The sequence below is a fragment of the Rhodococcus sp. G6(2025) genome, from assembly GCF_058628105.1.
This window is the reverse complement of the sequence record NZ_CP179750.1, coordinates 6,554,730-6,611,116: the sequence shown is the minus strand read 5'-3', so window position 1 is coordinate 6,611,116 and position 56,387 is coordinate 6,554,730. Positions and strand designations below refer to the sequence as shown.

Annotated in this window: 53 protein-coding genes and 1 tRNA gene (2 of these 54 cut by a window edge); 30 read left to right on the top strand and 24 right to left on the bottom strand. The window is 67.5% G+C overall.

Translation table 11 applies throughout. From position 1 onward, the window contains the following. The 5 genes from zwf to ACLIVD_RS30650 all read left to right on the top strand — a co-directional run. Positions 1-1,289, top strand: partial view of a glucose-6-phosphate dehydrogenase gene (gene zwf / locus ACLIVD_RS30670; protein ID WP_491931142.1) — the 3' portion only. Its footprint begins 190 nt before the window's first position; only the last 1,289 of its 1,479 coding nucleotides appear in the window; its start codon lies off the left edge, out of view; its stop codon occupies positions 1,287-1,289. After that, a complete protein-coding gene (edd, locus tag ACLIVD_RS30665) occupies positions 1,286-3,139 on the top strand; it encodes a phosphogluconate dehydratase (protein ID WP_491931141.1) in 1,854 nt (617 codons plus the stop codon). Before zwf ends, edd begins: the two co-directional genes overlap by 4 nt. Before the next feature lie 11 nt (positions 3,140-3,150). Continuing rightward, on the top strand, positions 3,151-3,777 hold the full coding sequence (gene eda, locus ACLIVD_RS30660) for a bifunctional 4-hydroxy-2-oxoglutarate aldolase/2-dehydro-3-deoxy-phosphogluconate aldolase (RefSeq protein WP_491931140.1): 627 nt from the start codon (positions 3,151-3,153) through the stop codon (positions 3,775-3,777). Between the two features lie 29 nt (positions 3,778-3,806). Further along, entirely contained in the window at positions 3,807-4,985 is a 1,179-nt protein-coding gene (locus ACLIVD_RS30655; protein ID WP_283353734.1) for an ROK family transcriptional regulator, read from the top strand. Between the two features lie 228 nt (positions 4,986-5,213). Next, positions 5,214-6,665, top strand: a complete 1,452-nt coding sequence (locus tag ACLIVD_RS30650; RefSeq protein WP_009475028.1) for a sugar porter family MFS transporter — start codon at positions 5,214-5,216, stop codon at positions 6,663-6,665. A gap of 37 nt (positions 6,666-6,702) precedes the next feature. Here ACLIVD_RS30650 and ACLIVD_RS30645 read toward each other — a convergent pair whose 3' ends face one another. Then, positions 6,703-7,434 carry a FadR/GntR family transcriptional regulator gene (locus tag ACLIVD_RS30645; RefSeq protein WP_005251406.1) on the bottom strand — a complete coding sequence of 244 codons (732 nt, stop codon included), beginning with the start codon at positions 7,432-7,434 and terminating at the stop codon, positions 6,703-6,705. A 167-nt stretch (positions 7,435-7,601) separates the two neighbouring features. Here ACLIVD_RS30645 and ACLIVD_RS30640 point away from each other — a divergent pair, with 167 nt between their 5' ends. The 3 genes from ACLIVD_RS30640 to ACLIVD_RS30630 all read left to right on the top strand — a co-directional run bounded on the left by ACLIVD_RS30640 (position 7,602) and on the right by ACLIVD_RS30630 (position 10,727). Further along, positions 7,602-8,996, top strand: coding sequence for a GntP family permease (locus tag ACLIVD_RS30640; protein WP_491931138.1), 1,395 nt, complete (start codon positions 7,602-7,604; stop codon positions 8,994-8,996). Positions 8,997-9,030: 34 nt separating this feature from the next. Then, positions 9,031-9,582 carry a gluconokinase gene (locus tag ACLIVD_RS30635; protein WP_105415478.1) on the top strand — a complete coding sequence of 184 codons (552 nt, stop codon included), beginning with the start codon at positions 9,031-9,033 and terminating at the stop codon, positions 9,580-9,582. 173 nt (positions 9,583-9,755) lie between these two features. Next, positions 9,756-10,727 (top strand): alpha/beta hydrolase, encoded by a 972-nt coding sequence (locus tag ACLIVD_RS30630; protein WP_317568247.1) that lies wholly within the window; start codon positions 9,756-9,758, stop codon positions 10,725-10,727. Positions 10,728-10,783: 56 nt separating this feature from the next. On the opposite strand, the gene ACLIVD_RS30625 is transcribed toward ACLIVD_RS30630, so the two are convergent. Further along, positions 10,784-12,280: an MFS transporter gene (locus ACLIVD_RS30625; RefSeq protein WP_317568248.1), complete on the bottom strand. Its 1,497-nt coding sequence runs from the start codon at positions 12,278-12,280 to the stop codon at positions 10,784-10,786. A gap of 64 nt (positions 12,281-12,344) precedes the next feature. Here ACLIVD_RS30625 and ACLIVD_RS30620 point away from each other — a divergent pair, with 64 nt between their 5' ends. Further along, positions 12,345-12,725, top strand: coding sequence for a MarR family winged helix-turn-helix transcriptional regulator (locus ACLIVD_RS30620; RefSeq protein ID WP_283333868.1), 381 nt, complete (start codon positions 12,345-12,347; stop codon positions 12,723-12,725). 4 nt (positions 12,726-12,729) lie between these two features. On the opposite strand, the gene ACLIVD_RS30615 is transcribed toward ACLIVD_RS30620, so the two are convergent. From ACLIVD_RS30615 to ACLIVD_RS30555, 13 genes are all read right to left on the bottom strand, one after another. Next, entirely contained in the window at positions 12,730-13,533 is an 804-nt protein-coding gene (locus ACLIVD_RS30615; protein ID WP_164059878.1) for a transglutaminase-like domain-containing protein, read from the bottom strand. 51 nt (positions 13,534-13,584) lie between these two features. After that, positions 13,585-14,424 (bottom strand): alpha/beta hydrolase, encoded by an 840-nt coding sequence (locus tag ACLIVD_RS30610; RefSeq protein WP_418339666.1) that lies wholly within the window; start codon positions 14,422-14,424, stop codon positions 13,585-13,587. Positions 14,425-14,494: 70 nt separating this feature from the next. After that, complete coding sequence (locus tag ACLIVD_RS30605; RefSeq protein WP_491931137.1) at positions 14,495-16,093, bottom strand: phytoene desaturase family protein; 1,599 nt, start codon at positions 16,091-16,093, stop codon at positions 14,495-14,497. A gap of 33 nt (positions 16,094-16,126) precedes the next feature. After that, entirely contained in the window at positions 16,127-17,350 is a 1,224-nt protein-coding gene (locus tag ACLIVD_RS30600) for a cytochrome P450 (RefSeq protein ID WP_491931136.1), read from the bottom strand. 103 nt (positions 17,351-17,453) lie between these two features. Further along, a tRNA-Met gene (locus ACLIVD_RS30595) sits at positions 17,454-17,530 on the bottom strand. 61 nt (positions 17,531-17,591) lie between these two features. Beyond that, a complete protein-coding gene (locus tag ACLIVD_RS30590; protein WP_491931135.1) occupies positions 17,592-18,230 on the bottom strand; it encodes an LON peptidase substrate-binding domain-containing protein in 639 nt (212 codons plus the stop codon). Further along, positions 18,230-18,703, bottom strand: a complete 474-nt coding sequence (locus ACLIVD_RS30585; protein WP_007297214.1) for a DUF309 domain-containing protein — start codon at positions 18,701-18,703, stop codon at positions 18,230-18,232. The genes ACLIVD_RS30590 and ACLIVD_RS30585 overlap by 1 nt, the downstream gene beginning before the upstream one ends. 16 nt (positions 18,704-18,719) lie before the next feature. After that, positions 18,720-19,469, bottom strand: coding sequence for an ESX secretion-associated protein EspG (locus ACLIVD_RS30580; protein WP_491931134.1), 750 nt, complete (start codon positions 19,467-19,469; stop codon positions 18,720-18,722). After that, a complete protein-coding gene (locus ACLIVD_RS30575) occupies positions 19,466-20,803 on the bottom strand; it encodes a hypothetical protein (RefSeq protein ID WP_491931133.1) in 1,338 nt (445 codons plus the stop codon). Before ACLIVD_RS30575 ends, ACLIVD_RS30580 begins: the two co-directional genes overlap by 4 nt. Before the next feature lie 3 nt (positions 20,804-20,806). Further along, positions 20,807-21,391 (bottom strand): DUF3558 domain-containing protein, encoded by a 585-nt coding sequence (locus ACLIVD_RS30570; protein ID WP_491931132.1) that lies wholly within the window; start codon positions 21,389-21,391, stop codon positions 20,807-20,809. Further along, complete coding sequence (locus tag ACLIVD_RS30565) at positions 21,388-21,723, bottom strand: hypothetical protein (RefSeq protein WP_327205294.1); 336 nt, start codon at positions 21,721-21,723, stop codon at positions 21,388-21,390. The genes ACLIVD_RS30570 and ACLIVD_RS30565 overlap by 4 nt, the downstream gene beginning before the upstream one ends. A gap of 97 nt (positions 21,724-21,820) precedes the next feature. Continuing rightward, positions 21,821-23,164, bottom strand: a complete 1,344-nt coding sequence (locus ACLIVD_RS30560) for an HNH endonuclease signature motif containing protein (RefSeq protein ID WP_491931131.1) — start codon at positions 23,162-23,164, stop codon at positions 21,821-21,823. 51 nt (positions 23,165-23,215) lie between these two features. Continuing rightward, positions 23,216-23,845, bottom strand: a complete 630-nt coding sequence (locus ACLIVD_RS30555; RefSeq protein ID WP_477953807.1) for a TetR/AcrR family transcriptional regulator — start codon at positions 23,843-23,845, stop codon at positions 23,216-23,218. Positions 23,846-23,986: 141 nt separating this feature from the next. On the opposite strand from ACLIVD_RS30555, the gene ACLIVD_RS30550 reads away from it, so the two are divergent. The 7 genes from ACLIVD_RS30550 to ACLIVD_RS30520 all read left to right on the top strand — a co-directional run bounded on the left by ACLIVD_RS30550 (position 23,987) and on the right by ACLIVD_RS30520 (position 30,625). Next, positions 23,987-25,132: an acyl-CoA dehydrogenase family protein gene (locus ACLIVD_RS30550; RefSeq protein ID WP_283333885.1), complete on the top strand. Its 1,146-nt coding sequence runs from the start codon at positions 23,987-23,989 to the stop codon at positions 25,130-25,132. A 40-nt stretch (positions 25,133-25,172) separates the two neighbouring features. Next, positions 25,173-25,934: an SDR family NAD(P)-dependent oxidoreductase gene (locus tag ACLIVD_RS30545; protein ID WP_477953808.1), complete on the top strand. Its 762-nt coding sequence runs from the start codon at positions 25,173-25,175 to the stop codon at positions 25,932-25,934. A gap of 44 nt (positions 25,935-25,978) precedes the next feature. Beyond that, a complete protein-coding gene (locus ACLIVD_RS30540; protein WP_005569496.1) occupies positions 25,979-26,674 on the top strand; it encodes a TetR/AcrR family transcriptional regulator in 696 nt (231 codons plus the stop codon). A 123-nt stretch (positions 26,675-26,797) separates the two neighbouring features. After that, complete coding sequence (locus ACLIVD_RS30535) at positions 26,798-27,607, top strand: SDR family oxidoreductase (protein ID WP_283353748.1); 810 nt, start codon at positions 26,798-26,800, stop codon at positions 27,605-27,607. A gap of 22 nt (positions 27,608-27,629) precedes the next feature. After that, the gene (locus ACLIVD_RS30530) at positions 27,630-28,877 is read left to right on the top strand and encodes an acyl-CoA dehydrogenase family protein (protein WP_491931129.1); all 1,248 of its coding nucleotides are present in this window, start codon (positions 27,630-27,632) and stop codon (positions 28,875-28,877) included. Further along, a complete protein-coding gene (fabG, locus tag ACLIVD_RS30525; RefSeq protein ID WP_283353237.1) occupies positions 28,874-29,632 on the top strand; it encodes a 3-oxoacyl-ACP reductase FabG in 759 nt (252 codons plus the stop codon). The genes ACLIVD_RS30530 and fabG overlap by 4 nt, the downstream gene beginning before the upstream one ends. Before the next feature lie 3 nt (positions 29,633-29,635). Then, positions 29,636-30,625 (top strand): NADPH:quinone oxidoreductase family protein, encoded by a 990-nt coding sequence (locus tag ACLIVD_RS30520; RefSeq protein ID WP_283353238.1) that lies wholly within the window; start codon positions 29,636-29,638, stop codon positions 30,623-30,625. Here ACLIVD_RS30520 and ACLIVD_RS30515 read toward each other — a convergent pair. Continuing rightward, positions 30,622-31,080, bottom strand: coding sequence for an SRPBCC family protein (locus ACLIVD_RS30515; RefSeq protein ID WP_280780417.1), 459 nt, complete (start codon positions 31,078-31,080; stop codon positions 30,622-30,624). The genes ACLIVD_RS30520 and ACLIVD_RS30515 overlap by 4 nt on opposite strands. Positions 31,081-31,199: 119 nt before the next feature. Between ACLIVD_RS30515 and ACLIVD_RS30510 the strand changes: the two genes are divergently transcribed. The 4 genes from ACLIVD_RS30510 (at position 31,200) to ACLIVD_RS30495 (ending at position 34,887) form a co-directional block, all read left to right on the top strand. Continuing rightward, entirely contained in the window at positions 31,200-31,820 is a 621-nt protein-coding gene (locus ACLIVD_RS30510; RefSeq protein ID WP_007296545.1) for a TetR/AcrR family transcriptional regulator, read from the top strand. A gap of 99 nt (positions 31,821-31,919) precedes the next feature. Next, positions 31,920-33,131 (top strand): acyl-CoA dehydrogenase family protein, encoded by a 1,212-nt coding sequence (locus ACLIVD_RS30505; protein WP_491931128.1) that lies wholly within the window; start codon positions 31,920-31,922, stop codon positions 33,129-33,131. Beyond that, a complete protein-coding gene (locus ACLIVD_RS30500; protein WP_477955573.1) occupies positions 33,128-34,153 on the top strand; it encodes a phosphotransferase family protein in 1,026 nt (341 codons plus the stop codon). The genes ACLIVD_RS30505 and ACLIVD_RS30500 overlap by 4 nt, the downstream gene beginning before the upstream one ends. Continuing rightward, on the top strand, positions 34,150-34,887 hold the full coding sequence (locus ACLIVD_RS30495) for an SDR family NAD(P)-dependent oxidoreductase (protein WP_317568258.1): 738 nt from the start codon (positions 34,150-34,152) through the stop codon (positions 34,885-34,887). Before ACLIVD_RS30500 ends, ACLIVD_RS30495 begins: the two co-directional genes overlap by 4 nt. Here ACLIVD_RS30495 and ACLIVD_RS30490 read toward each other — a convergent pair. After that, positions 34,875-35,435 (bottom strand): ribulose 1,5-bisphosphate carboxylase large subunit, encoded by a 561-nt coding sequence (locus ACLIVD_RS30490; RefSeq protein WP_317568259.1) that lies wholly within the window; start codon positions 35,433-35,435, stop codon positions 34,875-34,877. The genes ACLIVD_RS30495 and ACLIVD_RS30490 overlap by 13 nt on opposite strands. 94 nt (positions 35,436-35,529) lie before the next feature. On the opposite strand from ACLIVD_RS30490, the gene ACLIVD_RS30485 reads away from it, so the two are divergent. Genes ACLIVD_RS30485 through ACLIVD_RS30460 form a run of 6 tightly spaced genes read left to right on the top strand, consistent with a single transcriptional unit; the run spans position 35,530 to position 39,340 of the window. Next, positions 35,530-36,036, top strand: coding sequence for a methylated-DNA--[protein]-cysteine S-methyltransferase (locus tag ACLIVD_RS30485; protein ID WP_283353241.1), 507 nt, complete (start codon positions 35,530-35,532; stop codon positions 36,034-36,036). Beyond that, entirely contained in the window at positions 36,033-36,524 is a 492-nt protein-coding gene (locus ACLIVD_RS30480) for an RNA polymerase sigma factor (protein ID WP_105423317.1), read from the top strand. The genes ACLIVD_RS30485 and ACLIVD_RS30480 overlap by 4 nt, the downstream gene beginning before the upstream one ends. Next, positions 36,521-37,123, top strand: a complete 603-nt coding sequence (locus ACLIVD_RS30475; RefSeq protein ID WP_317568260.1) for a methylated-DNA--[protein]-cysteine S-methyltransferase — start codon at positions 36,521-36,523, stop codon at positions 37,121-37,123. Before ACLIVD_RS30480 ends, ACLIVD_RS30475 begins: the two co-directional genes overlap by 4 nt. Further along, a complete protein-coding gene (locus tag ACLIVD_RS30470) occupies positions 37,120-37,830 on the top strand; it encodes a 2OG-Fe(II) oxygenase (RefSeq protein WP_317568261.1) in 711 nt (236 codons plus the stop codon). The genes ACLIVD_RS30475 and ACLIVD_RS30470 overlap by 4 nt, the downstream gene beginning before the upstream one ends. A 5-nt stretch (positions 37,831-37,835) precedes the next feature. Continuing rightward, positions 37,836-38,492, top strand: a complete 657-nt coding sequence (locus ACLIVD_RS30465) for an alpha-ketoglutarate-dependent dioxygenase AlkB family protein (protein WP_317568262.1) — start codon at positions 37,836-37,838, stop codon at positions 38,490-38,492. Further along, entirely contained in the window at positions 38,489-39,340 is an 852-nt protein-coding gene (locus tag ACLIVD_RS30460) for a DNA-3-methyladenine glycosylase family protein (protein WP_491931127.1), read from the top strand. Before ACLIVD_RS30465 ends, ACLIVD_RS30460 begins: the two co-directional genes overlap by 4 nt. Here the strand turns inward: ACLIVD_RS30460 and ACLIVD_RS30455 are convergent. Beyond that, entirely contained in the window at positions 39,337-41,559 is a 2,223-nt protein-coding gene (locus tag ACLIVD_RS30455; RefSeq protein WP_491931126.1) for an MMPL family transporter, read from the bottom strand. The two genes, ACLIVD_RS30460 and ACLIVD_RS30455, sit on opposite strands and share 4 nt — an antisense overlap. Before the next feature lie 83 nt (positions 41,560-41,642). After that, a complete protein-coding gene (locus ACLIVD_RS30450) occupies positions 41,643-43,178 on the bottom strand; it encodes a bifunctional 3'-5' exonuclease/DNA polymerase (RefSeq protein ID WP_283333946.1) in 1,536 nt (511 codons plus the stop codon). A 122-nt stretch (positions 43,179-43,300) separates the two neighbouring features. Here ACLIVD_RS30450 and ACLIVD_RS30445 point away from each other — a divergent pair, with 122 nt between their 5' ends. Next, a complete protein-coding gene (locus tag ACLIVD_RS30445) occupies positions 43,301-43,510 on the top strand; it encodes a hypothetical protein (protein ID WP_054245510.1) in 210 nt (69 codons plus the stop codon). Position 43,511: 1 nt separating this feature from the next. Here the strand turns inward: ACLIVD_RS30445 and ACLIVD_RS30440 are convergent, their stop codons facing one another. Together ACLIVD_RS30440 and ACLIVD_RS30435 are read right to left on the bottom strand one after the other, a co-directional pair. After that, positions 43,512-44,855, bottom strand: a complete 1,344-nt coding sequence (locus ACLIVD_RS30440; protein WP_280780407.1) for a YhgE/Pip domain-containing protein — start codon at positions 44,853-44,855, stop codon at positions 43,512-43,514. Between the two features lie 75 nt (positions 44,856-44,930). After that, on the bottom strand, positions 44,931-45,179 hold the full coding sequence (locus ACLIVD_RS30435; protein ID WP_037205604.1) for a phosphopantetheine-binding protein: 249 nt from the start codon (positions 45,177-45,179) through the stop codon (positions 44,931-44,933). A gap of 146 nt (positions 45,180-45,325) precedes the next feature. On the opposite strand from ACLIVD_RS30435, the gene entS reads away from it, so the two are divergent. Further along, a complete protein-coding gene (gene entS, locus ACLIVD_RS30430; RefSeq protein ID WP_283353246.1) occupies positions 45,326-46,591 on the top strand; it encodes an enterobactin transporter EntS in 1,266 nt (421 codons plus the stop codon). Between the two features lie 16 nt (positions 46,592-46,607). Here entS and ACLIVD_RS30425 read toward each other — a convergent pair whose 3' ends face one another. The 3 genes from ACLIVD_RS30425 to ACLIVD_RS30415 all read right to left on the bottom strand — a co-directional run bounded on the left by ACLIVD_RS30425 (position 46,608) and on the right by ACLIVD_RS30415 (position 55,567). Further along, positions 46,608-47,672 carry an iron-siderophore ABC transporter substrate-binding protein gene (locus tag ACLIVD_RS30425; RefSeq protein ID WP_491931125.1) on the bottom strand — a complete coding sequence of 355 codons (1,065 nt, stop codon included), beginning with the start codon at positions 47,670-47,672 and terminating at the stop codon, positions 46,608-46,610. Beyond that, complete coding sequence (locus tag ACLIVD_RS30420) at positions 47,669-54,748, bottom strand: amino acid adenylation domain-containing protein (protein ID WP_491931124.1); 7,080 nt, start codon at positions 54,746-54,748, stop codon at positions 47,669-47,671. Before ACLIVD_RS30420 ends, ACLIVD_RS30425 begins: the two co-directional genes overlap by 4 nt. A 171-nt stretch (positions 54,749-54,919) precedes the next feature. Beyond that, positions 54,920-55,567 carry an isochorismatase family protein gene (locus ACLIVD_RS30415; RefSeq protein WP_317568269.1) on the bottom strand — a complete coding sequence of 216 codons (648 nt, stop codon included), beginning with the start codon at positions 55,565-55,567 and terminating at the stop codon, positions 54,920-54,922. Positions 55,568-55,790: 223 nt separating this feature from the next. Here ACLIVD_RS30415 and ACLIVD_RS30410 point away from each other — a divergent pair, with 223 nt between their 5' ends. Further along, positions 55,791-56,387 carry a DUF4178 domain-containing protein gene (locus tag ACLIVD_RS30410; protein ID WP_491931123.1) on the top strand — a complete coding sequence of 199 codons (597 nt, stop codon included), beginning with the start codon at positions 55,791-55,793 and terminating at the stop codon, positions 56,385-56,387. Further along, positions 56,384-56,387, top strand: partial view of a DUF2617 family protein gene (locus ACLIVD_RS30405; protein WP_105423342.1) — the 5' end (the start) only. 500 nt of this gene lie beyond the right edge of the window; 4 of the gene's 504 nt are visible here — the first part of the coding sequence; its start codon is at positions 56,384-56,386; its stop codon lies beyond the right edge, outside the window. The genes ACLIVD_RS30410 and ACLIVD_RS30405 overlap by 4 nt, the downstream gene beginning before the upstream one ends.

Here is a 56,387-nt window from a genome sequence, read left to right as displayed (position 1 = left end):
GAGAACTCGCGCGGTTCGTCTCCGGCGATCAGCTGGATTCGGACACCTGTGAGCGATTTCTCAATCGCCTCGAATACGTCTCCGTCGACGCCGCGGACCCCGCGAACTGGGCGGGCCTCAGCGAGTGCCTCGCCGCGCGGGAAGGTTCGATCCGGGTCTTCTACCTGGCCTGCGCTCCCAGTCTGTTCGGGCCGATCTGTGACAACCTCGCCCTGAACGGTCTCGCCGACGCACAGTCCCGCGTCGTGCTGGAGAAGCCGATCGGACACGACCTCGCCTCGGCCCGCGCCGTCAACGACGCGGTCGGCGCCGTGTTCGAGGAATCGCAGATCTTCCGCATCGACCACTACCTCGGCAAAGAGAGCGTCCAGAACCTTCTGGTCACGCGATTCGCCAACACGTTCCTCGAACCGCTGTGGAACTCCTCGTCGATCGACCACGTGCAGATCAACGTCGCCGAGTCGCTCGGAGTCGGCAGTCGCGGCGGCTACTACGAGTCGGCGGGTGCCCTGCGCGACATGCTGCAGAACCACCTCCTGCAGATGCTCTGCCTCGTCGCGATGGAACCGCCCACCTACGTCGACCGCGAGACCGTGCGAGACGAGAAGCTCAAGGTCCTCCAGGCCCTCAAGCCGATGAGCCCGAAGGACGTCGAAAGCTGCACCGTCGCAGGCCAGTACGGCCCCGGCCTGGCCGACGGGATCGCCGTCCCCGGATACCAGGAGGACGTCGAGAACCCGGAGAGCACCACCGAGACGTTTATCGCCGTCAAGGCCGAGATCCAGAACTGGCGTTGGGCCGGCGTTCCGTTCTACCTGCGCACCGGCAAGCGCATGGACCGGCGCTGCTCGGAGATCGTGGTGCAGTTCAAGCCCGTCCCGCACCCCATGTTCCCCGGCAGCGAGGGCCACAGCGAACCCAACCGCCTGGTGATCCAGTTGCAGCCCCACGAGGGCATGCGGCTGCACATGACGGCGAAGGAACCTGGCCCCGGCGGTATCCGACTCAAGCCGGTGTCGTTGGACCTCAACTACATCGAAACGTTCAAGCGTCCGTCACCCGACGCCTACGAGCGGCTGCTGATGGACGTGGTCCGGGGTAACCCGACCCTGTTCATGCGCCGCGACGAGGTCGAGGCCGCCTGGGAGTGGGTCGAGCAGATCCTCGTCGGCTGGGAGAAGTCCGAGCGCGCCCCGCGCCGCTACCCGGCCGGCACCAACGGGCCCACCGACGCGACCACCCTGATCGAGCGCGACGGCCGCGCCTGGCACGAAGGAGTCACCGCATGACCGACGCACCCACACCGACGGCCGACGTGCACCCCGTCCTCGCCGCCGTCACCGAACGCATCATCGAGCGCAGCAAACCCGAGCGCACGGTCTACCTCGACCGTATCCGGGCGGCGGGGGACCGCGGCCCGGCGCGCGGCAAGCTGGCCTGCGCGAACCTCGCACACGGCTTCGCCGCGTCCGGCCCGGCCGACAAGAAGGCGCTGCGCAGCTTCGTCAAGCCCAACATCGCGATCGTCTCGTCGTACAACGACATGCTGTCGGCGCACCAGCCGTTCGAGCACTTCCCGCGGCAGCTGAAGGCCGCGGTCATGGAGGCCGGTGGCATCGCCCAGTTCGCCGGCGGTGTCCCCGCGATGTGCGACGGCATCACTCAGGGACGCGACGGCATGCAGCTGTCGCTGTTCAGCCGCGACGTCATCGCGATGGCGACGGCGATCGGACTGTCCCACGACATGTTCGACGGCGCCCTCATGCTCGGCGTGTGCGACAAGATCGTGCCGGGGATGCTCATCGGCGCCCTGGGGTTCGGTCACCTGCCGACGATCTTCGTCCCGGCCGGTCCGATGACATCCGGTCTGCCCAACAACGAGAAGTCGCGCGTGCGGCAGTTGTACGCGGAGGGCAAGGCCGAACGCGAGGAACTGCTCGACGCGGAGGCGGCGAGTTACCACGGCGCGGGCACGTGCACGTTCTTCGGCACGGCCAACTCCAACCAGCTCCTCATGGAGGTCATGGGCCTGCACCTGCCCGGGTCGAGCTTCGTGAACCCCGGTACCCCGCTGCGTGACGCACTGACGTCGGAGGCGGGAAGGCGCGTCACCGGTCTCACCGCACTCGGCGACGACTACACGCCGGTCGGCGAGGTCGTCGACGAGAAGGCCGTGGTCAACGGTTGCGTGGCGCTGCTCGCCACCGGCGGTTCGACCAACCACACGATGCACCTCGTGGCGATCGCCCGCGCCGCCGGAATCACGCTCACGTGGGACGACCTGTCCGAGTTGTCCGCGGTGGTGCCGCTGCTCGCCCGGATCTACCCCAACGGCTCGGCCGATGTGAACCACTTCCACGCCGCCGGTGGACTCGGCTACGTCGTGTCCTCGATGCTGGACGCGGGACTGCTGCACGAGGACGTGAAGACCGTCGTCGGCCCCGGGCTCCGCCGCTACTCCGAGGAACCGAAGCTGTCGGGCGAGGGCGTCGAATGGCAGCCGGGCACACGAATCAGCCTCGACACCAGCGTGTTGCGCGGACCGGAAGATCCGTTCGACGTCAACGGCGGGCTCAAGATGCTGACCGGAAACCTCGGTTCCTGCGTGATGAAGACCTCGGCCGTCCACCCGGACCACCGCGTGGTGACCGCTCCGGCCAGGGTCTTCGACGATCAGCTCGACTTCCTCGCCGCGTTCGAGGCAGGCACGTTGACCGGCGATTTCGTGGCCGTACTCCGGTACCAGGGCCCACGCGCCAACGGCATGCCCGAATTGCACAAGCTCACCCCGGTTCTCGGCGTTCTGCAGGACCAGGGCCGGAAGGTCGCGCTGGTCACGGACGGCCGGATGTCCGGTGCCTCCGGGAAGGTTCCGGCGGCCATCCACCTCACCCCCGAGGCGGCCGCGGACGGACCGCTCGCGCGTGTGCGGGACGGTGACGTCCTGACCGTCGACGCCGTCACCGGCTCCGTGAACGTGCACCTCGACGACGAGGAACTGGCCGCCCGCCCGGCGACCGGTCGTGCGCTCGGTGTCGACGAATGGGTCGGCACGGGCCGTGAACTCTTCGCGGGTCTGCGCGCCGCTGTCGGACCGGCGACCCAGGGCGCCAGCGTTTTCCACCCCCAACCCGTCTAAGGAGTATCCCAGTGACGAACAGCCCCTCCCTCCTCGACCGCGTCCCGGTCATCCCCGTCGTCGTCGTGGACGACCTCGGCGACGCGGTGCCGGTGGCTCGCGCGCTGGTGGCCGGCGGCATCCCGATGATCGAACTGACCCTGCGCACGCCGTGTGCTCTCGACGCGATCAAGGCGATCGCGAGCGAGGTGCCGGAGATCTGCGTCGGTGCGGGCACCATCGTGGAACCGGTGCAGGCTGCGCAGGCGGCCGACGCGGGAGCACAGTTCCTGGTGTCGCCGGGTAGCACCGAAACTCTGCTGAAGGCCATGACGGACACCGGACTGCCGCACCTCCCGGGCGCGGCGACGGTCTCCGAGGTGCTCTTCCTGCTCGAGCACGGCTACCGCGAACTCAAGTTCTTCCCCGCCGAGGCGTCGGGTGGCGCGAAATTCCTCGGCTCGATCCACTCACCGGTTCCGGCGGCACGGTTCTGCCCCACCGGCGGCATCTCGACGTCGAACGTCGACGACTACCTGTCGCTGCCCAACGTCGGCTGCGTCGGCGGATCCTGGCTCACGCCCGCCGACGCCGTGAAGCAGAAGGACTGGGACCGGATCAGCGGCCTCGCGCGTGAGGCGGCGGCACTCGCCCGGTAGCAGGAGAAGCGGCGCGGTACGGTGATGTGGTGCGCGACAGTGACAACGGTGACTCCCAGAGGCCGGGTTCTCAGTCCTCGCTGAAGTCCGCCAACCAGCACCGTGTGGTCCGCGCGCTCCAGACGTCGGGTGAGCTCACCCAGGCGGAGATCGCGCGTCGCACCGGGTTGGCTCCCGCCACCGTGTCCAACATGGTCAAGGAATTGACCGCGGCCGGGATGGTCGCCGTGCCGGGCGGCGACCACCCCGGCCAGCGGGGCCGCGCGGTGCGACTGACCCGCAAGCTGGGGCTCGCGGTCGGGATCGACTTCGGGCACCGGCATCTCACCGTGGCCGTCGCCGACATGGCACACGAGGTGCTCGCCGAGGAGCGCGTCGAACTCGGTGCCGGGCACCGCGCCGAGGACGGCGTGGTGCAGGCGGGCGCTCTTCTCGACGCGGCCCTCGATCGACTCGGCTGCGACCGTACGTCCGTCCTCGCGGTCGGAATGGGTCTGCCCGCGCCGCTCGAGACCGACACCGGCGAGGTCGGTGGCCCGTCGATCCTGCCCGGGTGGGTCGGTGTCGACGCGGCCGCCATCGCGTCGGAGTATCTCGGCACCGCGGTGCACGTCGACAACGACGCGAACCTCGGCGTGCTCGCCGAACACATGTGGGGAGCGGGCCGGGGAACCACCGATCTCGCCTACATCAAACTGTCCGACGGTGTGGGAGCCGGGCTCGTCCTCGACGGCCGGCTGTACCGCGGAAGAGGCGGCACCGCAGGCGAAATCGGCCACCTGACACTCGACGAGTTCGGTCAGGTATGCCGCTGCGGCAACCGCGGCTGCCTCGAGACCCTCGTTGCCTCGCACGTCGTGATCGGACTGCTCGCACCGAGTCGCGGCCCCGATCTCACCATCGCCGACATCGTCGCGATGGCCGAGGGCGGCGACGCCGCCTGCATCCGGGTGCTCGCCGACACGGGGCGGCACGTCGGGGTCGCGGTGGCGAGCCTGTGCAACCTCGTCAATCCCGAACGACTCGTCATCGGCGGCGAACTCGCGCTGGCCGGCGAACTGTTGCTCGGGCCGATGCGCGAGGTCGTCGGCCGCTACGCGGTGCCCAGCGCGGTCCGTTCCCTGGACATCCGCGTCGCCGAACTCGGCCCCCGGGCGCAGGTGCTCGGCGCCGTCGCGCTGGGTCTGCGATCCGCGCTTCCGGCCTGACTGTTCGCCGCTGAAGTCTCCCGCCAGCTTGTGGGGTGAACTCTGCGCACGTCACGGTAGCCTCGTTCATTTATGAACATATCTACGGTGAAGGTCGCCTATTTATGTTCACATCTTGACGGTTCCCTGTTTCGTTGCTTACTGTGTGCCGCACCACAACGAATGCGCTCTCGCGCAGGCCTCGGCTCGATCCGAGACTCGATCACCCCCTTGCTCACGAGGAGTCCCATGACTGAAAACGTCCTGTTGCCCGGTGCGGAATCGCCCGGCGACACAGCAGAGGGCACTTCGGTTCCCGTCCGTATCGCGGTCGTCGCCGCACTCGGCGGGTTGCTCTTCGGCTACGACAGCGCAGTCATCAACGGCGCGGTGTCGGCGATCGAGGGCAAGTTCCAGGTCGATTCCGCTCTCCTCGGATTCGCGATCGCCTCGGCACTGCTGGGCGCCGCGGCGGGAGCGATGCTGGCCGGGCGGATCGCCGACCGGTACGGACGCCTCGTCACCATGCGGGCCGCTGCGGTGATGTTCCTGCTGAGCGCCATCGGCACCGGATTCGCGGCCAACGTCGAGATGCTGGTGACGTTCCGGATCGTCGGCGGCATCGGTGTGGGTCTGGCCTCGGTCATCGCACCCGCCTACATCGCCGAGATCTCGCCCGCCCGGGTGCGCGGACGTCTCGGGTCGCTGCAGCAACTCGCGATCGTCACGGGCATCTTCGTCTCGCTCCTGGTCGACTACGCCCTCGCGGCCATCGCCGGCGGGTCGCAGGAAGAACTCTGGTTCGGGCTCGAGGCCTGGCGCTGGATGTTCCTCGCGATGTGCGTGCCCGCACTGGCCTACGGACTGCTGTCTCTGACGATTCCCGAATCTCCCCGTTACCTGATCGCCCAGGGCCGCCTCGGTGAGGCCCGCGGCATCCTCGCGGTCCTGCTCGGCGAGAAAGGCCTGGACCTCAAGATCGAGAGCATCCGCTCGACGCTGGCCCGCGAGACGCAACCGTCGATCCGTGATCTGAAGGGCTCCGCGTTCGGCCTGATGCCGATCGTCTGGATCGGTATCGGACTCTCCGTCTTTCAGCAGTTCGTCGGTATCAACGTGATCTTCTACTACTCCAGCGTCCTGTGGCAGGCAGTCGGCTTCGACGAGGGCAGCTCACTGCAGATCACGGTCATCACGTCGGTGGTCAACATCGCCACCACCCTCATCGCCATCGCCTACATCGACCGGGTGGGCCGGCGGCCGCTGCTGATCATCGGCTCCGCCGGTATGGCCGTGACGCTCGCGACCATGGCGTTCATCTTCGGCACCGCGTCCACCACCGTCGTGGACGGCGTCACGACGCCGCAGCTGACCGGACTGCAGGGTCCTATCGCCCTCGTCGCCGCCAACCTCTTCGTGGTGGCCTTCGGAATGTCGTGGGGCCCCGTGGTGTGGGTCCTGCTCGGCGAGGCGTTCCCCAACCGCATCCGGGCCGCCGCCCTGTCGCTCGCCGCGGGCGCCCAGTGGGCGGCGAACTGGCTGATCACCGTGACGTTCCCGTCCATGAAGGACTTCTCACTGGGGATCTCGTACGGCTTCTACGCCGTGTGCGCGGTGCTGTCCCTCGTCTTCGTGTTGCGCTGGGTCAAGGAGACGAAGGGCGTGGAACTCGAAGCCATGCATTCGGATTCGGTCGCGTAAAACTTACCGCGCTGCGAAGAAGGCACCCGCGAGTAGCTTACTCGTGGGTGTCTTCTTCGTCCTTCATCTGCTCGACCGCCGTCGCGGATTCGCTCACGATCGCGCGCATGGCCGCCTCCGCCGCGTCGGCGTCGCCCATCTGAATGGACGACGCCACGACGCCGTGGAGGCGGATTGCTTCCGTCTCGGCGACGTGCGGCATCAGTGAGTGCCGGGTGCGGCCCTCGAGCACTTCCACGACGATCTGCGACATCGCGCGCAACAGGGGATTCCCCGACGCGGTCAGCAGCGTGCGGTGAAAATCGGAGTCGTGGGCCAGGTAGGCGTCCGTGTCCGCGGCGCGGGACGTCGACGACATTCCGATGACGGCGGCCGTCAGCGCCCCGCACTGTTCGGGCGTCGCGCGTGTCGCCGCGAGACGCGCGGCGAGCGGTTCGATGCCCGACCGTAGTTCGCTCAGGCTCGACAGCTGTTCGAACCGCTGCGGGCCGGCCAGCTTCCACCGAATCACGCTCGGATCCAGTGAATTCCAGTGCTCCTCGCCCAGGACGGTGATCCCGACGCGACGTCGCACGGCCAGCAGTCCGAGGGATTCGAGAACCCGGACCACCTCCCGGACGACGGTTCGGGAGACGGAGTACTGGGTGACCACGTCGTCGGCGGAGATCCGGGTGCCGGGTGCCACGACGCCGGCCACGATGTCGCTACCCAGCCGATCGAGCACCGTTTCGTGCAATTGCCGGTACTCGCCGCCGTCTGCGTTGGTCATCCGCCGATGTTCCCACGGCTGCCTCCATTGAACACACGTTGGCACGCTATCCAGCCTCTAAGTAGTACTTAATAAGTCCGGGGCTTGAAATCATATGGTTTATGGGGCACAGTGACGTGAGTCACGAGTAAGGGTAATTCCATCACCGATCTCCCTGGAGCAACAGAATGAGTACCGCGTCACTACTCGCAGCGGCCGACAGTGCCGGTCACGACGCGCGGCTGATCACGGCTGCCGTCGTCGGCGTCGCCGTCATCATCGCGCTGATCACCTGGCTCAAACTCCACCCGTTCCTCGCGCTGTCGATCGGCGCCGTCGGCGTCGGTATCGCCGCAGGTCTGGGCGGGCAAGACTCGGTGAAGGCGTTCGTCGAGGGCTTCGGGGCCACGATGGGCAGCGTCGGAATCCTGATCGGATTCGGTGCCATGTTCGGCAAGTTGCTCGCCGATTCCGGTGGTGCCGACCGCGTGGTCGACACCCTCGTCGGACGGGCGGGCCCGCGGACGCTGCCGTGGATGATGGCGCTGGTCGGCGCCGTGATCGGCCTGCCGATGTTCTTCGAGATCGGCCTCGTGCTGCTGATGCCTGTCATCATCCTGGTCGCGCGGCGTTCGGGGTTGTCGTTGATGCGGATCGCGATTCCCACGCTGGCAGGTCTGTCGGCCATGCACGGTCTCGTTCCGCCGCACCCCGGGCCCCTGGTCGCGGTGGCGGCCCTGAACGCCAACCTCGGACTCACCCTCGCCCTCGGCGTCCTCGTCGCGATTCCCACCGTCGTCATCGCCGGGCCGCTGTTCAGCAAGCTGGCGGCACGCTGGGTGGACGTCCCCGTCCCCGAGCTCTACGTGACCGTCGAGGACCGGGAAGGCGCCGAAGCCGCCGCCGAGCGTCGCCGGCCCAGCTTCGCCGCAACACTGTCCGCCATCCTGCTGCCTGTCGTCCTGATGCTGGGCAAGGCGGTCGCCGACGTCATCGCCGCCGACTCGGAGTCGCCCGCGAAGGCGCTGCTCGACTTCCTCGGAACGCCGGTCGTGGCCCTCGGACTCGCGGTGCTCGCCGGGATGGCGCTCCTCGGCCGGGGTGGCGGCATGGACCGCAAGGCCATCGCCGTCTCGCTGGAGAGTTCACTGCCCCCGATCGCCGGAATCCTCCTCATCGTCGGCGCCGGCGGCGGATTCAAGCAGGTCCTGATCGACACCGGCATCGCCGACGTGATCGCCGACGCGATCAAGGACAGCGCCCTTCCCGTGCTGTTCCTCGCCTGGCTCGTGGCCGTGCTCATCCGCGTCGCCACCGGATCGGCCACCGTCGCGACGGTCACCGCGTCTGGCATCCTCGCACCCGTCGCCGCCGAACTGACCTCCACGCACGTCTCGCTGATGGTGCTGGCGATCGGCTCCGGCTCGCTGTTCCTGTCGCACGTCAACGACGCGGGATTCTGGCTGGTGAAGGAATACCTCGGCATCACGGTGGTGCAGAACCTGAAGACGTGGACGGTGATGGAATGCATCATCTCGGTCACCGGTCTCGCCGGGGTCCTCGCACTGAGCGTATTCATCTAAAGGGGGCTGAGAAATGTCGAGTGAGGTTGGTGAGATGCACGTGAGTACGCGCGAACCTGCAGGACGCACGCCGCAGACGGTAGATCCGGTCCTGGTGCTGATGGGGGTGTCCGGGTCCGGGAAGTCGACGGTCGCGGGAATCATCGCCGGCGCCATGGGCTGGGACCTCCAGGAGGGAGACGCCCTGCACCCACCCGCGAATGTCGCGAAGATGGCGTCGGGGCAGCCGTTGACCGACGAGGACCGCTGGCCGTGGCTCGATGTCGTCGCGGGGTGGATTCGAGAACACACCGAGAACGGTCTTCCCGGGGTCATCACCTGCTCGGCGCTGAAGCGCAGCTACCGCGACGTGTTGCGGGGCGACAACGTCGTCTTCGTGCATCTCGCCGGGTCGCGGGCGCAGATCGGGGAACGGCTGACCGCCCGGCTCGACCACTTCATGCCCCCGTCGTTGCTGGACACACAGATCTCGACGCTCGAACCGATCGAGCCGGACGAGGACGCGATCGTGGTGGACGTGGGCGGATCGCCCACCCAGGTTGCGACCGAGATCATCGCTCGGCTGGAGGAGCGACTGGCTCGGTGAACCTCCGGCAATCGGACGGAAATCGGTCGAAGTCGCTCGGCAACGGGCGGCTTCGACTTACCGTGGCGGGAGGTCTCGGAGAGCGGACGTGAGAAGTTTCGGGTGCGTTTCTCTCCGGATCGCCCTAGGGTGTCCACTTGGCTGGACAAGCGTCCGATACAACGGAGGGCAGTATGCGAACGCGTGAATCGATCGTGTGGCACTGGGATGTCAGTCGCCGGGCGCGCATGACGTTCTGGTTTGCCAGGGCTTTCGTCAAACCGCTGTTCACGATATGGCCGACGACGGACCGCGGCATCGAATTGCTGGCGACCCTCGACGAGCTGATCGACCGGCTTCCCAAGCCGAAGGGCCTCGACATCGAGGCGATCTCGCTCGGCGGGGTGCCGTGCGAGAAGATCACCCATCCGCGACCCACGATCACGTCGATGGACGGCGCCACCATCCTCTACTTCCACGGCGGCGGATTCGTGTTCTGCGGGCTCGCCACCCACCGGGCACTGTGCGGACTGCTCGCCGCACGTTCGGGTGCGCCCGTCGTCTCGGTCGAATACCGGCAGCTTCCCAAGGGTGCGATCGGGGCGTCGCTGGTGGACGCCATGACCGCGTACACCGAGGTGCTGAAGGTCTGCGACGACCCCAGCAGGGTGATCGTCGCGGGGGACTCGGCGGGTGGATATCTCGCGATGAAGGTCGCGGAAGTTGCCGCGTTGCGGGGCCTCACCCGCCCGGCGGCCGTCATCGGGTACTCCCCGCTGCTCAACCTCGACCTCGAGGATCACGACCCCGATTTCATGAAACGTGACGCCTACCTGCCGATGTCGCAGGTGGCCAAGCTGAAGGATCGCTGGCTGGCCGGGCCCGATCAGATTCCGGGCGCCCAGTCCCCGGTGAATGCGGACCCGGCACTGTTCCCGCCCGTTTTCCTCACCGCCGCCGAATACGAGATCATGCGGCCCGACGTGGAGATCATCACGGACCGGTTCGATCGGGAGGGGCGGCAGATCGAGACCCACATCTGGAGTGGGCAGATCCACGCGTTCCCTGTGATCGGCAAGGTGCTGCGGGAGAGTCGCACGATCATCGGACTCACCGTCGACTTCGCGTCCCGCGCGCTCACGGAGTCGAAGCGGCACTCGGCCTGAACGATGTGAACGGCAGAACGGGTGAGCCTGTGCCCACCCGTTCTGCCGTTCGGGTCTCACGCGGGGTTGAGCACCCTGCGCAGCAGCGGTGACACCGTGATCAGCAGTCCCAGCAGTGCGACTCCCGTGACGAGCACGAGGCCGGAGTGGAACTGGTGGAACCCGGCGCCACTGATCCCGGCGGCCGTGTGCGAGCCGGCGGTGACGAGTGCGGTGGTGAGTGCCAGCACGAGCGCGGCACCGACCTGCGCGGACGTCTGCACGAGGCCCGACGCCAACCCCTGCTCGGAGTCGTCGACGCCCGACGTGGCCTGGGCCATGATCGACGTGAAGCCCAGTGCGAAACCGACGCCCAGCAGCAGCACGCTCGGCAGGATCGCGACCGCGTAGTGGGGCTGGTCGCTCCCTGCGAAGAGGAACCACAGGTAGCCGAGGCTCAACGAGGTCAGTGCCGCGATGATCATGCGTGCCGTGCCGAACGCGTCGATCAGGCGTCCGACGAACGGCGACCCGAAGGCCACGATGATGCCGGCGGGCAGGAGACCCAGCGCCATCTCCAGCGGCGACCATCCGAGCACCGACTGCAGGAAGATGGTCATCATGAACTGGAAGCTCAGGTAGGAGCCGAACAGCGCGACGATGCTGAGGTTCGCCCGCACGATCGAGCCGACCCGGAGGATGCTCAGACGCACCAACGGGTGCGCCACCCGGTTCTCCACGACGAAGAACGACGCCAGCAGGGCTGCGGCCAGAGCGAACGAGCCCAGCGTGAGCGGATCGGCCCAGCCGCGGGCCGGTGCCGACACGACGGTGTAGACGGCGAGCAGCATTCCCGACACCAGCGTGGCGGCGCCCACGATGTCGTGTCCGCCGTTGTCGGCGGCGCGGTCGCGGGGGATCAGGACGGCGCCCGCGACCAGGGCGAGGACCGCGAACGGCACCGGCATCAGGAAGGTCCAGCGCCACCCGGCGCTGGTCAGCAGTCCGCCCAGGATCAGGCCGGACGAGTAGCCGCTGGCTCCGAAGACGGAGAAGATCGACAGCGCCCGGTTGCGGGCGGGCCCCTCCTTGAACGTGGTGGTGAGGATGGACATCGCGGTCGGTGCGGTGAACGCCGCGGCGAGACCCTTCACGAAGCGGCTCGCGATGAGCAGCGTGCCGTTGTCGACGAGTCCGCCGACCAGGGACGCGATCGCGAACACGGTGAGTGCGATCAGGAAGACGCGGCGGCGGCCGAGGAGGTCGGCAGTGCGCCCGCCCAGCAGCAGCAGACCACCGAATCCGAGTACGTATCCGTTGATGATCCATTGGAGTGAGGTGGTGGACAGCCCCAACTCGGTTCCGATGGAGGGCAACGCAACACCCACCATCGAGACGTCGAGACCGTCGAGGAACATGACGAGGCACAGCACGGCCAGGACGCCCCAGAGGCGGGGTGTCCAGGCCTGGTCGGTCGACGGGGTGGCGGTAGCGCCCGACGAGATGGCGAGGTCCGGGGTGGCGTCGCTGATAGTCACAGGGAGAATGTAGATGCATGTGCAATCAATGCGCAAGCACTAATTTCGTTTGCATTTAATTCGCTTGCACCTTTTGCGTACGCGCGCTAGGGTGCGGGGCATGAGCTCTGAAGCAGACCTGCGCGGCACGTGGCGGCTGCTTGCGAGCAGATACAACTCCATCGCCTGCGAGTTGGATCGTGAGATGCAACACGCCCACGGCCTGAGCATGAGCGATTTCGAGACGCTCGACCGACTCATGGACGCCACCTGCGAGCGACCCCGGATGCAGGACCTCGCGGCCGAGATGTACCTCAGCCCCAGCGCCCTGTCCCGGAGCGTGGCCCGGCTGGAAAGGGCGGGCCTGGTCGCGAGGGCGCTGTGCGAGGCGGACCGGCGGGGGGTGTTCGTCGACGTCACCGACGCCGGCCGTGAGGTGCACGCCGACGCCAAGAAGATTCAGGTGGGCGTGCTCACCGAAAGGCTCTCGGACGCAACCTGACCCGTCAGGTCAGTGAGGTGGGTGTCGCATAGTCGTCATACGGGAACTCGCCGTCGACGACGGCAGTCACCACGGTGTTTTCGAGCGTGATCGCCCCGCCGTGATTGTCCAGGAATGCCGTGTCCGCGGCGTCGCGACCCGTCGCGATCCGCAGGAGTGCCGAACGCGGCGCCAGTCGGGTCGCGTCGACCACACGCCATTCGTCATCGACGAACGCCTCGACGACAGCATGGAAGTCCATCGGATCGCACCCCGGCGCGTACACGGCCACCAGCCGCGCCGGAATGGTGACGGCCCGCAGAAGCGCCACCGTGAGGTGGGCGAAGTCACGGCACACGCCCGCCCCGGACAGCATCGTGTCGACGGCGCTGTCGGTGGATCTGCTCGAACCCGCCTGGTACAGCAGTCGCGATCCCACCCAGGTGGTGATGTCCTGCAGCAGTTCCGAGTGCGGCTTGGACAGATTGAATTCGCCGCCGGTGAAGCCGAAGAACTTGTCCGCCTCCGCATATCGGCTCGGGCGCAGATACTTCGACAGGTCGTAGTCGGTGACCGGAGGCGAATCGGCCTTACCCAGAACGGAAGCCGAGTACTCGACGTGCAGCGAGCCGGGTGCGCTGTCCAGGAGGTGGACGCGAGTACCGTGCTCCGCCACCATCTCTCGTGCCTCGACACGGTTACCGTCGAGGGTGAACGTCAACGATTCCGACAACTCCGAACCGGGCGTCCGGGCCACCGCGATCTTGAATTCGAGACTGGTGGCGTCGGTGACCTCGATGTCGAGAGTGGCGCTGACGTGACGTTTCATCAGCCCATCCTGGCATCCATCGTCCGGGGGTGCAGAACACCCCCGACGAAGTCAGGCCCGTACGCGCGGCCGCAACCACTCGACGAGGTCGTCGAGTACCTCCTCGTTCTCCGGTTCGTTGAACACCTCGTGGAACAGGTTTTCGTAGATTTCCACCGTGAGATCCTCCGAACCGACGTACTCCGCGATCAGTTCCGTGCCGTGCACACTCGCGAGTCCGTCGTCCTGGCCGTGCTGGAGAAGCAGGGGAATCGTCAGCGACGGCAGACGTTCCGGCAACCGTTCGGCGGCGAGGATCATCCCGCGCGCAATCCCGGCAGGCACCTTCCCGTGGTGGACGAGGGGATCCTCCTCGTACGCCGACACGACCGCAGGATCGCGGGAGACCAGCTTCGCGTCGAGCGACTCGACGGGCACTCCGGGCAGGAAGCGACCCACCAGCTTGCCGATCTCGACCACGATGCGCGGCGTGCCGCTCGTCACGTCGACCGCAGGCCCGGACAGCATGAGTGCCTTCAGGTCCTGCTGGTGGTCGAGTGCGTAGGTCAGCGCGATGGAACCGCCCATGCTGTGCCCGATGAGGAACCGGTCGGTGCCGGGCCAGTCCGTCGACGCGATGCCGAACAACTGGTGCAGGTCGTCGGTGAACTCGGTCCAGTCCTTGAGGTGGACCCGTTTGCCGCCCGACCGCCCGTGCCCACGGTGGTCGGGCGCGTAGATCGCGAGGTCGAGTTCCCCGAGCCGTTCGATCACATGGTCGTAGCGCCGGGCATGCTCCCCGAAGCCGTGGCACAGAACCAGCACGCCGCGCGGGCGCCGCTCGGGGAGCCACACGTCGTAGACGATGGGAATTCCGCCGACGCCGGCGAAGGATGATTCTCGATGCTGCATGATGCCCCTTCGTGGTCCGAATTCGACGACTCAGATCATTGCACGGTGTGGTACCCCGGCACGGGACAAATTAGGGTATCGGTCCCTTCGACAACAGGTCGATCACGGCGCGCGACGTGCGCCGCCGCAGCCACCCGCGCGGTCCGTCCTCGCCCAGCGCGGCGCGGGCGGCGTTCAGGCCCGACACCCCGTGTACGCCCCCACCCGGGTGCGCGGAGGCGCTTCCCAGGTACAGGCCCTGAACCGGCGTCTCCGAACGGGACGTGCCCGGCCCCGGCCGGAAGATCAGCTGCTGATGGAGTTGCGCCGTCCCGCCGTTGACGGCACCGCCCACGAGATTCGCGTCGGCCGCCTCGAGATCCGACGGGCGCTGGACGACCCGTCCGACGACCCGCTCCGAGAAACCCGGTGCGTGCGCCTCGAGTACATCGTCGACTCGCGCGGCCAGCAGATCGGCGGACGCGTCGTCGGTGATGTCGCGCGGTAGATGCGTGTACGCCCAGGCGCTTTCGGTGCCCTCCGCCGACCTGGTGGGATCCGCGGTCGTCATCTGCCCGAACAGCAGGAACGGGCTGGACGGGACGGTGCCGGTGGTCAGGTCGGCCATCCAGTGGACGAGTCCGTTGTCGTCGGCCCCCAGGTGGACGGTGCCCGCACCGTTCAGGCTGGGGGAACGCCACGGAATCTTCTGCGACAAGGCGTAATTGACCTTCAGGACCGGCGTGTCCCACTCGAAGTGTGCGAGGTCGGCCCGCACGCGGGCGGGGACGGCGTGGTCCGGAAGCAGCGACCCGTACAGCGCGGGCGCAGAGACGTCGGCGATCACCGCCCGACGTGCCGTGTAGCGGCCACCCGACGCCGTCCGCACCCCCACGGCGCGACCCAACCGGACGTCGATCCCGGTCACGGCGTCGCCGTAATAGAAGCGCACACCCGCGTGCTCGGCTCGGCGCACCATCGCGGCCGACAACTCGCCCGCGCCGCCCACCGGAACGGGGTAACCGCCGTCCTGGGCGAGCATCGTCAGGATGTAACCCATGACGCCGCTGCCCGGTGCGTCCGGAGGGGTATCGGCGTGCATCGCGTTACCCAGCAACAGAAGTCGTGCCGCCTCACTGCGGAACAGTTCATGGGCCATCCGCCGTGCGGGCAGGAGGAGGAATCGGGCCAGCCGCAACGACTCGGCGGTCCCCAGCTGTCGCAGCAGTCGGCTCGGACCACGCACGGGCGGGAACGGGCTGAACAGGGTGCTCAGCAGCGGTTCCTTGATGTCGTGCCACTGCTCGACGAGCGCCGTCCACGCGGCGCCGTCACCAGGTTGACGGCGTTCGAGGTCGGCGGCCGTATCCGCGGGGTCGGGATGGATCACCGGCGCGTCCTCGTCGGCGGCCGAGCGGGCGTGCCCGAGCGCGCTGGGCGCGTGACTCCACCGAAGACCGTGCGACTCGAGATCGAGACCGCGGAGCGCCGGCGACACGGTGGACAGGGGATAGAACGCGCTGAACAGGTCCGACGTGAAGCCCGGGACGAGTTCCGCCGACCTCACCGCACCGCCGGGCGTCGGCTGCGCCTCCACGACCGCGACGTCCCAGCCCGCATCCGCCAGGGTCGCGGCGGCGACGAGTCCGTTGGGACCGGATCCGATGACCACTGCGTCGACGTTGTTCACCCGACCAGGCTGTCAGAAAAGGCGGCGCTCCGCTCAGAGGGACGAGGGCGTGAACGACACCGGCAGGTGCTTGAGCCCGTTGATGAAGTTGGAGCGCAGGCGCTGCGCCGGTGCAGTCTGTTCCATATCGGGCATACGACGCAGAATCTCGCTCAGCATCACCTTCATCTCCGCGCGAGCAAGGTTGGCGCCGAGGCAGAAATGGTGACCACCGCCGCCGAACGCAATGTGCTGGGAATAGTGGCCGGTGGGCCGGTCGATGTCGAACGCGTAGGGGTCGTCGAACACGGCCTCATCGCGGTTTCCCGACATGTGCCAGATGACCACGCGGTCGCCCTCGGAGATCTCGACGTCGTGCAGCACGGTGTCCGTGGTCGCGGTCCGGCGGAACTGCATGACGGGTGTGGCCCAGCGCAACCCCTCCTCGATCAGAGCGTCGAGCTTGGACGGATCCTCGAGAACCTTCCTGCGCTCCTCGGGATTCTCCATCAGCGCCAGCTGGGTGTGTGAGATGGCGTTGCGGGTGGTCTCGTTACCCGCGACCGCGAGGAGCATGAAGAACATGTTGAAATCCAGTTCGCCCAGCTTCTCGCCGTGTACATCGGCCTGGATGAGAGCTGTCGCGATGTCGTCGCGCGGGTGCTTCTTGCGGTCCTCGAACATCTCCAGGCTGTACGCGAACATCTGGGCCGCCGCCGCCCGTTCCTGCCCTTCCTCGAGATGGAATTCCGGATCGGACGAGCCGATCATCTGATTCGTCAGATCGAAGATCAGCTTGCGATCCTCCTGGGGCACGCCCAGGAAATCGGCGATCGCTTGAAGCGGGAGTTCGGACGCGACATCGACGACGAAGTCGCACTCGCCGCGCTCGATCACCGCGTCGACGATGGTCGTGGCCCGACGCGCGAGAATCTCGTGCAGCTGGCCGATGCGGCGGGGCGTGAAACCCTTGCTCACGATCTTCCGCAGCACCGTGTGGTCCGGTGGGTCCATGTTCAGCATCATCAGCTGCTGACCCGCCAGGTCGTCCGGGCTCAGGTCGTCGATGTAGGTGGCACCCCGCCACGACGAGTACGTCTCGGCGTCCCGGTTCACCGTCACGATGTCGGCATGCCGGGTGACGCACCAGAACGGGTCGCCGCGCTCGTCGAGGTGCCGGTAGACCGGGGCCTCCCGCCGCAATACGGCGAACATCTCGTGGGGCACGCCCTTCGCGAAGGTGTCCGGGTTGTAGAGATCGACGTCGGCGAGCTGCACTGTCCCTCCTGAGGCCTCACGTACGAGAATACGTTCTAGTCCTGGAGGATGTGGAACAACGAAAAACGGCTCCGGAGAATTGAATCTCCGGAGCCGTTTCCAGTGGTAGCGGGGACAGGATTTGAACCTGCGACCTCTGGGTTATGAGCCCAGCGAGCTACCGAGCTGCTCCACCCCGCGTTGCATTGACAACACTACACCCTTCCCGGAGTGCTCTTGACCAACCCCGGGGAGGGCTAGGTCACATCAGCCGGAACTGGACCATTTCGATGGCGTTCTCGATCGCCTCGGACACCTCCCGCAGGCGTTCGTCCGCGCCGGCCGCAGCGAGGATCTGCAGGCGGTCGGCGTCCCCCATCGGAATGTAGGTGGCGATCTCGTAGAGCCTCGTGCCGAGCGACCCGCGGAAACCGCCGATGACGGGAACGTCGGGCGGGACGTTGCCGGTCTCCGTCGCGAGACGGCGGAGGAGGCCGTACAGGAATTCGAGTCTCTCGATGAGGGACGGGAATTCGTAGTCCGCTGTCTGGGTGCCGGTGTTCTCGTCCGGCCACACATCGACCTCGGCGATCGGATACGGGTTGTCGGGCAACCACTTCGACACCTTGATCCGTTCCTCGGTGCGGCAGAACAGCTCATACCGCCCCTCGCCGATCGACGCGTGCGACTCGATCCGCGCGATGGTGCCGACATCGTGGCGGATGTCGCCGCCGCCCACCTCGTTACCGCGGGCAATGAGAACGACCCCGAAGCGGGGACCGTCCGGTGAGTCCAGGCAGTCGCGAACCAGTTCCTGGTAGCGGGGTTCGAACACGTGGAGGGGGAGCTGCTGACCGGGCAGCATCGTCGAGCCCAGCGGGAACATGGGAAGCAGAGTCATCAGGGGATTCTCAATCGGGGTACGGGCGTCGCCGGCAGCGGGTCGACGCGATCGATCTCGTCCGTGAGGTGTTCCGACCACGTCAGGAGGCCGGCGATGTCGAGGCCGTGCGGCGCCTCCACCTCGTAGTGCCGGATCCGGTCGTGGCCTTGGCGCAGCAGTGACCGCGCACCGGTCTTGTTGCCCCGCATCAGGTGGGTGAGACCCACCGCGAGCTGGGCGAGCCCCTGCCACAGTTCCCTCTCGTCCTCGGGGGCGATCTTCCACGTACCCTCGAGGATCTCGTGGGCATGGAACGGCATGCCGTGGTCGAGTAGCCGCTGAGCCTCGGTGATCGCCTCGTCGGGTGGTAACCGGAGGTCGTCGGGGATACGCGGTACCCCTTCGGCGTCGTGCGGCAGGGGTCGGCCGAGCTCATCGCGGGGGCGCGCGTTGAGGGGTTTCCCCGTCCCGTCCCTGTCCCGATCGGTCATGGGACAAGGGTAACGCTCAGCCGCGGGTCGGCGAAGGGTTGGCGAGGGCCTCCGACACGCGTTTCGACAGCTCGTCGCGAACCAACCGGACTGTCGCGGACCGCAGGTGAACGCGGTCGTCCTGGTGATAGAGGTACCGGCCGTCCGCTTCGACGTCGATCCAGGTCAGTTCACCCAGAACGGGCTCGTCGAGCCCGTTGCGAGCACCCCGAATGCAGATATACCCGATTCCGGTCCGTGGCCGGCCCACGATCCTTCGCAGGAGAGTGCCGTCGGAGGCTCGGGCGTTCTGCAGGACGGAAGTACCGCTGCCTCGGTTCTCGAGGTCGTCGGGGTGCGCAGTCAGGGACGGGGTCCGTCCGGGCTCACAGTCGGGCAGGTCTTTCAGGAGTTGGGTGGTCAGCCAATCGACGCCCGCGGTGCCGGCGTGGATCCGGATGTCGCCGCGGCCCGGTGCGCCGCGCAACTGTTCGGCGACGACAGCGACCCTGTCACGGATGCTGCCCCTCCGGCGAAGCCCCGACTCGAGTTCGGGGGAGGGGGCGAGCACCGTGACGGACAAGTGCGGATCCCGGAGCGCCTGGATCGCGGCGACCAGTTTCGGTTCGTCGAGCGCGGTCCGCCACTGCTCCAACTCGCGTTGCTGGAGGGCGTACTGGTCTTCCGTCGCGGCCGCGGACCGGTATTGCAGCGGGTACGGCATCCGGTCGAGATCGGTTGCCTCCCAGAGGCACATGAACTGGGCTGACGTCAGCCGCCAGTTCATGCGCCGATCACCGGGGGTGCGACGGGGTCGAGTGTGCCGATCAGTTCGTTGCCGTTGTCGACGGTGATGAGGTAGCTCGGCGTCTGATGCTCCGTGTCGCCATCGCCGTTGCCGCCTGCTCGACCGGGTGCACCCATCATCCCGGGTGCCATACCCATTCCGGGTCGACTCATGCTCGGTTTCACCGGGGTCGCCGCCGCAGCAGCGGCAGCCGCCCCTGCGCCGGCCGCGGCGCCACCGGACGGGATCGGACCACCCGGAACCACACCGCTCGAGTTGGACTCGGACTCGCGCTTGTCATTCTTCCAGCGCGCGCTCGACGCCGAACCCCCCACGCCCGAGCCGCCGGCACCGGACCGCGAACCTCCGACGAGTCCGCCGCCATAACCCGCGGCGCCCGCGCCCGTGCCGGACTGCGAACCCGCGCCGACCGCATTCTGCGCATTCGCAGCGGCAGTCTGTGCGGCCGAGCCGGATCCAGCCCCGGCGCCCTGATTCGCAGCGGCTTCGGCATTCGCCGCCGACGTCGCCGCAGCATCCCCTGCGGAATCCCCGTCCGCTGGGGTCGCCCCGTTCGCCGACGAATCGCCCTCGCCCGACGAAGAGGAGGTATTGCTGTCGGCTGTGCCCCAGGGGTTCGAACCCTGAGGGGACGTTCCATGAGCATTCAGGACACCGTCGGAGCTGGCACCATCTCCAGAAGGGGCGTAAGGCTCCGGGAGTTGCGGAACGTTCGTGCCGACATCGCGGTAGTTCGGCACGTAGATCGCTTCCAACCTCCGAACCGCCTCGAGTCGTGCGGCTTCCCTCGAAGTCTCGGACGTTTCCGCGGCAAGCGGACTCAGCGGGAGTTGGGACAGGACACCGTCGGAACTAGCCGGCTGAGGCACAGACGCTTTCACGTCTGCAGCCGCGCTGCTCAAGATATCGAGCTTCACGGCGATTGCTGCGATACTCGATGTCAGCTGACCGCTGGTTGCAGCGAGTTTCTCGGTCGCTTGTGCCGCGGCATCCGCCGCGGCACCCTCCCAACGCTCAGAAATCGTATTGCGGAGGATCGCGAATCCGAAGGCAAGTGGGAGCGAGTTCGAGATGCTGTGGCAGGCCTGGGCAAGATCACCGATTGCATCGGGGACCATAGCTTGGGTTTTGTTGTACATCTCCTCGTGGCTCATGCCATGGAAGCTCTCCATTGTGTTGATGTACGGATCGTCGGGTAGAGAATCATGCGAGAGTTTACCGGCCGAGTCCTGCAAAATTGCGCGTCGTTGTTGGTCTGCGCCGTGAGGACTCAGCGAGTCAAGGATCACGGATAGCGGGTCCTTCGGTGCCATCGCTCAGCCCTCCTTTGGGATGTACCGTTCGAAGATGCGAGCCGTGTCCTCCAAGCCAGCACACCATTCGGCTTCCGGTGCAGGGCCCGGGTAATTGGGAAAGATGCTGCGCGTGAGACCGAAGATTCCAAATGAAGTTTCCATGCTTAGGTCGCATGAATTTGTCACACCGGTGTCGAACTTCAGGAGTCCTCGCCGTCCGTTGATATCGGTCGGGGTGGCGTGTTCTTTCGACTTCTCTACTTCCTCGGCGAACGTGATGTTTCCGGAGAGCACGTTCATCCCGTAAAGCCGCTCAGGCGTCTTATAGCTGCATCCGAGGAAGGTGTACTCGTCTGGAGTGAAGTCTGCGTTCTTCTCAGTCGCAGGGTTATAGCCAGCCTCTATCAATGCCGAGTCGGGGATGTCCAAGCACGGATCAAAGGTGACGTGCGCACGATCAGATTTGTCGACATGGCGAGGTGCTCGAGCTGTGGGTTGTACCGCAGAGTTGTCCGAACCGACTTGCCCCGTGGTTGCCTGGGTGCTGCAGCCAGCAAGGATCAAGATGATCGATGCAACGCCGATGACTTCTCTTGTTCGATTCATTTGTCCAACTGCTCCCGGATCGCAGCAATGGCATTGCCAATTGCGCTGTCAACGTCGGCGAATGCGTCCCCTCCAGCCAGGAAGGTGTCTCGCATCAAAGTGATTGCATCGCGAAATTGGTTCAACCGCTCATGAACTGAACCGCTATCGCCTGTGAACTTTCGCGTGTATCCAGCTTGGAGTTCCTGCGCAGAGTCGAATCCACCAAAGCCACTAACGAACCGCAGCCGATCGGCCAACATCACCGCGTCGTCTAGCTGCTCCAGCATCGTGTTGCACACGCCGACGCATTTCTCGATTGCGTCATCTTCCAGACGCAGTGTTTTGCTCATCCCCATCCCCCCAGTACTCGACAGGACCCCCACGGCCGCGTGCGGAGATGCTACCGCACGGGTGTGTCACTCGGTCTAGTGTGCAGCGACCCGATGTTCAGGCCGCGTGGAGGTATTCGATCAGGATGCGTTCCACTGGTGAGCTGATCTGAACCTCACGGAACGGCAACGGTTTCGGTAGTGGTGGTGCGGTTGATCGGTACCGGTGTCCGGTGGGGGTGTGGATCTCGATCTTGTGCAGTCCGCCGGGCAGTTGGTGGGGCTTGGCGTTCCACCCTGCGCCTTGTTTGGCGTAGTTGCAGGCCGCGCACAGGCCAGCGCCGTTGTGTGCGGTGGTGGGGCCCTCGTATTCGCGGGGTTGGATGTGGTCGTGATGCCGGATCGGCGCATCGCACCACGGTGTCCGGCACGTTCGATCGCGCAGATCGATCATCCTCGCCAACCCGGCGGGGAAGCAGCGGGCCTGGGACTCGGTTGCTGTCAGGGCTCCGGAGTGCGGGTTCGCGTACAGGCGGCGCAGGGCCACCCGCGCCTCGTCCCCGGTTTCCGGATCGATCGTGGCCTGGACCGCCTCATGTATCCAGTGCCCCGCGAGTGCGGCGGGGACGGGACCGTACCCCTGCACGTAGGCGGGCTCGGACCCTCGGTCGAGGAGCGCGCGGTCGGATATCACGAGGTTGACGGTGATCGGAGGTGTCGTCGCGGTGTGGGGCGTGCCGGTCACTCGGGAGACGAGGAGGTCGGCCATGATCTGCGACCGCGTTCGCTCGTCACCGGCGGCGAGGATGGAATCGGCGTCACGGGCGAGAGTCGCGTGCACCGCGACCCCCTGTGCCACCGGCAGCAGAGCGCTGACGTACGCCATGGTGTCCGGTGCGGGCCGGGAGGTGACCCGCCTGTCCGATACCGCCTTGCGGGCCCGTCGCACCATGGCCTCGGCGTCGACTTCTGCAGCGGCCGCGCGAACTTTCGCGCACACCGCCTGGTCGCCGAGCCCGTCCAATGTTGCCGGGTCGGCGCACAGCAGGTAATCGAGTGCGGTGCGGTCTTCTCGGGTGAGGCACGCGGTTTCGCGGACGAGGATCGTTGCCCCCCACTCGCTGATGACCCCTCGTTCGAGCAGCGCCAAGGTGCGGGGCATCTCGTGGACAAGAGCGGTGGCCATGCCGAGATGACGGCCACCTCGAAACGGTGAGTCCCGTCGTGCCAACGCCACCTGGTTGGCGATACCGCGCCCTCGATGTGCGACCGGCACTTGGCGGTCTGCTCGTGCGGTGCGGATGGAGGCGTCGAGGTCTGCGGTCACCCGGGCTTGCACGCCCGCACAGGCGGCTTTCACCTCTTCGAGTGTGCGAAGTACGTCGATGCGCGTCGCATCGTCGATATCCCGGTCGAGTTTCGGTAACTCGGCCAGAAATGCGGTTACCGCTGCTGCATCCACCCCGACCCCCCGGCTGCCGTCGATTCCCCCGAATCGAACGTATGTTCTAGTTTAGCCGACCCCGCGGGACCTTGGCAATACCGAGCCGGCACCCACCATGCGCATGGCGAGGTCGGCGTAGAGGTCCGCGACGGCCTCGGGCTCGGTGTAGGCGCCGGCCGGGAACCAGCGGCAGATGTCGACGCACAGAGACATGAGGGCGAGGGTGACGCCTTCGCCGTCGGGGACCGTGAATTCGCCGGATGCTGCCCCGGCGTCGACGACGGCGCGGACGATGTGGGTGATGTCACGGCGCAGTTTGACCACGTCGCGATAGTGCTCGGGCGTGAGGGCGTTGAGCTCGTACTGCACGACACGAGCCTGTGCGTGGTGCGTGGCCTGCCAGCTCGCGAAGGCGCCGATCAGCGCCTGCAGCCTCGTCGAGGGTGCCTCGTCGGGGAGGTCTGCGCTCACGACAACGTCGAGTGCCGCGGTGTGGCCTTCGTAACTGATCGCGAAGAGCAGCTCTTCCTTGGATCGGTAGTGCGGGTACATCGCGGCGGGGCTCATGTCGAGGCGGGCGGCGATCTCGCGGGTAGTGGTGCCCCCGTAACCGCTGGTCGCGAATGCGTCGACGGCTGCGGCTCGGATGCGGGCGGCAGCCTTGGAAGGGCTGATCACCTGGTTCGGTGATTCGCTCATGTCTTTCTCCATCCTCGGCTGCGCGGCTGTTGACAATACCGCGCCACGCCATCAGTATAAGCAAGCGCTTAGAAAATAAGCACACGCTTACATGCTGGAAAGCGTGGACACAGTCAGCTGGATTTCGACAAAGGAGCGGTCATGCGACGCACCCTGTACGGCCCCGATCACGAGGCATTCCGCGAATCGGCCCGGGAGTTCGTGAACCGCAACCTCCTGCCGGTGGCCGACAAGCTCATCGAGCAGCGCTTCATCGACCGCGAGATCTGGCTCGAGGCGGGCCGCAACGGATTCCTCGGCCTCGAGGTCCCCGAGGCATACGGCGGAAGCGAGGCCGGCGACTACCGGTTCAACGCGGTTCTCGCCGAGGAGCTTTCGCGGGCGAGTGCCGCCGTGTCGTCGAGCTTCGGCATTCACGCCGACGTCGTCGCGCCGTACCTCGTGCAGCTCACGACCGAGGAGCAGAAGCAGCGCTGGCTGCCCAAGTTCTGCACCGGTGAACTGCTCACCGCGATCGGCATGACCGAGCCTTCCGGTGGTTCCGACCTCGCCTCGCTCAAGACCACCGCGGTCAAGGACGGTGACGACTGGATCATCAACGGTTCCAAGACGTTCATCACGAACGGCTACAACGCCGACCTGGTGATCGTCGCGGCGCGTACCAGTCCCGAGAAGAAGTCCAAGGGCATCACCCTGTTCGCCGTCGAGACGGGCATGGAGGGCTTCGAGCGCGGCCGCAAGCTCGACAAGGTCGGCCAGCACGAGTCGGACACCGCCGAGCTGTTCTTCGAGAACGTGCGTGTGCCGTCGACGAACATCATCGGTGAGATCGACCGCGGATTCATCCACATGATGGAGATGCTGCCGCAGGAGCGTGTCGGCGCCGCCGTCTCGAACATCGCGCACGCCGCGCCGATCCTCGAGGAGACGATCCAGTACGCCAAGGACCGCAAGGCATTCGGCCAGTCCATCGGCTCGCTGCAGTGGAACAAGTTCCTCCTCGCGGACCTCGTCACCCGTGTCGAGGTCACCCAGGCCTACGTCGACAACTGCGTCGCCGCACACGCCGACGGTGAGCTCACCGCAGTGGACGCAGCGAAGGCCAAGTGGTGGACTGCTCAGGTGCAGAACGAGGTCCTCGACCACTGCGTGCAGCTGCACGGTGGCTACGGATTCATGACCGAGTACCGTGCCGCCCGTGCATGGATGGATGCCCGTGTCACCAAGATCTGGGCCGGTTCCAACGAGATCATGAAGGAACTGATCGGACGCGACCTCGGCCTCTGAACCCGTACCCCGTAGCCCGACGACAAAGGAGTCGCTTCGTATGTCCGTTCTCGACAAGTTCAGCTTGACCGATCGGGTGGTCGTCGTGACCGGTGCGTCGTCGGGCCTCGGGGTGGCGTTCGCGCAGGCCGCGGCGGAGGCCGGCGCCGACGTGGTGCTGGCAGCGCGCCGCACCGACCGTCTCGAGAAGACCGCCGAACTGGTGCGGGCCGCCGGACGTCAGGCGCTGTGCGTTGCGACGGATATCGCCGACCCGGCTCAGGCGCAGAACATGATCGACGCGGCCATGGAGAAGTTCGGCCGCGTGGACGTGCTCGTCAACAACGCCGGCGTCGGTACGGCAGTCCCCGCGACGCGGGAGACGCCGGAGCAGTTCCGGCAGGTCGTCGACATCAACCTGAACGGTTCCTACTGGGCGGCGCAGGCGGCGGGCAAGGTCATGAAGCCGGGCAGTGCGATCGTGAACATCGCGAGCGTGCTCGGTCTCACCACCGCGGGACTTCCGCAGGCCGCGTACGCCGCGAGCAAGGCCGGGGTCATCGGTCTAACCCGCGACCTGGCGCAGCAGTGGGGTGCCCGCAAGGGCATCCGGGTGAATGCGATCGCTCCCGGATTCTTCGAGACGGAGATGACGGACCAGTACCAGGACGGGTACCTCGAATCGATGAAATCGCGGCTCGTTCTCGGTCGCCTCGGTAACCCGGAGGAGCTGGCCGCGACCGTCGTCTGGCTCGCTTCGGACGCTGCCGCGTACGTCACCGGTCAGACGATCGCGGTGGACGGCGGCATCACCATCACCTGAGCGTCGGGTTGGGCGGGGCTGCCGTGCTGGCGTATAAGTAGGAAATGACCACGCGCACCGTCCATGAAGAGTGGGACGACCAGCCCGCCCCGTCGATGGCGGCCACCGATCTGTTGCGGGAGCCTCCGGCGACCCCGCGCGGTGCACGCACGCGCGCGGCGTTGGTGGCGGCCGCGCGGACGGTGTTCGAGCGGTCCGGGTACCTCGATGCCAGGCTCACCGACATCACGAAGGAAGCCAACTGCTCGACGGGGTCGTTCTACACATACTTCGACAACAAGGAACAGGTGTTCGCCGCCGTACTGGAGGTGGCGCAGGAAGACATGATGCACCCGGGCATGAAACGGGTGCAGGACACCGACGACCCGTACGCCGTCCTGGAGGCGAGTAACCGCGCCTACCTGGAGGCCTACCGGCGTAACGCCAAGTTGATGGGGCTGCTGGAGCAGGTCGCGCACATCGACCCAGCGTTCGCGGACCTGCGGCGCCAGCGGGCCGACGCGTTCATCGCGCGCAACGCGCGGGGCATCGCGGAACTGCAGGCGCGGGGCATCGCAGATAAGGAACTCGACCCGATGCTTGCCTCACGGGCGTTGTCGGGGATGGTCAGCCGGCTGGCGTACAACGTGTTCGTGGCCAGCGTGAACGGGACCGACGGCACTCCCGTCGACTTCGACGACGTCGTGTTCACCACGACGCGCATCTGGGCAAACGGGCTGAGGTTCCCCGAGCGGAGCTGAGCTCTCTCCGACGGCGTGCGCGCGTGGGGTACCCAGGTCGACGAAACTGAATCCGACACCGGGTTCAGGTGTTTTCTGTGGAAGACTGGGGCCACGTCCGTGTCCCCTCGAGGGAGGAATCTCGTGCAGGTTGCGCAGAAGGTCGCCATCGTCACCGGTGGCGGAGGTGGAATCGGCGGTGCGCTCGCGGAGCGGCTTGCCGCCGAGCGGGCCCGGGTAGTCGTCACCGATCTCGATGCCGCATCGGCCCAGGCGGTGTCGGACCGGATCAACGCGACGCGTCCGGGGGCCTCGATCGCCCGCGGTGCCGATGCGTCCGAGGACGCGCAGATCGGCTCGGTCATCGACGCCGCGGAGGAGGCGTTCGGCCCCGTCGACCTCTACTTCGCCAACGCGGGTGTCGCGGCCGGGGAGGGCCTCGAACCCGACGATGCGGTGTGGGACCTTGCCCTCGACGTGAACGTCCGAGCGCACATCCGGGCCGCACGCCGCCTGGTCCCCGGCTGGATCGAGCGCGGTGAGGGGTACTTCGTCAGCACGGCCTCGGCCGCCGGGCTGCTTACCCAGATCGGTTCCGCCCCCTACTCGGTGACCAAACATGCCGCCGTCGGATTCGCTGAATGGCTGTCCGTCACGTACGGCGACAAGGGCGTCCGCGTCAGTTGCCTGTGCCCGATGGGCGTCAACACCAAGCTGCTCACCGACGACGCCGCCCTGTCGGCCACCGCCGCACGCGCCGTCATCACCGCGGGTTCGGTGCTCGAACCGTCCGAGGTGGCCGAATGCGTGCTCGCCGCAATGGAAGCCGAACAGTTCCTGATCCTTCCGCACCCCGAAGTGCTGGAGATGTATCGGCACAAGGGCACCGACTACGACCGATGGATCCGGGGAATGCGCCGCTACCAGGCCTCGCTCCTCGCCCAGCCGTCCTGACCCGACCGCACGAGGAGTCCGCATGTCGCTGTTCGACTTATCCGATCGCGCCCGGCAATACCAGACCGATCTGCTGGAGTTCATGGATTCGCATGTGTATCCGGCGGAGGCGGTGTACGAGGAGCAGATGCGGGAGTCGGGGGATCCGCATTTCCAGCCGCCGGTGTTGGAGGAGTTGAAGGCGGAGGCGCGGCGTCGGGGGTTGTGGAATCTGTTTCATCCGCATCCGCATCCGGGGACGGGTGCGGGGTTGACGAATCTCGAGTATGCGCCGTTGGCGGAGATCATGGGGCGCAGTCATATTGCGTCGGAGGCGTGCAATTGCAATGCGCCGGATACGGGCAACATGGAGGTGCTCGAGTTGTTCGGTACGGCGGAGCACAAGGAGAAGTATCTGACGCCGTTGCTGGAGGGGACGATGGCGTCGGCGTTCGCGATGACGGAGCCGGCGGTGGCGAGTTCGGATGCGACGAATGTGCAGTTGTCGATGGTCCGGGACGGTGACGAGTATGTGCTGAACGGGCGGAAGTGGTTCGCGTCGAATGCGTTGCACCGGAATTGCCGGGTGTTGATCGTGATGGGGAAGACGGATCCGTCGGCGGCGCCGCATCGGCAGCAGTCGATGATGGTGGTGCCGATCGATGCGCCGGGGGTGACGGTGATGCGGGGGTTGCCGGTGTTCGGGTATCAGGATCGGGAGGGGCATGCGGAGATCGATTTCGCCGATGTTCGGGTGCCGGCCAAGGATGTGCTGAAGGGCGAGGGGGAGGGTTTCGCGATTTCGCAGGCGCGGTTGGGTCCGGGTCGGATTCACCATTGCATGCGGGCGATCGGGATGGCGGAGCGGGCGTTGGAGTTGATGTGTCGTCGGGCGTCGTCGCGGGTGACGTTCGGTAAGCCGGTCAGTGAGAATGCGAATGTTCAGGATTGGATTGCGGAGGCGCGGATCGAGATCGAGATGATTCGGTTGTTGACGCTGAAGGCGGCGTATCTGATGGATACGGTGGGGAACAAGGAGGCGCGGACGGAGATCGCGGCGATCAAGGTGGCGGCTCCGAATATTGCGTTGAAGATTGTGGATCGGGCGATTCAGGTGCACGGTGGGGCCGGTGTGACCGACGACTTCCCCCTCGCCATGATGTACGCCCATCTGAGGGCATTGCGTCTCGCGGACGGACCAGACGAGGTCCACAAGATGTCCATCGCGAGAAGAGAACTGCGCAAATACCGTACGAATACCGAGAACAACCAGCATGGAGGAAACAAGTGAGCCAGGAACGTAGAACCGCCATCGTCACCGGATCGGCCCGTGGAATCGGCGCCGCCGTCGCGAAGCGGCTGGCAGACGACGGCTACGCGGTCGCCGTGCTCGACCTCGACGAGTCCGCCTGCGCGGCAACCGTCGACGCGATCACGTCCGCCGGCGGCGAAGCGCTGGCCGTGGGCGCGAACGTCGCCGACGAGGCGTCGGTCGCCGCGGCGGTCGAGCGGGTGGCGACCGAACTGGGCGCCCCGACGATCCTGATCAACAACGCCGGAATCACCCGCGACAACCTGCTGTTCAAGATGACCGTCGACGACTGGGACGCGGTGATGAACGTGCACCTGCGCGGTGCGTTCCTGATGTCGCGGGCCGTGCAGAAGTACATGGTGGACGCCAAGTTCGGGCGCATCGTGAACCTCTCGAGCACCTCGGCGCTCGGTAACCGCGGGCAGGTCAACTACTCCGCCGCCAAGGCCGGTATGCAGGGCTTCACCAAGACACTGGCGTTCGAGCTGGGCAAGTTCGGGGTCACCGCCAACGCGATCGCGCCCGGCTTCATCGAGACCGAGATGACCGCCGCCACCGCCGAGCGGGTGGGTGTCGGCTTCGAGGACTTCAAGAAGGCGGCGGCGTCGCAGATCCCGGTGAACCGCGTCGGGCAGCCCGAGGACATCGCGCACACCGCATCGTTCTTCGTGAGCGAGGGCGCCGGATTCGTGTCGGGTCAGGTCGTCTACGTCGCCGGTGGACCGAAGGACTGATCGATGAAGGCGTGGCGTGTACACGAATTGGGGCAGCCGAGGGACGTTCTGACGTTCGAGGACGTCCCCGACCTCGAACCGAAGCCCGGCGAGTTGCTGGTCAAGGTGCTCTCGGCGGCCGCGAACTTCCCGGATGTGCTGTTGTGCCGCGGCGAGTACCAGATCAAGCCGCCGCTTCCGTTCACTCCCGGTGTGGAGCTGTGCGGCGAGGTGGTGGGCCTGGGGGAGGGTGTCACCGAGTTCGCCGTCGGCGACCGGGTGATCGGCATGCCGAGCCTGCCGAACGGCGGGTTCGCCGAGCTGGCCGTCATGTCCTCGGCCACCGCGTTCCCCGCTCCGGAGGCCCTCGACGACGCCGAGGCGTCGGCGCTGTCGATCGGGTACCAGACGGGATGGTTTGCGCTGCACCGCAGGACGCAGATCCAGCCCGGCGAAACGCTGCTCGTGCAGGCTGCGGCAGGCGGAGTGGGCAGCGCGGCCGTGCAGCTGGGTAAGGCGGCAGGCGCCAAGGTGATCGGCGTCGTCGGCGGGCCCGAGAAGGCGGCATATACGCGGGAACTCGGTGCCGACCTCGTGATCGATCGGCACAGCGAGGACTTCGTCCAGGCCGTGAAGGACTTCACGGACGGCCGCGGTGCCGACGTCGTGTTCGATCCGGTGGGCGGCGACTCCTACACGAAGTCGACCAAGTGCATCGCGTTCGAGGGTCGCATCATCGTGATCGGATTCGCGAGTGGCACCATCCCGTCGCCCGGGCTGAACCATGCGCTGATCAAGAACTACTCGATCATCGGGCTGCACTGGGGGCTGTACAACGCCTACAACCCCGCTGCGATCCGGGAGTGCCACAACGAGCTGACGAGGATGGCCACGGCAGGTGAGATCAAGCCGATGATCAGCGAGCGGCTCGGACTCACCGACGTCGCGGACGGCATCGCGAGACTCGGCGAGGGGACAACGGTCGGACGGCTGGCTTTCCTGCCCGGACGCTAGCGGTTGCGCTTCGCGTACAGCTCCTCGAGGTTGTGCCGCAAGGTCACCTCGGTGTTCTTCACGGCCGTTTCGACGAACGGTTCGACGATGAGACCGAGGGCCTTGCCGGCGAGACCGCCGGGGAGTTTGTACGCGAAGTCCACGCTGATCTCGGTCTTGTCCTCACCGTTTGCGGTGAACTCCCAGGTCGAGGAGTTGGCGGCGCCGTCGAGCGACGCCAGGGTGATGACCCGGTCCTGCTCCCACTCGGTGACCTCGAGCCGCGACCGCAGGGTGCTGGGGCCGATGTGGATCGCGGCGTCGAAGGTCGACTCCATCCCCTGGTCGAATTCCCCGATCGGACGGAACTCCGAGACTCCGAACATCCAGTCGGGGACCGTCCGGTAATCGTCGATGTACGCGAACGCCACGTGGATGGGGACGGCTGCGATCGCGGAGTGACGGACGTGGATCATCAGGTGGTCCCTGGCTCTCTGTCGGAGAAGGCTGTCGATCTGGGCGACCTCGTTCGACTCTAGTCAACTCCCGCGACCGCAGCAGGGGAGCGGCGGGTGCCTGTTCTACCGTAGGACCCATGACGGTAGAGGGCACCCAGCGCGGCAGTTCCTGGCGTGAGTACACCGACCAAGGCTTGTCCAAGGTTCTGGCCGCGGCGCTGGCGGCGTTTGTCGAGAAGGGGTACGACGGCGCGTCGATCCGTGAGATCGCGTCCCGCGCCGGTCTGTCGGTCCCCGGTCTCTATCACCACTACCCCTCCAAGCAGGCGCTGCTGGTGGGGTTGACGAACGCGGTGATGCGCGAACTCCTCGATCGCAGCCACGCGGCGGTGGCCGAGGCGGGTCCGACACCGGGCGAGCGGTTCGACGCGGTCATCGAGTCGTTGCTGCGGTTCCACATGTACCGGCGTGAACAGGCGTTCGTCGCGTCCCGGGAGACGCGGAGCATGGAACCGGAGAGCCGGAAGGCGTACATCGCGCTGCGCGACGAGCAGCAGGAGATGCTGGACGACATCGTCCGCGAGGGGGTGGCGGCCGGGCTGTTTCGGACACCGTTCCCGGAGGACGCGAGCCGTGCCGTCGTCACGATGTGCGTCGCGGTGTCCACCTGGTACCGGGAGGACGGGCCGCTGTCGCCCGACGAACTGGTCGAGCGGTACCTGGCGATCGCGAGGAGCACGGTCGGCGCGTCCGACTGAGTCTTGACCGGCCTTCGAAGGTGTGGAATTGTCGGGGACGACTCCGACCGAGCGAGTGATCGGTCGGTACTGGAGTCGTCGTACTGACTGGAGGTAGTTGTGGCGATCGATCTGTCCTACGCACCCGGGGTGACCGCGCTCGTCGAGAAGACCGAGGCGTTCATCCGCGAAGTCGTGCTGCCCATCGAGGACGAGCACGGCGGCGACATCACCGCTGCTGGTGGCGACACCCTGCGCGTGGAGCTGCAGAAGGCAGCCAAGGACGCCGGAGTCTTCGCCCCGCACGCACCTGTCGAGTACGGCGGGCACGGCCTGAACATGACCGATCGCGCGCCCGTCTTCGAGGCTGCGGGCTATTCGCTGTTCGGTCCGACGGCCCTGAACATCGGGGCACCCGACGAAGGCAACGTCCACATGCTCGCGCACATCGCCAGCCCCGAGCAGAAGGAGCGGTTCCTCGCCCCGCTGGCGCACGGCGACATGCGGTCGGCGTTCGCCATGACCGAGCCGTCACCCGGAGCCGGCTCGGACCCCTCGGCGCTGACCACGCGCGCCGAAAAGGTGCCGGGCGGGTGGAAGATCAACGGCCACAAGTACTTCATCACCGGCGCCGACGGCGCGGGATTCTTCATCATCTTCGCCCGCACGTCCGGCGTGCCCGGCGACCGCGGCGGCGCCACGATGTTCCTCACACCGGCCGACGCCGACGGGCTGAGGGTGGGCCGCCACATCGACACCCTCGACCGGGCGATGATCGGTGGGCACTGCGAGGTGTTCTTCGACGACCTGTTCGTCCCCGACAGCGGGGTTCTCGGCGAGGTGGACCAGGGATTCGCCTACGCCCAGGTCCGGCTCGGGCCCGCCCGGATGACACACGTCATGCGCTGGCTCGGTGCGGCGCGCCGCGGCCACGACGTCGCCGTGGCGCACGTCGCGCAGCGTGAGGGTTTCGGAGGCAAGCTGGGCGATCTGGGCATGGTCCAGAAGATGGTCGCGGACAACGAGATCGACATCGCCGCCAGCCGGGCACTGTTGACGCGGGCGTGCTGGGAACTCGATCAGGGCGGCCACGCGAGCAACTCCACGTCCATCGCCAAGACCTACGCGTCCGAGGCCATCTTCCGGATCGTCGACCGCTCCATCCAGATGTGCGGCGGTCTCGGCGTGTCCGGCGACCTACCCCTCGCCCGGCTGTCCCGCGAGGTGCGACCGTTCCGCGTCTACGACGGACCGTCCGAGGTGCACCGCTGGGCCATCGCCAAGCGTGTCGTGGGTGCCGCGAAGAAGGCCGCGCGGGAGGCGGGCGCATGAGCGAACATCGGGGGCTCGATCTCGTTGCGCTGCAAAAGTTCCTGACCGCGTCGGACGTTCCTCTCGACGGCGAGTTGCGGGCCGACCTGATCGCCGGCGGCAAGTCCAACCTCACCTACGCCATCTTCGACGACTCCTCGCGGTGGGTGCTGCGAAGGCCGCCCACCGCGGGGCTCACACCCTCGGCGCACGACGTGGCCCGCGAGTTCCGCATCACCTCGGCCCTGCAGGGCACCGACGTCCCGGTGGCCGCCACCGTCGCACTGTGCGAGGACGACAGTGTGATGGGCGCGCCGTTCACCGTGGTCGAACACGTGACGGGTCAGGTGATCCGGACCAAGTCGGATCTCGAGGCGCTGTCCGGCGACGACATCGACTCGTGCACCGACGAACTGGTCCGTGTGCTCGGCGCGTTGCACAACGTCGACTACGACGCCGTCGGCCTGGGCGAGCTCGGCCGCCCGGACGGGTACGTGGCCCGGCAGGTCACATTGTGGGCGAGCCAGTGGGGGCGGGTGAAGACGACGGACTCCGCGGACGTCGACCGCCTGCATGCCGCGCTCGTCGAATCGATTCCGCAGCAGTCGGAGTCGTCGATCGTGCACGGCGACTACCGCATCGACAACACCATCCTCGCGTCCGGCGACGTGAGCACCGTCGCGGCGGTCGTCGACTGGGAACTGTCGACCCTCGGCGACCCGCTCACCGACGTCGCCCTGATGTGCGTCTACCGGCATCCGGCTCTCGACCTGGTGCTCGGCGAACCGGCGGCCTGGACGAGCCCGCGACTGCCGTCGGCCGACGACCTCGCGCAGCGCTACACCGTGGCCTCGGGGCGCGAACTGGTCCACTGGAACTTCTACCTGGCGCTCGCGAACTTCAAACTCGCCGTCATCGCCGAGGGCATCAACCACCGCTACCGGGTCGGTGCCACCGTCGGTGAGGGTTTCGACAAGGCGGGCGACGCGGTGCCCGAATTCGTCGCGGCCGGCCTGCGCGCCCTGAAAGGACAGACCGTATGAGTCGCACCGCACTGATCACCGGCGCCTCACGTGGCATCGGACTCGGCATCGCCACCCGTCTCGCCGAACAGGGGTACGGGCTGACGATTACCGCCCGCGATCGCGATCGGCTCGAGTCCGTGGCCGCCGACCTGCGGACCGCGGGCGCGAAGGAGGTCGTCGCGGTCGCGGGTGACCTCGCCGACGAGGAATCCGCGGGACGCGTCGTCGAGGCGCACGCCGACGCGTTCGGGTCGCTCAACGCGCTGGTACTCAATGCCGGGGTCGGAACCGCAGGCCCCATCGGCGAGTTCCCCATGCGCCGATTCGACAAGAGCCTCGGAGTCAACCTGCGGGCGCCGTTCAGCCTGCTGCAGCAGTCGCTGCCGCTGCTCCGGACCGGTGCGGCGGAGAACCCGGGACGCGGGTCCAAGGTCGTGGCCCTGGCATCGATCACCGGCGTGTACGCCGAGGCGGGGCTCGCCGTCTACGGCGCGACCAAGGCCGCGCTGATCTCCCTGACCGAGACGCTGAACGTCGAGGAGTCGGGCAACGGCGTCTCCGCGACCGCGCTCGCCCCCGCGTACGTCGACACCGACATGTCCGCGTGGATCCACGACACGATCCCGCCCGAAGCGATGATCGAGGTCAACGACATCGTCGAACTCGTCGACGCCCTGCTGCGGCTGTCGTCGCGTGCGGTGGTCCCGAAGATCGTCGTGGGACGCGCCGGAACGGACGGCTACCGCGCGTAGTCCTCGTCCTCCTGGGCCTCGCCGCGCTTGCGGAAGAACTTGAACCCGGGGACGCCCTGGATCGCCTGGCGCACGCCCTGGACCTCCTCGAGGAGTTGGTGGATCTCCGGCGACACGGTGTCCAGGGTCGCCAGGATCGGCATCAGCCCCTCCATGCGCAGGGTCAGTTCGGGCAGGTGGTCCACCAACCCGATCGCGGCGTGAATCTCCTCCTCGGTGAGGTCGTCGACGAACCGCTGCGCCAGTGGGGCGGCCTTCGTCGCGAGCGGCTCGTACAGACTGATCAGCGTCTGTGCCGACGCGGATGTGTGCCCTGCCGTGGCGACGACGGTTGCCGCCGATTCCGCAACCGCGTTCGCCCTTGCCACCGCGATCTCGGCGCCGTCGCTGATTGCCTCGATGCGGGAAATCAGCACCTCGACCTGGTCCAGGAGGGTGCCGATCCGGCCGGGAAGGGAGACGACGAGTTCAGCGGTATCCGCCGACCACCGGGCGATCCCGGTGACGGTACGCACGAGGTCGCGGGTTCCGAGTTGTACGAGAGCCATCGGCCCATCCTGCCTGATGCATTCCGGACCTCACGTTTCGGTCGTGGCAGACGTCTACCTTTCAGAGGCCCGTACACCTGGAAGGATTGGCACCGTGAATGCCGACCGAGCAGCACACACAGTCATCGATTCACCGATCGGCCCCCTGACGCTGGTGAGCGTCGACGGGGTGCTGAGCGGCATCTACATGGTCGAACACCGACACCAGCCCGATCCCGCGACGTTCGGGGAACGCGACACCGCAGATTTCGACGAGGCCATCACCCAGCTCACCGAATACTTCGACGGCAGGCGCACCGAGTTCACCGTCCCGCTCGCCGCGCGAGGCACCCCGTTCCAGCAACGCGTGTGGGACGCCCTGCGCACCATCCCGTACGGCGAGACGTGGACGTACGGTCAGCTGGCCGACTCCCTCGGCACCCCGACCGCGATTCGCGCGGTGGCGGCGGCGAACGGCAGAAATCCGATCAGCATCATCGTTCCGTGCCACCGCGTCATCGGGAGCAACGGCAGCTTGACGGGGTACGCGGGCGGGCTCGACCGCAAACGGTTCCTGCTCGAACGCGAAGCGGAACGGGCGGGACTCCGGCTGAGCCGATGACCCTGAAACCGTTCGAAGACGTCGTGGCCGAGCACGGCCCGACGGTGCTGCGGGTCTGCAGGGCCGTGGTCGGCCCGGTGGACGCCGAGGACGCCTGGTCGGAGACCTTTATCGCCGCGATGCGGGCGTATCCCGACCTGCGTCCCGGGAGCAACGTCGAGGCGTGGCTGGTGACGATCGCGCACCGGAAAGCGCTCGACCACATTCGTGCGCGCGACCGGCGGCCCGTCCCCACCGACGAGCTTCCCGAGCAGACCACCGACCGCGGACTTCCCGGCGGTCACGACCCCGAGTTGTGGAACGCGGTCGGCGCCCTGCCGATGAAGCAACGGGCTGCGGTGGCGTATCACTACCTGGCCGGGCTGCCGTACACCGAGATCGCGGTGATCCTGGGCAACTCCCCGGACGCGTCGCGACGGGCCGCCGCCGACGGGATTGCGGCGCTACGCAAGACCCTCTCGATCTCTGTGAGTGGAGACATCACATGAACATCCCCGACATCGTCTATGCCCTGTCCACGTCGGACTCCGCGGTCGAGCAGAAACTGCGTGAGCGGCTCGCCGCCCTCGCCGCCGAAGCAGGTCTCCTCGACGTCGCGTACCGGACCCTCGACACCCCCGTCGGTTCGCTTCTGCTCGCCGCCACCGATCGCGGGCTGGTGCGGGTCGCCTTCCCCAACCAGGATCACGACGCCGTACTGCAGACCCTCGCCGAGCAGATCAGTCCCCGGATCCTGCGCGCACCCGCCCGGCTCGACCGGGTGGCCCACGAGATCGACGAATACTTTCTCGGTGAGCGCACGAGCTTCGACATCCCGCTGGATTTCAGGCTGTCCAAGGGATTTCGGCTCGAGGTTCTCCATCATCTTCCCGAGATCGACTACGGGCACACCGCGAGTTACGCCGCGGTCGCGGCGTCCGCGGGCAGTCCGAAGGCAGTGCGCGCGGTCGGAACCGCCTGCGCCCTCAACCCGCTCCCGGTCGTGGTTCCCTGCCACCGGGTGGTCCGCAGCGACGGCAGCATGGGGCAGTACGCGGGTGGGCCGGAGGCCAAGTCGATCCTGCTGACTTTGGAGGCAGCGGCATGACTACCTTGACGCAACGCGTCAACGATCTGGATTGGCACGGTCTCCACGCCGAGACCGATGCCGCCGGATGCGCGCAATCGGAGCAGATCCTGACTGCCGAGGAGTGCGCGCAGATCGCGGACATGTACGGGGAGGTCGAGCGTTTCCGGTCCACCGTCGACATGGCCCGGTACCGCTTCGGCTCGGGACAGTACCGGTACTTCGACTACCCGCTACCGGAGGTCGTGGCCGAACTCCGTGCGGCCTTCTACCCGAAACTGCTTCCCGTGGCACGGGACTGGGCGGTCAAGCTGAGGAATCCCTCGCCGTGGCCGGACACCCTCGACGAATGGCTGGACATGTGCCACGACGCCGGCCAGAAACGGGCGACACCCATCTTGCTCAGCTATCGCGCGAACGACTGGAACGCCCTGCACCGTGACCTCTACGGTGACCTCGTGTTCCCGTTGCAGGTGGTGATCGGCCTCGACCGTCCGGGAGTGGACCACGAGGGCGGGGAGTTCATGCTCGTCGAGCAGCGGCCCCGCGCCCAGTCCCGGGGCACAGTGACGACGCTGCAGCAGGGGCACGCGCTGATCTTCACCACCAGGGACAGACCCGTTCGCTCGACCCGCGGTTGGTCGACCGGACCGGTACGACACGGTGTCAGCACCGTTCGGCGCGGCACCCGCCGGACCCTCGGCCTGGTCCTCCACGACGCCGAGTGACCGTGATGTCCGCCTTGATACCCCGCCCCCGAACCGAGGTGGCGCCCGGCGCCGTCCACGTCCCCGATTGGCTCACGCCGGCCGAGCAACGCCACCTGGTGGCCGAATGCCGGCGCTGGGCCACCGGACCGGTCCCGATGCGGGCCGCGCAACTGCCGACGGGGCACCGCATGTCGGTGCAGACGGTGTGCCTCGGCTGGCACTGGAAGCCGTATTCCTACTCGCGCACAGCCGAGGACGCGGGCGGTGGCCGCGTGGCGCCGGTGCCCGAGTGGCTGGTCGCTCTCGGCCGGCGGGCGGTGAGTGAGGCCTACGGGCAGCCCGCCGACGGGTACACACCCGATGCGGCGCTGATCAACTTCTACGACGACACCGCGAAGATGGGCATGCACCAGGACAAGGAGGAGCGGTCCGATGCGGCCGTCGTGTCGTTGAGCATCGGCGACACGTGCACATTCCGCTTCGGCAACACCACCACCCGCACCAAGCCGTACACCGATGTCGAGTTGCTGTCGGGCGACCTCTTCGTCTTCGGTGGCGAGTCCCGGTTCGCGTATCACGGAGTACCGAAAGTGTTTCCCGGCACGAGCGATCCGGACTGCGGACTGACAACGGGCCGACTGAACATCACGCTGCGGGTGACGGGACTCGAGGACACATGAGAGTGCAACTGCCGTACCGGGGTCCGTTCACCCATGCGCCGTTGTGGGGCGCGCTCCGCGCCCACACCGTGTCCGGGCTCGAGCGACACGACCCCGACGGAACCCACACCCGGGTGGTGAACGGTCCGCACGGGCCCGCGCTCGTGTCCGTCGTCGTCCGTCCCGCCGACGGGGACGTCGAGGCGCACCTGACACCGGCGGATCCCGGAGACATCGAAGCGCTGACCGCCGCGGTCCGGCGCTGGCTCGACCTCGACGCCGATCCGGGGCCGATCGACGCCGCGTTGAGCCGGCACCCGCTCCTGGCTCCGCTGGTGGCGCTGCGTCCGGGTCTGCGGCGCCTGGGGAGCGTGGACGGGTTCGAGACGGCGGTTCTGACCATTCTCGGACAACAGGTTTCGCTGGCGGCGGCCCGGACGTTCGGCAGCCGGCTCGTGCACGCGTACGGCCGGCCGGTCCACGACGGATTCTTCGCGTTCCCCGAACCGGAGACGCTGGCGGCGCTCTCACCCGAACAGTTGCGCTCGACCCTCGGCCTCACCGGCGCCCGGGCCAGGACGGTGCTCGCGCTGGCCCAGGCCGCGTCCGGCGGTCTGCGTCTCGGCGCGGACACCGACCCGGCCGAATTCCGGGCCGGTCTGCTCGCACTGCCCGGAATCGGTCCATGGACGGCGGACTATCTGACGGTGCGGGTGCTGGCCGACCCGGACGCGTTCACACCCGACGACCTCGTCCTCAAACGCGCGCTGGGGGTCAGGACCGGCAGGCAGGCAGCGGAACTCGCCGAGCAGTGGCGACCGTGGCGGGCCTACGCGCTGTTCCACCTGTGGACGGAGGAAGCCTATTAGTCCTTGGCCTTTGCCAGCGCCGACGGCCACCAGATCTTCTTGCCGACGTCGTGGGAGAGCGCCGGGACGAGGATGCTGCGCACGATGATCGTGTCGAGCAGCACGCCGAACGCGACGGCGAAGCCGACCTCGGCGAGGAACACCAGGGGCAGCACACCCAGCACCGCGAACGTCGCGGCGAGCACGACACCGGCCGACGTGATGACGCCACCGGTCACCGCCAGCCCCCGCAGCACACCGGATTTGGTGCCGTGTTCCTCGGTTTCCTCGCGGACCCGGGTCATCAGGAAGATGTTGTAATCGATGCCGAGCGCCACGAGGAACACGAACGCGAACAGAGGAAACGCCGGATCTGCGTTCGCGAAATGGAAGACGTGGGTGAAGAAGAGTCCGCACACCCCGAGGGTGGCTGCGAACGACAGGACCACGGTGGCGATGAGGATGATGGGCGTGAGCAGGGCGCGGAGCAGGAGGGCCAGCACAACGAAGATGACGACGAGAACGATCGGGATGATCAGGTTCCGGTCGTGCACCGACGCCGTCTGCACGTCGAGCGTCGTTGCCGTGCTGCCGCCGACGAGAGCATCGGCACCGGGTACGGCGTGCGCCGCGTCGCGCAGTCGCTTCACCGTCTCGAGGGCTTCCGGGGAATCGTACGAGTCGGCGAGCGTCACGTTGACGACCATGCGCCCGTCGATCGGTGCGGCCGTGAGGAAGTCGGGTGCGCACCCCTGCCCGGCGGCCGAGGCCACCGCGGCCGGGTTGGACTTGACGAGTGCAGACAGCTTCTCGACATCGACCTGCGGGCACACCGCGCCGGGATCCGTCGACACCCCGTCCACACCGCTCACGGCCGCGATGACCGCGTCCGTCTGATCGGCATTGGTGACGATGACGGCGGGCGCGCCGGCGCCCGGATCGAACTTGGAGTCGTACAACTCCTGACCGACGACGGCGTCGGGCCGGTTGGTGAAGTTCTCCGACGACGACAGTCCGTCCGTCTTCAGACTGCCGATGCCGACCAGGAACAGCACGGCCAGCAGCACCGTCGTACCGATCCAGAGGGGACGGTCCTTGCTCCCGACCTGGGCGGCGATCCTGCCCCACAGACCGTGCGTGGTGAGGTCTGCGGCCTCGTCCACCTTCGGTTTCCGCGGCCAGAACACCCACCGCCCCGCCGCGGACAGCGCGACGGGCAGGAACGTCATCATCACGAGGTACGTGCACGCGATGCCGATCGCGGCGACCGGCCCGAGACTCTTGTTGGAGTTCAGTTCGGAGAACATCAGGCACAGCAGACCGAGGATGACGGTGACCGCCGACGCCGTGATGGCGGGGGCGGATTCCTTCCACGCCTTGATCATGGCGTCGAACCGGCTGGGATAGAAGTGCAGTTCTTCCCGATATCGGGAGATCAGGAGGAGCGCATAGTCGGTGCCCGCACCGATCACGAGGACGAACAGGATGCCCTGACTCTGTCCGGTGAGGGTGAGCACCTCCGCCTTGGCGAGGAAGTAGATGACCATCGACGCCAGGCCGAGCGCGAGGAGCGCCGAGAAGAGCGGGAAGAACCACAGCACCGGGGAGCGGTAGACCACCAGCAGGATCAGGACGACCACGAGCAGCGCGGCGCCCAGCAGTGCACCGTCGAGTCCGGCGAACGCGTCGATGAACGCCACCAGCAGGCCACCGGGACCGGCAGGAAGCACCTCGAGCCCGGCGGCCGCGTTCTTCGCGGCGGTGAGGACGTTCTCCTCGGTGGCGGCGAGCACATCGCCGGCGACCGCCGTGCCGTCCTCCTTCGCGACGAGGGGAACGAAGATCGATGCCGTGGTGCCGTCCTGGGAGAACTGTGTCTGGGCCATGCCTTCGGCGTCGACTCCGTCGACTGCCGCGATGGCGTCACGCGCCTGGGCGATCGCGGCCTTGTCCTGCTCGGTGAGCGGGGAGTCGCTGTGGAACAGCACGAATCCGGGGATGGTTTCGACGGTGAGGAACTTGGACGATTCGTTGGTGACGATCGTCGATTCGGCGGAACTCGACAGGTAGGCGGCGTTGTCGTTCTTCTGGACCTCGGTGAGCTTTCCCTGGAAGGAACCCCCGAATCCACCCGCGAAGAACGCGATGATGGCGATGGCCACGATGGTGAACGCAGGCCAGCGGTATCTGCGCGGCGTCTCGCCGCTGGTGCTCGAGTCCGTCGAATCCAACTTCGTCATGGGTTCTCCTTCGCCGCCCCCGCCAGCAGTGCGTCCCAGTACACCATGTCGAGCGCACCCGCGACACCGGAAATCCGCGCGGGTCAGGCCTCGTCGGAGGTTTCGGCGTAGCAGTCCCGCACCGCCACATCCATCGGGAACCGCACCCGCGTCTCGCCGAACAGCAACCGGGTGGCTACCTCGACTGCGCCCAGAACGTGCCGCGTCGCCGAGTCGGGGTCCCGGGTATGCACCATCACCTCGTCGTGCTGGAAGAAGACGAGTTCGCTGTCCGGGTCGTCGGCCAGCCGGCGCCGCAGGTCCGCGAGCACGCACAGTGCCCACTCGGCTGCCGTGGCCTGTACCACGAAGTTTCGGGTGAACCGGCCGCGTGACCGGGCGTCGCCGTGCGACCAGAAATCGGGCGACGGGGGTGGGCACGCCCGGCCGAGCCACGAGTGCACGACCTCGCCGCGTTCACCGGCACGGGCCGCCCTTTCCACATATTCGACGGCGACGGGAAAGCGGGTGCGCAGCAGGGTGAGCAGCGAACGGGCCTCGCCCGCGGTGGCGCCGTACAGAACACCGAGGATCGCGACCTTGGCCTTGCCGCGGTCGCCGTCGAACGTCTCCGCCGCGACCGGTGCATACAGGTCGTCGGCGCCCGCCGCGGCGACCATGCGGGCGTCACCCGACATGGCGGCCAGGATGCGGGGTTCGAGTTGGCCGGCGTCGGCGATGACGAACGTATGACCCGGGTCGGCGATCACGCTCGACCGCAGCGGTTTCGGAATCTGCAGTGCGCCGCCGCCCCGGCTCGCCCAGCGGCCGGACACCACGCCGCCGGGAACGTAGACGGGCCGGAACCGGTCGTCGTGGACCCAACTGTCCAGCCACTGCCAGCCGTTCGTGCTGAACAGCTTGGACAGATCGCGGTGGCGCAGCAGCAGCGGCACGGCGGGATGATCGACCTCGCGGAGCAGGTGTTTGCGGGTCGACGCGAGTTCGATGCCCTCACGGCGAAACGCGTCGACCACCTCGACGTGGGACGCCGGGTTGATGCGACGGCCGAACGCCGACCCGATCTCCACGGTCACGTCCTGGATGCGCTGAGGCAGGTCGTACCCGGCAGGCCGCGGCCCGAGCGCCGCCTCGAGGAAGGCGCGATGGGTACGGGTGGAGAACGGCAGGCCGTCGACACTCATCTCCGCGGCGGCCAGCGCGCCCGCGGACTCGGCCGCCACCAGCAGGTCGAGCCGTGCATCGTCACCGATCGTCTTCCGCTGTTCCGCGAAGTCCGCCACCACTTGCGCCGGATCCGTGGTGGGTGCGGTCTCGAACAGTCCGGGGCGTTCGTCGACGGGTTCGTCCGGCGGCGGCGCGGGAACACCGTCGCGCATGCTGAGGATGGCGTGGGTGAGCGCGAGGTCCTGGCAGCGCTGCACCCGCACCCCCGCCTTCAGCAGCGCCGGATAGACGGCCGCGGTACTCGTCCAGACCCAGCGGGGGTGTTCGGTCGCCTCGATGTCGCGGACCGCGGCCACGGCGTCGGAGTGTCGACGTGGGGACTCGACCGGAACGCCCGTGGGATCGGTGCGAACGGTCGTCGCGCCACCGTCGGCATCGGGAACCAGGACCATTCTCACGGGCCCAGTCTGCTCTGCGTCACCGACAGTCGATAATCCGCCGCCGGGCGAGGGCAAATCCGCAGGTCGGCACTACACTGAACGCAGACGCTTCTCGCCGGAAGGAGGGGCATCCGATGGCAACCATCGAAGAGTTCGAGCAGACGGTGACCGACAAGGTGATCGCCGGACTGCACGACAAGTTCGCCGACTACGAGCGCCGCGGAGTCGGACTCGCCGAACTCGGCGACCCCGATCGGTTCGTCGAACGGATCCTGGCGGCAGTGCCCGCCCCGCATCCCTGGTACGAACAGTTCGGCGCGGCCTGGTCGTCCGCGCCCGCGTGACTCACGCCCCGGCTGCGTCCACCGGTTCGGGTTCGGTCTGCGCCTTGTGGCGGCGATGCAAGCCCTTGCGGTCGTAGAACCGGGTGATGACGGCACCGAAGACGAGGCCGATGAGGAGGCCGGCCAGGGTCATCCACACGGCGTGGATGAGCCCCGCGTCGCCCGCCGCGCCGAAGAACATGATGGCGCGCACCCCGATGTAGATCTGGTGCATCGGTTCGAACTCACCGAGCCAGGTGTACAGGCGCGGCGCCGCCTCGAGCGGGATCGTGCCGCCCGACGAAGGCAGCGCCAGGACGACGAACACCAGCAGGTTGATGAGCAGGCCCAGGTTGCCGAACGCGGCCATCACGGACATCGCCGTGATCCCGACCGCGGCGATCGCGAAGGCGCCGTACTCCCACAGGGCGAGCGGGTCGGTGATCGGCAGGCCGAGGGCGGAGCTGATCCACAGGTACAGACCCGACACGATCATCGCCAGCACAACCATCACCGCCCACTTGATGAGCAGGGTGTTGAACCGTGAGATCGGGACCGCCTCGTTGTGGAGGTACAGCGGCCCGACCTCGGTCGGGGTGAATCCGAGCATGCCGTCGATGAGGGTGCTCGCGATGGTCGCACCGGTGAAACCGGCCAGGACGATGAGGAGCGCGTAGTAGAACGCCGCCAAGCCGAAACCGGTGCCGTCGGGCAGCGGGTTGTGGGCCACGACCCGCACGTCGATGGGGTCGTCGAGGACGAGCCGGCTGGCCCCCGACAGTTGGAGGTCGGGGGCTGTCGCCTGGAGTTGCTGCGTCACCTGGGTGGTGAGCTGCTCGCCCATCGTCTGATTGGCCTTGTCCAACGCCATCTCCCCGATGTTCTGGACGAGGTTCGCGCTGATCGTGCCTGCGCGGGGGTTCGTGTAGATCGTGATCACCGGACGTTCGACGTCTCCGGGAATCACGCCGGCCTGGGCGAGGATGAAGGTGCGCTTCGTGAAGTCGCTCGGTATGACGATCGCACCGTAGATTTCCCCGTTGTCCAGTGCGGACTGGGCCTGCGCGATCCCGATCTGCCGAAGTTCGACCTTGTTCGGATCGACACCCTCGACGAGCCCGGCGGTGATCTGGTCGCCGAAATTCTGCTGCTGCGGCGGGTTGGAATTGGGCGTGGTGTCGCCCTCGTCCTGATTGACGAGCGCGATGGGGAAGTGGTTGAGGTGTGTGGTGGGGTTGAGCATCCCACCCATGTACAGCGCGGCCAGCAGGGACATGACGACGGAGACGAGGAGCAGGGGAGCGATCCAGAACCGTGGTGTCCGGAGCACGCTCATCCTGCCTGCACCGCTGGTTTCGTGAGCCATGTCCCCTCGCATCCTCCCGTGTCCGGGCCGACCCTGGGATCGACCAGCCGGATCAAGAGTAGGTGGTGGGACCGCTCAGCGTGCTGCCGTCACCTCGAACCAGGCGTCGAGTGTCGGCTCGCCGACGAGGTCCACGAGATCCACCTGCACACCGTCCGCCCGCCATCGTTCGACCAGCGCCATCACGCGCACGGAGTCCATCCCCTCGTCGAGGAGGTTCGCGGAATCGTCGATCTCGGCGACCGGGACGTCGAGCACGTCGGCTACGTCGGCGCGGATTCGGTCGCGGGTCGGAACTGTGCTGGGAGCGGAACTCACTATCATCCTCCGGTGCGTCGGTCGAACCACGGCCCGTTGAGCCGGTTCGACGACATGGGGTAGGTTGCTGGGTTAGTGAAGCCTAAGCATAGTTGCTCTCCGCGCGAACGGCGAAACGGAGAGCTGTTGCAACCGAATGTGAATGGATGACAATGGCTGGATTATCGCGATACGCAATCGACTTGACGCCTCTACGGACGAGTCGCGAGTTCCGATACATCTTCATTGCCCGCACGATCTCCATCTTCGGTCTGGGTCTGCTGCTGGTGGCGGTGCCGCTGCAGGTGTACGACATGACGAATTCCACACTGGCAGTGGGCGCGGCGAGCATCGTCGTGGGCTCCTCGGTGTTCATCGGCACCCTGTTCGGCGGCGTGATCGCCGACCGGTACGACCGCAGACCAGTCATCTCCCTCGCCCGTGCCGCAGCGGGCCTGGCCTTCGCGATCCTCGCGGTCAACGCGTTCCTCCCCACACCCCAGTTGTGGATCATCTACCTGTGTGGCGTGATCGAGGGCCTCGCCGGCGGCATCTCCGCGACCGCGCTGATGGCGGTGATCCCATCGCTGCTCCCCAAGGACAAGATGGCCGCCGCCGGTGCCCTGATGACCGTGATGGCCGACCTCGGCACGGTCGCGTCGCCTGCCATCGGCGGTGTGATCATCGCGGCGACATCCGTGGGCACCAACTACGTTCTGGCCGCGGTGTCCTCGGGAATCACCGCGTACTGCATCGCCCGGCTGCCCTCGCTGCCGCCGCCGGTCAAGAACACCGAGAGTCCGTTGCGGTCGATCGCCAGCGGCTTCACCTATGCCGCCAAGGACTCCGTGGTCGGCGGGACGCTGCTGGTCGGGTTCTGCGCCATGATGCTGACCGGTTGGAACGTGCTGCTGCCCGCCTACGCGAGCCAGGTTCTCCATGCCGGACCGGCGGCCACCGGACTGCTCTACAGCGCCCCCGCCGTCGGCGCCCTCACCGGATCACTCACGAGTGGCTGGACGGGAACTGCTCGTCGCGGTGGCCTGATCGTGTTCCTCGCGGCCGTGATCGCGTCGGCCGGGCTGATCGGCGCCGGCGCCGTCCCGATGATCGCGGTCACGTTCCTCGGGCTCGCCGCACACGGATTCGGCCGCGTCCTCGGTGACATCCTCCGGTACGCGGTCATCCAGACCGAGACGCCCGAGGAATACCGCGGACGCGTCGCCGGTGTGTGGGGCGCCCAGATCTCCACGGGCTCGGCTGCCGGAGCGCTCGTCGCCGGCGCCGTCGGCGCCGCGGTGGGTCCGCGTGAGGCGTTCCTCCTCTACGGGGCGGGCGGCATCGTGGTGCTTGCGGTTCTCGCGCTGACCTTGAAGGGGTTGCGCACGTACAGCAGTGCCGCTGCCGAGGAGGACGACCTCTCGGCAGCGGCACAGTGACGCGCTCAGGTGGGAACTAGCTGGCCTGAGCGTTGTTCGCGGCCTGCGACAGCTGCGGGAGCAGCTTGTCCAGCAGCCACGGCATGCTGAGCACGTTCGGCGAGCTCGACGCGAACACCAGCGGCGGATCGGTCAGACCCACGTAGGCGTTGTCGCGCACGGCCTTCATCCCGGCGAACAGCGGGTTCGACTGGACCTCGTTCTGCAGCTCGGGCGACAGGTACCACGCGAGCAGCACGTCCGGGTTGTACGTCGGCAGCAGTTCCAGGCTGACGGGAGCCGCGAACTTGGTCTGGTCACTGCTCTCGCGCAACTGCTGGGCGAGCGGGTCGACCGTGAAACCGAGGCTGGCCAGCATCTTCAGGCGAGGATCGGTGTCGAAGTAGAAGTTGTACGATCCCGGCTCGGTGCCGCTCCCGAATGCCACCGTCTTCCCGGCGAACTCGGGGTGCTGCGACTTCGCCTGCGCGAGGGTGTCCTGAGTCCGGGTCACCAGTGTCTCGGCCTGTGCCGACCGGCCGAGGGCCTTGCCGACGGTGGTGATCTGGTCTTCCCAGCTGGTGGCCCAGCGACGCTCCGGGTACGCCACGGTGGGGGCGATGGCCGACAGCTTGTCGTACTGCTCCTGGTTCACGCCCGAGTGCACGGCCAGGATCACGTCGGGGGCGAGTGCCGCGATCTGCTCGTACGGCATCTCCTTGCTCGACGCCGTCAGCAACGTGGGTTCCGCGTTCGGGTCGAGCTCTTCGAGCTTCGCCCGCGACCACGGCAGCAGGCCGTCGTCGGTTCCCGTGTCCGACTTCATGTTCTGCACGGCGACGGGCACGACGCCGAGCGACAGTGCCGCGTCCTCGCTGCCCCAGCCGATCGTTACGACGCGTTCCGGTGCCTCCGTGATCTCGGCGGTACCGAGCGCCGACGGAATCGACACGGGGAAGGCCGACGCGTCGGCCTGTCCGGTGGCGGATCCCGCCGCGTCGGTCGAGTCGGAAGTCGACTCGCTGCAGGCACCCGCGAACAGCGCGGTTGCCGCCATCATCACGATTCCGGCTCTACGCCAGTATCTTCCGGACGTTTTCATCGATCTCCCTGTTCTGTGTTGGTGGGGTTCATGTGCGAGCCGAACGAGGCGAGGGCCTCGTTCACGACGGAGCCGACTTCGCCGATCCAGCGGGGCTGGGTCATGTCCTTGTGCTCGCAGTCGAGGTCGTGGTTGACGATGGTGCCGGTCAGGTAGGGCCGCCACAAGTCGTACGTCGCCGCGGTCGCAGGATTCCTGGCCGCAGTGAAGAAGAGCATGTCGGAGTCCACGACGATCTGTGAGGGTTCGGATTCGAGGCGCACGGCGTTCGCGAAGTTGTCGATCATCGCGGCCGGTGTGTGCTCGTTGATCCCGGCGAGCGCACTGCCCTCGCCGCGCAGGATGTCGATCACCTGCTGCCGGTCGAGTCCGTCCTCCAGGAGCGGTTCCGGGTCGTAGCCGACCATGTAGAGCAGCGCGGCGAGCGCGTCCTGCTCCGTCGGCATCGAGGCCCACGCGTCCGACGGGAAGGAGTCGAGCATGACGAGCATGCCGAGTTCCTCACCCTGGTTCTGCAGTGCACCGGCGATGGCGTGCGCGACGACGCCGCCCAGCGACCATCCGAGGAGGTGGTAGGGGCCCTTCGGCTGCACGGTACGCATGTGCTCGATGTATTCGGCGGCCATGTCCTCGAGCGTTTCCGGCGGCCGCTTGGACGTCGACAGGTTGGAGGCCTGCACGCCGTACAGCGGGTAGTCGTCGTCGATGTGCCGCAACAGGCCCGAGTAACCCCAGCTGATTCCGCCGGCGGGGTGGAAGCAGAACACCGGTGGCTTGGACCCCTCGGTGCGGAACGGCAGGAGGACGGCCAGCGCGTCGGCGTCGTAATCGTCGTCGAGACGGCCCGCCAGCTGGGCCACGGTCGGCGCCGCGAACAGCGAGGCCACCGTCGCGGTCACGGACAGCCGCTTCGAGATCGCACTCATCAATCCGGCCGCCATCAGCGAGTGGCCGCCGAGGTCGAAGAAGCTGTCGTCGATGCCGACCCGCTCGATACCGAGAGCCTCGGCGAACAACTGGCACAGCACCTCTTCGCGCGCCGTGCGCGGACCCCGCTCGGACACCTGCAGTGACAGGTGCGGAACGGGAAGCGACGACTGGTCGAGCTTGCCGTTGGGGAGGGTGGGGAACTCGTCGACGGCGATGAACGCGGCCGGGATCATGTAGTCCGGCAGCCTGCTGGCGGCGCGGCGGTGCAACTGGTCGGGGTCGATCCGGCCGCCCGGTACCGACGTCGCGTACGCGACGAGCCGCTGATCGCCCGGGCGGTCCTCGCGGACCACGACGACGATGTGCTCGACGTCCGGGTCACCGGACAGCACTGCCTCGATCTCGTTGAGTTCGATGCGGAATCCGCGCACCTTGACCTGCGAGTCGGCGCGGCCGGTGAAGTAGATCTGACCGTCCCTGCCCCACCACACCACATCCGACGTCCGGTACATGCGCCTGCCCGGCTCTGCGAACGGGTCGGCGATGAAACGTTCCGCCGTCTTGGGGCTCTGATTGCGGTATCCCCGGGTGACGCTGTCGCCCGCGAGATACAGCTCGCCGGACACGCCCGGAGGCACCGGCCGCAGCGCGTGGTCCAGGACGTACGCGCGCTTGCCGGGATCGACGACGCCGATGGGGACCGGACCTTCGTGTCCCGGTTCGACGAGGGCCAGGGTGGCGTTGACCGTGCACTCGGTGGGTCCGTACGCGTTGAACAACCGGCGTCCGGGTGCGTACCGCTCGATCAGCTGGGGTGTGAGCTTCTCGGCGCCGAGCATCAGGTCGACGCCGTCCGGGATGGGATGCTCCGGCGGGAACGCGGCGGCGAAAGACGGTGGTACGCCGACGAAGTTCACGTCGTGTTCGTTGATGACGCGGGCGAGCGGCTCACCGGGGATGCGGTCGGCGTCCGTCGCGACCACCAGCGTTCCGCCCGAGAGCACACCCCACATGATCTGCCAGAACGCGAGGTCGAAGCTGATGGACGAGAAGTGGAGCGCCCGAGTGGTGTGGTCCATGCCGATCACGTCCGACTGCAGCGACAGCAGATCCGCGATGCCCAGGTGGGGGACGACGACGCCCTTCGGCACCCCCGTCGATCCGGACGTGTAGATGAGATACGCGGCGTCGTCGAGTTGCAGTGGCCTGCTCCGCTCGGCGTCCGTGGGGGCGGTGACCGGCTGGGTGTCGATCAGGGCCTGCAGGTCCGGATCGTCCAGGTCGAGAATGGGCACGTCGGTGCCCAGCGGGGTGCGGTCGGGCACGCCGACGGAGGACGTGAGGATCGCGACCGGTGCGCCGTCGGCGAGCATGTGCGCGATCCGGTCGGCCGGGTACGTGGGGTCGACGGGAAGGTACGCGGCACCGCTCTTCAGCACGGCGAGAACACTGATGATCAGCTCGGCGGAGCGGTCGAGTGCGAGCGCGACCACGTCACCGGGGCCGGCGCCACGCGAGATCAGCAAGTGGGCAATCCGGTTCGCCCGTTCGTCGAGCTGCCGGTAGGTGAGGGAGACCGCGGGCCGCACGCTCGCACCGACGGCGAGGGCCTCGGCGTCGGGTGTCTGCGCCACCTGCGCCGAGAAGTACTCGTCGAACGTGCGGGCCGGGATGGAGTGCTCCGCGTGGGACCATTCGCCGAGCACCCGGCCCCGCTCCTGCGGGGTCAGGATGTCGAGCCGGGCGATCGGCTGCTCGTGGTTCTCGACGAGCCGCTCGATCACCACGGCGAGGCGGTCCGCGAAGGATTCGACGGTCGCGGCATCGAAGAGTTCGGTGGAGTACTCGAACGTCACGTCGACCCCGCCGCTGTCCGGGCGTTCCTGGAAGCGCAACGCCAGATCGAATTTCGCGGACGTCGCGTCGAGCATCCGCACCGAGGCGGTGGTCCCGGCGAATCGCTCCGCCGCACCGTCCTGCTTCCAGTGCGACAGCATGACCTGGAACAGGGGATGGCGGGCCGACGACCGTGGGGGATTGACGAGTTCCACGATCCGGTTGAACGGCACGTCGGCGTGGTCGACGGCGTCGAGGTCGACGGCCCTGACCCGGTCCAGCAGTTCGGCGAACGTCGGGTCGCCCGACACGTCGGTCCGCAGGACCACCGTGTTGATGAAGCAGCCCACCATGGCGTCGAGGTCGGGGTGACTGCGACCGGCGACGGGCACGCCGAGGGCGATGTCCTCGCCGGCGCCCAGTCTTTCGAGCAGCACGGCCACGGCGGCGTGGACGATCATGAAGAAGCTCGCGCGGCGCTCGGCGGCGAGCGACTCGACGGCCGCGTGCAGCGACGGCGACAACGTGCGGTGGACGCTCGCGCCGCGGTTGGTGGGCAGGGCGGGTCGGGGGCGGTCGGTGCGCCAGCCCAGTTCGAGCGGCAGACCGGCGAGTTGCTCACGCCAGTAGTCGAGTTGGCCGGTCAGCAGCGGGGTCGCGTCGTCGCCGGCGCCTATGCGTTCGCGTTGCCACACGGCGACGTCCGGGTACTGCAACGGCAGCGGCGTGAACTCCGGTGCCCGTCCGGCGCGGCGGGCGTTGTACGCGAAGGCGAGATCGTCCAGCAGTTTCGACTGCGACCACTCGTCGCCGATGATGTGGTGCATCAACAGGACCAGTGTGTGCTGCGGTTCGTACAGCACCGCGCGCAGCGGCGGCTGGTCGGTGAGCCCGAGACCCACCATCGTCATCGCCGCGATATGTCCCTCGATGTTGCCGACGTTGTCGACTCGTTCGAGCCGGACCTTCGCATCTCCGGCGGGAAGCACGACCTGGTGGGGCACCGAGTCGACGAGGGGGAACACCGTCCGCAACGACTGATGCCGGGTCACGACGTCCGCGAGCGCCGCGGAGAGGGCGTCGGGTTCGAGGCCTTCCCCGAAATCGACGGCCAGTGCCAGCAGGTACGTTCCACCGCCGGCGGCGCTGTCGAGGAACCACAGGCGTTCCTGCGCGGGTGACAACGGCACCGGCGTGCCCTCGGGGAGGTCCCGCGGGGACGGCCTGCTCGCCGGTACCTGCTCGCCGGCGTCCTCCAGTTGCGCGGCCACAGCGGCCACGGTGGGATTCTCGAAGACCGTGGCAACCCGCAGTGGCACACCCAGTTCCGCGGTGATTGCGGACACGAGAGCGGCGGCGAGGAGGGAGTTCCCGCCGAGTGCGAAGAAGTCGTCGTGGACACCGACCTGCTCGGCGCCGAGCACCGAGGTGAACAGGGGGAGGATCCGGGCTTCGGTGTCGGTCCGCGGTGTGTCGCCGGCCTGTCCGAGCCAACGGGGGGCGGGCAGCGCGTCCTTGTCGACCTTGCCGTTGTGGGTCAACGGCAAGCGGTCGAGCATCACCAGTGCGGACGGCGTCATGTACCCGGGGAGGGAGCGGACCAGGTGCGCCCGCACCTGCTCCTCGACGGCGTCGTGCTCGCCGCCCGGCCGGGGAACGACGTATCCGACGATGCGCTGGTCGCCGCCGGCCTGCTCGTGCACCGTGGCCACCGCCGCCTGCACGTCGGGCACCGCGGTCATCGCGGCGCCGATCTCGCCGAGTTCGACACGATAACCGCGCAATTGGATCTGGTCGTCGATCCGGCCGTGGTAGTGGAGCGCGCCGGTCGCGTCGTACCGTGCGAGGTCGCCGGTGCGGTACATCCGCGTCCCGCCGGGCGCGAACGGGTCGGCGACGAACCGTCCCGACGTCAGGCCGGGACGCCCGACGTAGCCCGGGGACAGTCCGGGACCGGACACGTAGATCTCGCCGGTCACGCCGGGCGGCACCGGACGCAGCCCCGGCCCGAGGACGTACGTGCGGAGGTCGCCGAGCGGAACCCCGATGTCCACCACGTCGGCGGCGGTGACCTTCGTGGCGGTGACGTGCACGGTGGTCTCGGTGATCCCGTACATGTTGACCAGTTCGGTTCCCGCATCCGGACCGGTCGCGGCGAACCAGGCGCGCAGGACGGCGGGGTCGAGAGCCTCACCGCCGAACACGACGTACCGGAGTCGCAGCCGGTCGAACGAGTCCGCGCGGACGAGGGCGTCGACGAGATGCCCGAACGCGGACGGCGTCTGGTTCAGCACCGTGACACCCTCGTCGACGAGGAGCGCGGCGAGGTCGGCCGGTGACGTGAGGGTGGCCTCGTCGACTGTGACGAGGCGGCCGCCGTGCAGCAGCGCACCCCAGATCTCCCAGACGGAGAAGTCGAACGCGTACGAGTGCAGCAGGGGCCAGCAGTCGTCCTCGGTGAACGTGAACCATTCGCGGGACACGTCGAACAGCCGCATCACGTTACGGTGCGGAATCGGAACGCCCTTGGGGACACCGGTGGATCCGGACGTGTAGATGATGTACGCGATGTCGTCCGCCTGCACGGCGTTCTCGAGTTCGCCGGACTCGGACTGTGCCGAGTCCTCCTCGACTCGCGGGAGGTCGCCGAGCAGGTCGGCGGATCCGATTCCCAGCGACGGCTGCGCGTCCCGCAGGATGAACCGCGCGCGTTCGGCCGGGGAGGACGGATCGATCGGCAGGTAGGTCGCGCCGCTGCGGAGAATCGCGAGGACGGCGACGATCAGATCGGTGCCGCGGGGGAGGCTGACGGCCACGACCGTGCCGCGGCCGGCGCCGGCCGTCCTCAGTTGCCGGGCCAGGGCGGCGCTGCGACTCGAGAGTTCCCGGTACGACAGATCGTTCACCGCGACGCGGTCCGGGTGGGTGCGCGCCTGGGCGAGGAAGGCGGAGACGATGCTGTCCGGAAGCGCCGCTGCCGTGCCGGTGGTCCGGTCGAGGCCGGCCGCCGACCGCCACAGGTCCAGTTCGTCCGGAGCGCAGACGTCGACCACGGAGACGGGTTCTGCTGCCACGGAGATGGTTCGGAGGTAGTGCGCGAATCGGTGTGCGTGGTCCCGGATCTCGTCGTCCGTGTAGACCTCGGGATTTCCGGCCCATTCGAGGGTGAGCTCGTCCCCGGCGCCCGAGACGGAGATGACCACGTCCTCCACCGGACCGGCGGCGAGCTGATGCACCGTGCCGACGGTGGGACCGAAAGCGATTCTGGCGGCGAACGGTTTGACGTTCACCACCGCTCCGCCGGTGGCGCGGCTGCCTGCGTCCCGGACGCGCTGGAACGGACGCGTCTCGGACAGCGCGGCGGCCACTCTGCCGATCACGTCGGCGAACGTCGGTCGTGCGTCGAGCGGAATGCGGAGCGGCACAATGTTCGTGGCCGTCACTGGCGACGTCAGCTCGATCCCGTTGCGGGCGAGCACCGGCACCCGGAGCGTCACCTCCTCCGCTCCCGTGTGGGCGCCGAGGTAGGCGGCCGTGGCCGCATAAGCCGCTTCCGCCCACGTGGTCGCCTGCGCGGTGGCCGCCTCGCGCAGGCTCCCCGCGACGTCGGGGTCGATCGGGATCGTGTACCGATGGGGATCGGGGACGGGCCTGCGCACGGTGTCGCTGAATCCGACCGGGCGGGAAGCGCCGTGGGGCGCGTCGATGTCGGGGGCCGCGGCATCGAATTCCTGTGCCGCCTGGACGTGCGCCCGCAGCGGCGGGAACTTGGCCGGCCGGGGTGCGGTGCCCGCGAGCCGGGCCGCGTACAGCGCCGCGACGCGGCGGGTGAGCAGCGAATACCCGTAGGCGTCGAGCAACGCGTGCGGGGCGCGGAGGTACCAGAGCACACCGGAGTCGGTCGTGATCAGTGCCGTCCGCACGAGGGGAGCGGAGTCGAGGTCGAGCGGTCGGCGCACGTCCTCGCGCATCCACTCGAGGGCAGCGGCCCGGTCGCGTTGGAGACGTTCGAGTTCGGGGGTGTTGCGACGGTCGTGCACCTGGACTACGTCGGCCGAATCGGCACCGGGTTCGGCCCCGAAGCGGACCGAGAGCACCTCGGCCTCCTCGATCACCGTGCGTACCGCCGCGGCGAGAGCGTCGATGTCGACGGGGGCGGCGACCTCCACGTACTCGGCCGTGGTGAATGCCGATCGGGTCGGGTCGAGATGGTGCCCGGCCCACAGCTCGCGCTGGGCGGCGGTCAAGCAGACGTCGGCCGTGTCCTCCCCGGTCTGCGGGGTGGACGGCGACGATATCGAAAGGGACATCTAACAGGCACTCCTGATGCTTTCGGCTTTCGGGCGTGGGGATTCCGGGCTTTCAGCTACTCAGCGTGTCAGGTTAGCCTAACCACATTGATTGTGGTCATCCGACTGCCGAGCACACCCGGCGCAGCTTCGGAACGAAGCACTGCGCCGGAGTGTGGGCTTCGGGTCGACTCAGCCGACTTCGAGCGGGGAGAACGCGGAGACCAGCGCATCCGTGGTGGTCACCGAACCGCAGCGCTTCGCCGCATAGGTGAGCGCCATGAGGTGCTCGTCACGGCTGAAATCCGCGGTCGCGTCGGAGACCAGGAACGGCTGCACGTCCGACATGAACGCCTCGGCGGCACTCAGCATGCAGCCCATATGCGCGTAGACGCCCGTCACGATCAGCTGGTCGCGGCCGTGGTGGCCGAGCAACTGCCGGAGGTCGGTGCGCTGGAAGGCCGAGTACCGCCATTTGGTCACCTGGATGTCGCCCTCGCGGGGGGCGAGCGGCTCGACCACCTCGGTGTCCCGACCCGACGTCAATCCGGGGCCCCAGAAGTCGGCGAGGATGCCGCGACGCGACGGGTGCTGGTCGCCCGGCTGCATCGTGTAGATCACGGGAATCCCGGCTTCCGAGCACAGTTCGCGAATCCGGACCATGTTCGCCATCGCAGTCGACATCGGCTCGGACCGCACGTCGTACGCGTCGATGAAGTAGTTCTGCATGTCGTGGACCAGCAGTGCGGAACGCCGGGGGTCGAGGCGCCAGGACACCTTCGATTCGGGGACCTCGTGGATCGCCGGGATCGTGTAGGTCGAAATGGGCGGGATGGCCATATGGTTCCTCACTGTCGGTCTTGTCGACGTCTGGGCGTATGCCGCGCGAATCGCGGTGAACGACAGCGCTCCGCTCCACCGCTCGCGCGTTCGGTTAGGCTAGCCTTTGCTACCAGGCTCTGCAATCGCCAGGTGTGTGGGTGCGCGGCGCACAGTAAGGTGACTGAGCGGTGGGGGCCGGGCACTGGCCTCCCGTGCCGAAGCCGCTGACCAGGAGAGACTGTTGACCACGCTGCTGTTACTGCTGCTGATCGTCGTCGTGATCGTGGGCATCGTGCTGATCCTGCGAAATCGGGCCGGGAAGAAGACCACTCCTGCTGCCCGGGTCGATCCGCTCGCCGACTACCCGGAGGTCTACGACCCGTACAAGATCGGAGTCGGCGACATCATCACGTACGCCGGAATCGATCACGTCGTGCGCGGCACCATCACCCTCGACGAAGAGGGATACATCTGGCACGAACACCTCCTCGACGGGTCCACCGGTCAGCGATGGCTGACCGTCGAGAACGACGAGGGCAACCTCGACATGACGCTGTGGATGCGCCGCGAGGGGACGGGGCTCGAACCGAACGGTGACGTGATCCTCGACGACAGGGTGCACCGGCAGATCGAGCGCGGCACCGCCTCGTTCACCGCGGAAGGCACCACCGGAACCGCACCCCAGGGCATCGTCGACTACGCCGACTACGAGACGGCCGACAAGACCGGCCTGCTGTCCTTCGAGCGCTGGGCGCGGACGCAGTCGTGGGAGGTCTCCACGGGCCGCGCCGTCACGCGGGGTGAACTCACCGTGATCCACTCCGGTCCGCCGCAGTGA

Excerpts from the sequence above, each read along its gene's own strand:
- edd (WP_491931141.1), top strand. The coding sequence starts at position 1,286 with ATGACCGACGCACCCACACCGACGGCCGACGTGCACCCCGTCCTCGCC.
- ACLIVD_RS30650 (WP_009475028.1), top strand. The coding sequence starts at position 5,214 with ATGACTGAAAACGTCCTGTTGCCCGGTGCGGAATCGCCCGGCGACACA.
- ACLIVD_RS30645 (WP_005251406.1), bottom strand. The coding sequence starts at position 7,434 with ATGACCAACGCAGACGGCGGCGAGTACCGGCAATTGCACGAAACGGTG.
- ACLIVD_RS30640 (WP_491931138.1), top strand. The coding sequence starts at position 7,602 with ATGAGTACCGCGTCACTACTCGCAGCGGCCGACAGTGCCGGTCACGAC.
- ACLIVD_RS30635 (WP_105415478.1), top strand. The coding sequence starts at position 9,031 with ATGCACGTGAGTACGCGCGAACCTGCAGGACGCACGCCGCAGACGGTA.
- ACLIVD_RS30630 (WP_317568247.1), top strand. The coding sequence starts at position 9,756 with ATGCGAACGCGTGAATCGATCGTGTGGCACTGGGATGTCAGTCGCCGG.
- ACLIVD_RS30620 (WP_283333868.1), top strand. The coding sequence starts at position 12,345 with ATGAGCTCTGAAGCAGACCTGCGCGGCACGTGGCGGCTGCTTGCGAGC.
- ACLIVD_RS30615 (WP_164059878.1), bottom strand. The coding sequence starts at position 13,533 with ATGAAACGTCACGTCAGCGCCACTCTCGACATCGAGGTCACCGACGCC.
- ACLIVD_RS30610 (WP_418339666.1), bottom strand. The coding sequence starts at position 14,424 with ATGCAGCATCGAGAATCATCCTTCGCCGGCGTCGGCGGAATTCCCATC.
- ACLIVD_RS30590 (WP_491931135.1), bottom strand. The coding sequence starts at position 18,230 with ATGACTCTGCTTCCCATGTTCCCGCTGGGCTCGACGATGCTGCCCGGT.
- ACLIVD_RS30585 (WP_007297214.1), bottom strand. The coding sequence starts at position 18,703 with ATGACCGATCGGGACAGGGACGGGACGGGGAAACCCCTCAACGCGCGC.
- ACLIVD_RS30580 (WP_491931134.1), bottom strand. The coding sequence starts at position 19,469 with ATGAACTGGCGGCTGACGTCAGCCCAGTTCATGTGCCTCTGGGAGGCA.
- ACLIVD_RS30575 (WP_491931133.1), bottom strand. The coding sequence starts at position 20,803 with ATGGCACCGAAGGACCCGCTATCCGTGATCCTTGACTCGCTGAGTCCT.
- ACLIVD_RS30570 (WP_491931132.1), bottom strand. The coding sequence starts at position 21,391 with ATGAATCGAACAAGAGAAGTCATCGGCGTTGCATCGATCATCTTGATC.
- ACLIVD_RS30565 (WP_327205294.1), bottom strand. The coding sequence starts at position 21,723 with ATGAGCAAAACACTGCGTCTGGAAGATGACGCAATCGAGAAATGCGTC.
- ACLIVD_RS30555 (WP_477953807.1), bottom strand. The coding sequence starts at position 23,845 with ATGAGCGAATCACCGAACCAGGTGATCAGCCCTTCCAAGGCTGCCGCC.
- ACLIVD_RS30550 (WP_283333885.1), top strand. The coding sequence starts at position 23,987 with ATGCGACGCACCCTGTACGGCCCCGATCACGAGGCATTCCGCGAATCG.
- ACLIVD_RS30545 (WP_477953808.1), top strand. The coding sequence starts at position 25,173 with ATGTCCGTTCTCGACAAGTTCAGCTTGACCGATCGGGTGGTCGTCGTG.
- ACLIVD_RS30540 (WP_005569496.1), top strand. The coding sequence starts at position 25,979 with ATGACCACGCGCACCGTCCATGAAGAGTGGGACGACCAGCCCGCCCCG.
- ACLIVD_RS30530 (WP_491931129.1), top strand. The coding sequence starts at position 27,630 with ATGTCGCTGTTCGACTTATCCGATCGCGCCCGGCAATACCAGACCGAT.
- ACLIVD_RS30520 (WP_283353238.1), top strand. The coding sequence starts at position 29,636 with ATGAAGGCGTGGCGTGTACACGAATTGGGGCAGCCGAGGGACGTTCTG.
- ACLIVD_RS30515 (WP_280780417.1), bottom strand. The coding sequence starts at position 31,080 with ATGATCCACGTCCGTCACTCCGCGATCGCAGCCGTCCCCATCCACGTG.
- ACLIVD_RS30510 (WP_007296545.1), top strand. The coding sequence starts at position 31,200 with ATGACGGTAGAGGGCACCCAGCGCGGCAGTTCCTGGCGTGAGTACACC.
- ACLIVD_RS30500 (WP_477955573.1), top strand. The coding sequence starts at position 33,128 with ATGAGCGAACATCGGGGGCTCGATCTCGTTGCGCTGCAAAAGTTCCTG.
- ACLIVD_RS30495 (WP_317568258.1), top strand. The coding sequence starts at position 34,150 with ATGAGTCGCACCGCACTGATCACCGGCGCCTCACGTGGCATCGGACTC.
- ACLIVD_RS30490 (WP_317568259.1), bottom strand. The coding sequence starts at position 35,435 with ATGGCTCTCGTACAACTCGGAACCCGCGACCTCGTGCGTACCGTCACC.
- ACLIVD_RS30480 (WP_105423317.1), top strand. The coding sequence starts at position 36,033 with ATGACCCTGAAACCGTTCGAAGACGTCGTGGCCGAGCACGGCCCGACG.
- ACLIVD_RS30475 (WP_317568260.1), top strand. The coding sequence starts at position 36,521 with ATGAACATCCCCGACATCGTCTATGCCCTGTCCACGTCGGACTCCGCG.
- ACLIVD_RS30470 (WP_317568261.1), top strand. The coding sequence starts at position 37,120 with ATGACTACCTTGACGCAACGCGTCAACGATCTGGATTGGCACGGTCTC.
- ACLIVD_RS30465 (WP_317568262.1), top strand. The coding sequence starts at position 37,836 with ATGTCCGCCTTGATACCCCGCCCCCGAACCGAGGTGGCGCCCGGCGCC.
- ACLIVD_RS30460 (WP_491931127.1), top strand. The coding sequence starts at position 38,489 with ATGAGAGTGCAACTGCCGTACCGGGGTCCGTTCACCCATGCGCCGTTG.
- ACLIVD_RS30455 (WP_491931126.1), bottom strand. The coding sequence starts at position 41,559 with ATGACGAAGTTGGATTCGACGGACTCGAGCACCAGCGGCGAGACGCCG.
- ACLIVD_RS30450 (WP_283333946.1), bottom strand. The coding sequence starts at position 43,178 with ATGGTCCTGGTTCCCGATGCCGACGGTGGCGCGACGACCGTTCGCACC.
- ACLIVD_RS30445 (WP_054245510.1), top strand. The coding sequence starts at position 43,301 with ATGGCAACCATCGAAGAGTTCGAGCAGACGGTGACCGACAAGGTGATC.
- ACLIVD_RS30440 (WP_280780407.1), bottom strand. The coding sequence starts at position 44,855 with ATGGCTCACGAAACCAGCGGTGCAGGCAGGATGAGCGTGCTCCGGACA.
- ACLIVD_RS30435 (WP_037205604.1), bottom strand. The coding sequence starts at position 45,179 with ATGATAGTGAGTTCCGCTCCCAGCACAGTTCCGACCCGCGACCGAATC.
- entS (WP_283353246.1), top strand. The coding sequence starts at position 45,326 with ATGGCTGGATTATCGCGATACGCAATCGACTTGACGCCTCTACGGACG.
- ACLIVD_RS30425 (WP_491931125.1), bottom strand. The coding sequence starts at position 47,672 with ATGAAAACGTCCGGAAGATACTGGCGTAGAGCCGGAATCGTGATGATG.
- ACLIVD_RS30420 (WP_491931124.1), bottom strand. The coding sequence starts at position 54,748 with ATGTCCCTTTCGATATCGTCGCCGTCCACCCCGCAGACCGGGGAGGAC.
- ACLIVD_RS30415 (WP_317568269.1), bottom strand. The coding sequence starts at position 55,567 with ATGGCCATCCCGCCCATTTCGACCTACACGATCCCGGCGATCCACGAG.